We start from the raw sequence: 55,480 nt of genomic DNA, 5'->3' as shown, positions 1-55,480 counted from the left end.
CTTTCGCGCTATTCGGTTGCGCGGCCCCGGACCGGTCCGGCAAGCTGAAGCGCAACCGGCAGGGAGCCGGGGTTCGAGAGCCGGGAGGTGCCTGTCGTGATGGATGTCCGGGCCTGCTCGCGCCCTCACCCACCCGCCCCCCGAGGCTGATCACGCGCCCGGTGGGGCATCCCTGACCAAGGAGAAACCCACCAGTGCGCCAGCACGATTTCGACGACTTCGACCTCTTCGACGAACGCCCCGCCCGCCGCGGCACGCGGTTCGAGGAGGAGACCCGCGAACGGCCCGACCGCCGGGCGCGGTACGAGGACGAACCCGAACCCACCCGCCGCGGACGGCTCACCGAAGGCGAACGCGTCCGGCTCGCCAAGCTCCGCGACGACGCCTACACCGAAAACCAGCTGCCGGACGACGCCGACCGCTGGTCCACCTGGGACGACGCCGAACACGGCCCGCTCCCCCGGCCCGACTGGGTCGTCACCGAGCTCGCCGCCGTCGACACCGACCTCGGCGTCCTCAAGACAGGCAAGGAGGCCGACGTCCACCTGCTGCGGCGCGGCCTGCCCGGCACCCCCGGCACGCTGCTCGCCGCGAAGCGCTACCGCAGCGACGAACACAAGCTGTTCCACCGCGACGCGGGCTACCTCGAAGGACGGCGGATGCGCCGCTCCCGCGAGTCCCGGGCGATGGCGCAGCGCAGCGCGTTCGGCCGCAACCTGATCGCCGAACAGTGGACCGTCGCGGAGTTCGGCGCGTTGAGTCGCTTGTGGACGCTCGGCGCGCCCGTGCCGTACCCGGTGCAGCGCAACGGCACCGAGCTGCTCCTCGAGTTCCTCGGCGAGGACGACGGGACGGCCGCACCGCGCCTGGCCCAGGTGCGCCCGGAACCGGACGAGCTGACCGACCTGTGGTTCCAGGCCACCGCGGCGCTGGAGCTGCTCGCCTCGGAAGGTCTCGCGCACGGCGACCTCTCGGCGTACAACCTGCTCGTGCACCGGGGCCGGCTGGTGGTGATCGACCTGCCTCAGGTGGTCGACGTCGTCGCCAACCCCGGCGGCGTCGAATTCCTCGCGCGGGACGTGCGCAACCTCGCCGGCTGGTTCCACGGCCGCGGTCTCGGCGAGCACGTCACGAACGTCGACGAACTGCTGGCGGAGCTCGTTTCCGCGGCCGGGCTCGGGTGAATCCGCGGCGGCGTCGCGGGTGTGGTGTGGAACACGCCTGCGACGCCGCCCACAACCGGTCACCTCCATGCGGGGGACCAGGCCACCCTCAGGTACTATCGATTCAGACCGCAACCGGCGGCGTGGATGAGTTGGTGTCCGTCGCCTCCAGAGCCACCGATTGGCTCGCGGTGATCCGCAACCCCCAAGCGGCGCGCAGTGTCGGAAAGCGCAAGACACAGTGTGCCGGGTCCGTCCCTGTGAACGCCCACTGCACACCATCTTGCCCTGCCTGCGCGCAGGGAGCCCGGGCCTCCTTGTGACGAACCATGTCCGAGAGGCATTTGTGACCGTCACGTTCAACTCCGGCCCTTCCTCGACGTCCGCGCACGCGGACCGTCCCGACCGTCGGCCGCGTCAGCGCCCCGCCGGTGGGGACATGCTGCGCGACGACGCGGTCGAGACTGTGGCCACCAAGACCTTCGCCCAGCTGGGCCTGCCGGAGCCGCTGCTCCGCGCGCTGGCCGACGCGGGCATCACCAGCCCCTTCCCGATCCAGTCCGCGACCATCCCGGACGCCCTGGCCGGCCGCGACGTGCTGGGCCGCGCCCAGACCGGTTCCGGCAAGACCCTCGCCTTCGGCCTGGCCATGCTGGCCCGGCTCGCCGACGGCAAGGCCCGCCCGAAGCGCCCCCGCGCGCTGATCCTGGTCCCGACCCGCGAGCTGGCCATGCAGGTGGCCGACTCGCTGACCCCGCTGGCCAAGTCGCTCGGCCTGTGGTGCCGCACGGCTGTCGGCGGCATGGCCTTCGCCCGCCAGGCGGACGCGCTCTCCCGCGGCGTCGACCTGCTGATCGCCACCCCGGGGCGGCTGTCGGACCACGTCCGGCAGGGCACCGCGAACCTGGGCGACTGCAACTTCATCGCGCTCGACGAGGCCGACCAGATGGCGGACATGGGCTTCATGCCGCAGGTCCGCGAGATCATGGACCTCACCCCGCCGGGCGGGCAGCGGCTGCTGTTCTCCGCGACGCTCGACGGTGACGTCAACCGCCTGGTCCGGCAGTACCTGACCGACCCGGTCACGCACTCGGTCGCGCCGTCGACCGCGAGCGTGACGACCATGGACCACCACGTGCTCCAGGTCTCGCACCAGGACAAGCAGGACGTCATCACGCAGATCGGCGCCCGCGAGGGCCGCACGATCATGTTCGTGCGCACCAAGCACCACGTCGACCGCCTCGCCGAGCGGCTGCGCGAGCAGGGCGTGAACGCGGCGGCGCTGCACGGTGGCAAGACGCAGGGACAGCGCAACCGCGTCCTCGCCGACTTCAAGGAAGGCCACACCCCGGTGCTGGTCGCCACGGACGTCGCCGCGCGCGGCATCCACGTCGACGACATCTCGCTGGTGCTGCACGTCGACCCGGCGGCCGACCACAAGGACTACCTGCACCGCGCGGGCCGCACGGCGCGCGCCGGGGCGTCCGGCGTCGTCGTCACGGTGGTCACCAACGACCAGCGCCGCATGGTCAAGCGGATGACCGACCGGGCCGGCGTCCGCGCCGAGTCCACGATGGTCCGCCCGGGTGACGAAGCGCTGTCGCGCATCACCGGTGCCCAGGAGCCCAGCGGCGAGCCGGTCATCGAGCGGCGGCGCGAGAGCCCGCGTCGCGGTGGCGGCGGCGGTGGCTTCCGCGGTGACCGCGGTGGCTACAGCCGGGGCGGCGACCGCGGCGGGTACAGCCGCGGCGAGCGCAGCTACGGCGACCGTGACCGCGGCAGCAGCAACGGCAGCGCCGACCGCGGTGGCGACCGTGGGGGCTACAGCCAGGGCTCCCGCGAGGGTGGTCGTCCCGGCGGCTTCGGCGGCCGTGGCCGTCAGCCCCGCACGGGCAACGGCGGTGGCTACGGCCGCCCGAGCCGTGGCCCGCGTCGCGGCTACGACAGCTGATCCTTTTTTTCGGAAGCCCCGGACCGCGGTCCGGGGCTTCCGACGTTTCCGGGCCCGCTTCCCGGCCGCGCGCGGCCCGGATGGGAGACTGCGGGACGTGACTACGCCGCCGACGCTCCCGCCCGACGAGGTTTTCGACTGGCTCGACACCGAGGCGGAGAAGCGGGCGAACGCGGGGCTCGTGCGGCAGCTGCGGCCGCGTCCCGCGAAGGCGGACGAGCTCGACCTGGCCGGCAACGACTACCTCGGGCTGGCCCGCGACAAGCGCGTCGCCGGGGCTTCCGCGGCCGCCGCACTGCGCTGGGGCGCCGGGTCGACCGGGTCACGGCTCGTCACCGGGTCGACCGAGCTGCACACCGAGCTGGAGCTGGAGCTCGCCCGGTTCTGCGGCGTGCAGGCAGCGCTGGTGTTCTCGTCCGGCTTCGCCGCGAACCTCGGGGCGGTGACGGCGCTGTCGGGGTCCGAGTCCGCGATCGTCACCGACAAGTACATCCACGCGTCGCTGATCGAGGGCTGCCGGCTCTCGCGGGCCGACGTCGCCGCCGTCGCCCACGCGACGCCGTCGGCGATCAAGAACGCGCTGGCGACCCGGCGGAAGCCGCGAGCGCTGGTGGTGACCGACTCGGTGTTCTCGGTCGACGGTGACCTCGCCCCGCTCGAGGAGCTGGCCGGGATCTGCCGTTCGCACGGCGCGGCGCTGCTGGTGGACGACGCGCACGGCTTCGGCGTCCTGGGTGACGGCGGCCGCGGGGCGGTCCACGCGGCCGGGCTGTCGGGCGCGCCCGACGTCGTCACGACGTTGACGCTGTCGAAGTCCCTCGGTGCCCAGGGCGGGGCGGTGCTGGGGCCGCGTCGCGTGATCAAGCACCTGATCGACACCGCCCGCAGCTTCATCTTCGACACCGCTCTGGCGCCCGCGAGCGCCGCCGCCGCGTTGGCCGCGTTGCACGCGCTGAAGGAAGAGCCGGGGCTGGCGGAGAAGGTGCTCGAGAACGCCGGCAACCTGGCGATGTCGTTGAAGGCGGCCGGGCTGAAGGCGAGCGTGCCGGACGCGGCCGTGATCTCGGTTCAGGCGCCGTCCGCGGAGACGGCCGTCGCCTGGGCGGCGGCGTGCGCGGAACAGGGCATCCGGGTCGGGTGCTTCCGGCCGCCGTCGGTGCCGGACGGGATCTCACGGCTGCGGCTGACCGCGCGGGCCGACCTCACGGAGTCCGATGTGGACCGCGCGGTGAAGGTGATCACGGCGACGGCTCCGCGCGGCGCGACCGTCTGAGGCGTAGCTGGACGGTCGGTTCGTGTGATCGGGGGCCGATCTCGCGTGATCCGGGCCGGAACTCGCGTGATTGAAGACGGAACTCGCGTGATCGGGCGGGCTTCTCGCGTGATCGGGGGAGGCATCACGTGTGATTGGAGGGGCATCACGCGTGATTGGGGGGTCGGCTCGGGTTACTGCGGGAGGCGGCGCATGCGGATGTGCGGGATTCCGTCTTCGTCCGTGTATTCCGCGCCTTCCGCGACGAAGCCGTAGCGCGCGTAGAAACCCTGGACGTACGTTTGCGCGTCCAGGACGTACTCGCCCGGGGTGAGCAGGACCGCGTCCATCAAGCGCGCGGCCAGGCCGCGGCCGCGGGCGGATGCCGCCGTCACCACGCGGCCGATGCGGCGGACGCCACCCGGATCGGCGAGCACCCGCAGGTACGACGTGACACCGTCGGAGTCCTCGAACCACAGGTGACGGGTGTCCGGCCGCAGGTCACGGCCGTCGAGCTCCGGGTACGCCGCCTTCTGCTCCACCACGAACACGTCCACGCGCAGGCGGAGGATGTCGTGCAGCTGGGCGGCGGTCAGCTCGGGCCCGGTCGCGTCGTGCAGGGTCGGCATGCCCCCTGCTTATCACGCTCAGCCGAGGATGCGCGGCTTGGCCTGGGCCTCGATGTCGTCGGTGTACGCCGAAACGCGCGTGTAGACGCCCGGCTTGCCCGCCTTGCCGCAGCCGTCGCCGAAGGACACGATCCCGATCAGCGTGTCGCCCACGACGAGCGGGCCGCCGGAGTCGCCCTGGCACGCGTCGACGCCGCCCTCGGCGTAGCCCGCGCAGACCATCGTCTTCTGGTCGTACACGGAGTAGTCGGACCGGCAGGCGCTGTCCGAGACCACCGGGACCTGGGCGCTGCGCAGGTAGTCGGACCGGTCGCCGCCGTCGGCGACGCGACCCCAGCCGAGCACCGTCGCCTGGGTGCCTTCGCGGTACGAAGCCGCGTCACCGGTGCCGGGCAGCTTCGCGGGCCGGTAGTCGAGCTGGCCGCGGACGGTCATGACCGCGATGTCGTCGCCCTGCGTGGGATCGTTGTAGCCCTTGCTGATCCAGACCTTCGAGACGCTCAGGACGTCACCCTCGCCGGTGCGCTTGTCCTCCCGGCCGGCCACCACGCGGACGTCCTGCTTGGCGACCGCCTTGGCGCAGTGCGCCGCCGTCGCGACCGCCGTCGAGCTGACGATCACCGCGCCGCAGAACTGGTTGCCGCCCGCGTCGGTCAGGTACACCGCGTACGGGTGGTCCGAGAGCGAGGCCTTGTCGCCGCCCACGATCCGCGGCTGGTCGGCGGACGCCGGGTCCGCCGACGCCGTGCCGACCACGACCGGGACGGCCACCGCGGCGACCGCGAGGAGCGCGCCGCTCGCGAGCAGCAGGAATCGGCGGGACTTCACGGACATGGGACGTTCCCCCTCTTTCACCAAATCAACACGAGCAAGACCAGCACAAGACGAAGCACTCGGCACCCGGATGACTCCGGTGCGTGAACGAGCGGCGCTGAATACCCTAATCGGAGTGGGCCCGAAACGGTGTCACTGAAACGGGTGGACTCCGCGCTCACCGAACGCTTCTGTCAAGCTGCTTCGATGCGACGGACAGCGGCGGCGGCTTTCGGGGCGCTCATGGCCTTCACGCTGGCCGCCTGCTCGTCGGAGGCACCCTCCGCCCCGCGGCCGGTGGCCGCGACGCCGATCTCGACCACCGTGGCCAAACCCCCCGCGCCGGTGAATCCGGCGCCGCCGGCCACGTCGAAGACGCCCGCCGTCACCTGGCAGGTGGGTGCCCGCCCGCTCCCCCTCGGTGCCGGCGGCTTCGGGAAGGTCGAGCCGACGCCACCCGAACTGGTGAACCGGGCACTTCCGACAAACGACGTCTTACCGCCGCCGACCGACGGCGACTACCACGCGACCGCCACCGCCGTGCCCGCCGACGTCCTCGCGCGCAGCACCTGGCAGGCCGCCTGCCCCGTCAAAGCAGGCGACCTGCGCTACCTGACGATGTCGTTCTGGGGCTTCGACGGCCGCGCGCACACCGGCGAGATGCTGGTCAACGCGAAAGGCGCCGCCGGGATCACCAAGGTCTTCGGACAGCTCTTCGAGGCGCACTTCCCCCTGGAAGAAATGCGCGTGACCAGTCCCGCCGAGCTGACCGCGCCGCCGACCGGCGACGGCAACAGCACCAGCGCGTTCGTCTGCCGCCCGGCACGCGGGCAAACCAGCTGGTCGGCGCACGCGTACGGGCTCGCGGTGGACGTCAACCCGTTCTGCAACCCCTACACCCAGGGCGATCTCGTGCTGCCCGAGCTGGCCTCCGCCTACCTCGACCGCTCGCGCCGCCGGCCGGGCATGGTGCTGGCGGGCGACGCGACCGTGCGCGCGTTCGCGGCGATCGGGTGGAGCTGGGGCGGTGCCTGGACCAGCCCGAAGGACCGGATGCACTTCACCGCGACCGGCCACTGACCACGTAATACGACGTTAAGCACAGGCGGGAACACCCGCCTCGCACCGGCGGTTGGCTAGGGTGAATCGACCGGAACCGAGCCCGCGGAGGATGCAGTGCCCCACTACGACCTGGTGATCGTCGGGACGGGGTCGGGGAACTCCATCCTCGGCCCGGACTTCGCCGGCAAGAAGACGGCGATCGTGGAGAAGGGCACCTTCGGCGGCACCTGCCTGAACGTCGGCTGCATCCCGACGAAGATGTTCGTGTACGCCGCCGACGTCGCGTACACGCCTTCGCACAGCGCGAAGTACGGCGTCGACGAAGAGCTGAAGGGCGTGCGCTGGCGCGACATCCGCGACCGCGTCTTCGGCCGGATCGACCCCATCGCCGCCGGTGGCGCGGAGTACCGCCGCAGCCACGAGGACAACAAGAACGTCGACGTCTTCGAAGGCACCGGCCGCTTCACCGGGCACAAGGAGCTGCGCGTCAGCTTCGCAGACGGCCGTCCCGACGAGGTGCTGACTGCCGACAAGTTCGTGCTGGCCGCGGGCGGGCGCCCGGTCATCCCCGACATCCCGGGCCTGAGCGACGTCGACTACCACACGTCGGACACGGTCATGCGGCTCGACGAGCTGCCCGAGCGGATCGTCATCCTGGGCGGCGGGTACATCGCGGCCGAGTTCGCGCACGTCTTCGCGTCGTTCGGCGTGCGGGTCACGCTGGTCAACCGCTCCGGGCGCCTGCTGCGCTCGGAGGACGAGGACGTCAGCGCGCGCTTCACCGAGCTGGCCACGGAACGCTTCGACGTCCGCCTGGAGCGCAAGACCGTGCGGGCGCGCAAGACCGACACCGGTGTCGCGCTGGACCTCGAGGGACCGCACGGCGCCGAGACCGTCGAGGCCGACCTGCTGCTGATCGCCACCGGCCGCAAGCCCAACTCCGACCTGCTCGACGTCGCCGCCACCGGAGTGACCACAATGGACAGTGGGCACGTCGTGGTGGACGACTACCAGGAGACCGTGGTCGAAGGCATCTACGCGCTCGGCGACCTCTCGTCGCCGCACGAGCTGAAGCACGTCGCGAACCACGAATCCCGCGTGGTGCAGCACAACCTCGTGCACCCGGACGAGCGGATCACCGCCGACCACCGGTTCGTGCCGCACGCGGTGTTCACCCACCCGCAGGTCGCCTCCGTCGGGCTCACCGAGCAGAAGGCGCGTGACCAGGGCGTCTCCTACGTGACCTCGAAGCAGGACTACGCCGGGATCGCGTACGGCTGGGCGATGGAGGACACGACCGGCTTCGCGAAGCTTCTCGCCGACCCGGCGACCGGCAAGCTGCTCGGCGCGCACATCATCGGGCCGCAGGCGTCGTCGGTGATCCAGCCGCTGATCCAGGCGATGAGCTTCGGCCTGGACGCGCGCGCGATGGCACGCGGGCAGTACTGGATCCACCCGGCGATGCCGGAGCTGATCGAGAACGCGCTGCTCAACCTGCCCCTGGACTGAGTCACCGCGGGCCGGGCGGGGTGACCGCCCGGCCCGCGGGAATCCCTAGAGGGTGATCGACCAGGTGTCGAGGGTGCCGGTGTCGCCGGGCCCGTAGTCGGTCACGCGTAGCTGCCACTTGCCCGACGCCGGGGAGGCGGCAGCGGGCACGGTGAAGGTGCGGGCGCCGCTCCACGGCGTGCACGTGCTGCCGCCGCTGTACTTGAGCGCGTACGCCTTGCCCCTCGGGTCGAGCAGCGTGATGCCGAGATCTTCGGCGCACGTGTGGCGGATGGTCAGCGAGACGCCGATCGTGGCGGCCGCGCTGCCGGTGAGCGTCGAGGCGATCGGGCTGAACACCTGCTGGTAGTCGCGGATCGCGTAGTCGGTGTTGTTGGTCAGGGTCCGGTTGCCACCGCTGCCCGGCTGGGTTCGCGCGGACACCGCCGCGCTCGCGGGCGAAGCGTTTCCGGCGGCGTCACGAGCCTTGACCGTGAACGAGTACGCCGTGTCAGCCGCGAGCCCGGTCACGGTCGCCGAAGTACCCGCGACGCTCGTGGCGAGCGCGGAGCCGTTGTAGACGTCGTAACCGGTGACGCCGACGTTGTCCGTCGAGGCGTCCCAGGCGAGCGAGACGCTGGTCGACGTCGTGCCGGTGGACCGCGGGTTGCCGGGCGCGGTCGGCGCCGTCGTGTCACCCGTGCCCCCGCTCGTGACCAGCGTCAGCTGCCACTTGTTCAGCGCCTCGATGACCGGCTGGAACAGGGACAGGTCGCCGTCGGACGGGTTGTCCACGCACTGCGACGGGCCGCCGTCGTGCAGACCGGTCGCCTTGTCGCCGAGCAGCCAGCCGCCGCCCGAGTCGCCGCCGAGGGAGCACGCCGTCGTCCAGGTCAGGTCGTCGATGACCAGGCCGCCGCCGTAGTCGACCGACTTGTGCGTGTACTTCACTTCGCCGCACTTCCAGTGCGAAGTGTTGCCGGAGTGGCAGACGCGGTCGCCGACCATCGCCTCGGCCGCGCCGGACAGCGTGACCGCCGGCTCTCCCCACGTGTTCACCGACGCCGACAGGGTCCAGCCCGGCTCCGTCACCGCGACGACGCCCATGTCGCCTTCGCGGGCGTTGACGCTGTGGGTGCCGCCGACGTTCGACGTGCCGACCTTGTTCTGCTGGCCCGAAGCGCCGTACGCGGTCTGGTCGCGGTCGTTCGTGCAGTGGCCCGCAGTGAGGAAGTGCTTGGCACCGCCCGAATCCGTCACCGGGAAGCCGACCGAGCAGTTGCTCTCGCTGCCCGGCCACCACGGGTTGCCGGTCTGGATCGTGCCCGACTGCTGCCGCGGCGACGTCGAGGTCTCGGTGATCCGGACGCCGAGATCCTTCACCCGGGAAAGGAAACTCTCGGTCGCCGCGGTCTTCTTCGTCCGGTCGACGTCGACTCCGACGTCGTTGCCGCGGACGTCGACACCCCAGCCGTAGACACCCGGCACGCCCGCCCCGACCAGCTCGCGGACGGCCGCGTCGGTGCGGTCCAGGTCGGCTTGGCTGCGGGCGACCACCTGAGCCACCGCGCCCGCGGCTCGTGCCTGATCGGCGGCACTGGACGAGGTGACGGCGACGGTCAGCTTCCCGGCGGCCGCGTCGAACCACTGGCCGGCCGACTGCGCGCGCACCGAAGCGGGCAGGGCGGACGCCAGCCGGTGGGCGTCGTCCTGCGCCGCGAGCTGCGTACGGGCCTGGTCCGCGGTGAGGCCGAAGGCGGCGGCCACGCCGTCCACCTCGGCCTGCGGGTGGGCCGGCGGACGCGCCGCCTCGGCGGGCGCCAGGCCCAGCCCGAGCGCGGCCAGCGCGGCCGCGCTCGCGACGGAAACGAATCTGCGCATCGGTTTCTCCTCGGATCGGCGAGTGGAGTGCGCAGACCGTAAAACGGGTGGATCACCGATTTGAAGATCCGTAAGTCCTTAACAGTTAACTGGCGGGCCAGTCCCATTCGAACCCGTACCGGCCGGGGCCGAAGTTCAGCGCGACCCCGTGCACCGCACCGGATTCCGGGATGACGTCGGCGTCTTCGCCCGGCTCCGCGAACCGGCGGCACACCGACGGAACCGCCTCGGGCGAGAACCGGATTTCGAGCACGTATTCACGGACCGGGAGCCGGAACTTGCGTTCGTAGTTCGTCGCGACCGGGTGCGGCGCGCGATTCACGAGCGCGTGTTCGGTGAGCACCGTTTCGCCACGCAGGAGCGGCCTGCCGAAGAGCAGTTCGACGACGAGCAGGCCGTCTCCCGGCCGGAGGACACGACGGCCCGCTCGGCAGCCACGCAGGTCGCGCAGCTCCGGCAGCGGCCGGTCGTGCTCGTCGAGGTGCAGGATCACCACCCACCGGTCGGGGCCGTCGGCTTCGGCGCGCAGCACCTGCCGCGACCGGATCTCCAGCTCCTCGCAACTGGGACCGACGAGGACGACGTCGTGCTGGCTGAGCCGGGTCAGCCGCTCGTCCCACCGGATGTCCACATCGGACACGGCGGCGTCGATGGGCCGGCCGTCCGGCCAGAACCGGCCGATCTCCGCGGGCGCGGACCGGCGCACCCGCGGCGGCCCGAGCAGCGCGACGAGGGAACCCGGCGGCACTTCGAGGACGTCTTCGAGCTGACGCAGCCCGCGCACCGAGTCGTGCCGCTCGGGGCGGCTGCGGCCGGACTGCCAGTAGCTCAACGTCGCCGTCGTCACCGTGACGCCGCGCGTCCGCAGGTGCTCGCGCAGCCGGTCCAGGCTCAGGCCGCGGGCGCGGATGGCCGCGCGCAGGGCGGCGTCGAACGGGCCCTCGCGCAGCAACGTCCCGAGGTCCGGCGACGGCACGGCCATCCGGTGATCTTAAGCGGCCCCGACTCCGGCGAACGGCGTTAACAGTTAAGAATCCGACCAAAAGTAGGCCGGCCCCCGAGCGGCAGGCAACCGTTGCCACGCAAGCCATCCGGCCGTGACTATGGTCGGATTCTTGACGAACGGCGCAGTAGAAGTCAGACGAACCGGCGGCGGCCGGCGAGCGCGCCGAACACCATCTGGACCAGCAGCAGGGCCAGCAGCATCGCCAGAGGGACCTGCCAGCCGCCCGCGACGTCGTGCAGCAGGCCGAACAGGAACGGCCCGAGCGCCGCGAAGAGGTAACCGAAGCCCTGCGCCATGCCGGACAGCCGGGCGGTGTCGGCGCCGGTCCGGGCGCGCAGCGCGATCACCGTCAGGGCGAGGGAGAACACGCTCATCCCGAGCCCGACCAGCAGGCTCCACAGCAGCGGCGACCACGACGGCGCGAGCATCAGCCCGGTCGTCCCGGCGAAGCCGACGACGCCGAGGGCGATGATCCACAAGCCTTGGCCGCGCTGGCGAGCGGCCATCGGCGCGACGAAGAGGCTGATCGGCACGGCGATGAGCGAAACCAGGCCGAACAGCAGGCCGGCCTGGTCGCGCGGCACCCCGGCGTCCATCAGCACCTGCGGGAACCAGCCCATCGCGGCGTAGGCGTAGAACGCCTGCAGGCCGAAGAAGATCGTGACGACCCAGGCGAGGCGGTTGCGCAGCAGCGACCGGCCGGCGTCGGCGGCGTCGGTGTGACGCGGTGCCCGGCCGGTCCCGCGGGCTGCGAGAATCCACGCGACCAGCGCGACGACGGCCACCACCGCCCAGGCGCCGAGGGCGAGGCGCCAGCCGCCGAACGCGTCGCCGAGCTGCGGGGTCACCGCCGACCCGAGAGCACCGCCGCCCTGCAGAGCCGCGGTGTAGACGCCGGTCATGACGCCGATGCGGGCCGGGAAGGAGTCCTTGATGACCACCGGGATGAGCACGTTGATCAGGGCGATCCCGGCGGTCGCGACGAGCGTCCCGCCGAGCACCACGGCCGGGCCGTCGAGGACGCGCAGGACGAGTCCGGCCGCGAGCGCGGCCAGCGCGAGCGCGATGGCGGCGCCCACCCCGGCGCGGCGGGCCAGCAGCGGCGCGGCCAGCCCGGCACCGGCGAAGCAGAGCGTCGGCAACGTCGTGAGCACACCCGCCCAGACCACGGAGACGCCCAGGTCGGCGCGCATTTCGGCGAGCATGGGCCCGACCCCGGTGATGGCCGGGCGCAGGTTGAGGGCGGTGAGCACCACCGCGACCGCGAGCAGCGCACCGGCGGTGACCACGCCCGGCGTCCGGATCTCCACGGCCCCGTCCAGTTCGGGTTCCAGGCCGGATTCACGGTGTTCGACGCGCATGACCGCTACTATCGCATACGTAGGATGATTGGATGAAGGGATAACTCCTGTGCCTCTGGCCACCACCCGGCGGGCCGGCCTGGTCGACCAGGTCATCGAGCAGCTGCGGACCGCGGTCGCGGAAGGCGAATGGCCCCTCGGCGAGCGCATCCCCACCGAAACCGAGCTCGGCGACCAGCTCGGCGTCGGGCGCAACACCATCCGCGAAGCCGTGCGCGCGCTCGCCCACACGGGCCTGCTCGAAGTCCGCCAGGGCGACGGCACGTACGTGCGCGCCACCAGCGAGGTGTCCGGCGCGATCCGCCGGCTCTGCGGCTCGGAGCTGCGCGAGGTGCTGCAGGTCCGGCGCACCCTCGAAGCCGAAGGCGCCCGGCTGGCCGCCTTGTCGCGCACCGAAGAAGAGGTCGCGGAGCTGTGGTCGCTGCTGGCCCGTCGCGAGACGGAGCTGCGCGAACGGCGCTGGGAAGACTTCGCACGCACCGATGCCGAGTTCCACACGGCGGTCGTCCGCGCCGGGCACAACGGCCTGCTCACCGAGCTCCACCGCGGGTTGACCGAGGTCATCACGGCGAGCGTCGCGGCCACGTCGAGCATCACACCGGGCGTCGGCCACGTGCCGGAGATCGGCCACGAAGGCCTCGCGGAGGCCATTGCCCAGCGCGACCCCGACCGCGCCGCCGCCGAGGCCTGCGGCTTCCTGGACGAACTCCTGGAGCGCGTCGAGCGCGCCTGACCCGAACGCCCCAAGGCGGCCTTGGTTGCGTTCAACGCACCGAAGGGCCCCTTGGGTGCGTTGAACGCACCGAAGGCCACATTGGGGCGCTTGGGTCCTGACCTGCACATTCGAAGCAAATGGCACCACTTTCGACCCTTAAGGGTGCCATTTCAGGGTTGTCGTGGTGCCATCGTGGTGCCACAGTAATGCCATGGACCTGACGCCCTTCGTGGACGAACTCCGCCGGGAGCTCGCGGTCGCCGCCGAAGCGGCGGGCGAGGAAGCCGTCGCCCTCGCGGAGCGGCTCACCGCGCCGCTCGAATCGGCGATCCGGCTCACCCTGCTCGACGCGCTTTCGGCCGCGGCCGACGAGATCACCCGCGACCTCGCGCCCGGCTCCGTCGAGGTACGCCTTCGCCGCCGTGACGCCGAGTTCGCCGTTTCGCTGCCCCCCACACCCGAACCGGCGCCCGCCGAAGCGCCGCCGCCTCCGCCCGAGCCCGACGACGGCGCCGTCGCGCGGATCAACCTGCGCCTGCCCGAGCAGCTCAAGCAGCGCGTCGAAGAAGCCGCCGGCCGGGACCGGATCTCCATCAACGCCTGGCTCGTCCGGGCCGCGAGCGGCGCGCTCGGCCCCGGCAAGACCCAGCCGTCCCAGCGCCGCTCCGCCTTCGGCGAGAAGTACACCGGCTGGGTTCAGTAACTCCCTTTTCTTCACGTCTCCGACCTGCGGAGACGCCACCCGAGCACCCCAGGAGGGCGCAGCCATGCCTGTTTTCCCCACTCCCGAACCGATCGCGGCCACGATCGACGTGAGCGTCGCGGACGTCCGGATCGTCGCCGGCGAGCGTGCGGAGACCACCGTCGAGGTCACCCCGGCCGACCCGGCCGACAGCGAGGACGTCAAGGCCGTGGCCCGGACCCGCGTCGAGTTCGCCCACGGTGAGCTGCTGGTCAAGGGCCCGAAGTACGTCACCAAGCTCTGGGGCAAGGCCGGCGCCCTGCACATCACGGTCGAGCTGCCCGCCGGCTCGCAGATCCAGGGCACCGCCGCGATGGGCGACTTCCGCGTCGGCGGCCGCATCGGCACCAGCCGGTTCAAGACCTCCGTCGGCGACATCCACCTCGACGAAGCCGCCACCGTCGAGGCGAACACCGCCACCGGCGACGTCACCGTCGACCGCGCCACCGGGCACGCCGAGGTCCACACCGGCTCCGGCGAGCTGCGGATCCGCGAGATCGACGGCACCGCCGTGCTGAAGAACTCCAACGGCGAGACCCGCGTCGGCGAAGTGACCGGCGACCTGCGCGTCAACACCGCCAACGGCGACATCCTCGTCGACGTCGCCCACGCGGGCGTGCACGCCAAGACCGCCTCCGGCGACATCCGGCTCGGCGAGGTCATGCGCGACCGGGTCGTGGTCGAGACCGCCGTCGGCGAGATCGAGGTCGGCATCCGCGAGGGCAGCGCCGCGTGGCTCGAGCTCAACTCCCTGACCGGCTCCGTGCGCAACACGCTCAGCGCCACCGACGGGCCCGACGGCAGCACCGAGACCGTCGAGGTCAAGGCCCACACCTACACCGGCGACATCGTCATCCGCCGCGCCTGAAGACTCCGCACACGCAAAGGGGAAGATCCATGTCAGACGCCATCGTGGCCGAGGGACTGGTCAAGAAGTACGGGAAGGTCACCGCGCTCGACGGGATGACGTTGGCGGTGCCCGAAGGCACGGTGCTCGGCGTGCTCGGGCCGAACGGCGCCGGGAAGACCACCACCGTCCAGATCCTCACGACGCTGCAGCAGCCCGACGCGGGCCGGGCGACGGTCGCCGGGTTCGACGTCGTCAAGGACGCGCACCAGCTGCGTTCGCACATCGGCGCGTCGGGGCAGTACGCCGCCGTCGACCTCGAGCTGACCGGGGCCGAAAACCTCGAGATGGTCGGCCGGCTGTACCACCTCGGCACCAAGCGGGCCAAGGCGCGCGGCCGGGAGCTGCTGGCCCGGTTCAGCCTGGGCGACGCCGCCGACCGGCCGGTCAAGGGCTACTCCGGCGGCATGCGGCGCCGGCTCGACCTGGCCGGCGCGCTCGTCGCGAACCCGCCGGTGCTGTTCCTCGACGAGCCCACCACCGGCCTCGACCCTCGTGCTCGCACCGAACTGTGGGACGTCATCACCGAACTGGTCGCGAACGGCACCACGCTGCTGCTCACCACCCAGTACCTCGAAGAGGCCGACCGGCTGGCCGACAGCATCGCCGTCATCGACCACGGGCGCGTGATCGCCCGCGGCACTTCGGACGAGCTCAAGGACCTCGTCGGCGGCGAACGGATCGAGCTGACCGTCGGCACGCACGACGACCTCGCGGCCGCCCGGCGCACCCTGGCCGGGCTCGCGAGCGGCGAGCCGCAGGCCGAGGGCTTCCGGCTCACGGTGCCCGTGACCCACGGCGCGAAAGCGCTTACCGAAGCGCTGGCACGGCTCGCCGCCGACGGCGTCGAAGTCCGCGACGTCGGTGTCCGCCGCCCCACCCTCGACGACGTTTTCCTCACTCTCACCGGTCATGACGTGACCGAGACCGCGAAGGAGGCCGTGTGATGAACGCGGTGCAGATGGCTGTGACCGACGGCGTCACCGTCGCCAAGCGCAACTCGATCAAGATCCTCCGGTCGATGGACCTGCTCGGGTCCATCGTGTTCATGCCGGTGATGTTCGTGCTGCTGTTCGGTTTCGTGTTCGGCAGCGTGATCGACATCCCCGGGATCTCCTACCGCGAGTTCATGCTGCCGGGGATCTTCACCCTGGCGGTGGCGATGGGCAGCATCGTCACCGGCTACGGGCTGACCGACGACCTGCAGAAGGGCATCATCGACCGGTTCCGCTCGCTGCCGATGTCACCGGCCGCGGTGCTGATCGGGCGGACCACCGCCGACCTCATCCTCAACGTGACGAGCCTGCTCATCATGGGACTCGTGGGGTTGCTGGTCGGCTGGCGCGTGCACACCGGCGTCTTCGAGGTGCTGGGCGGGGTGCTCCTGCTGCTGGCGTTCGCGTACGCGCTGTCGTGGGTGATGGGGACGCTCGGCCTGGCCGTGCGCAAGCCCGAGGTGTTCAACAACGTCGCGAGCGTGGCGATCTTCCCGCTGACGTTCCTGGCCAACACGTTCGTCGACAGCGCGCGGCTGCCCACGCCGCTGCGGGTGATCGCGGACTGGAACCCGGTCTCGGCGATCACGCAGGCGGCCCGGGAGCTGTTCGGCAACACGAGCGCGGCGATGGCCCCGCACGACGTCTGGCCGATGCAGCACGCGGTGCTGGCTTCGGTGCTGTGGATCGTGGTGCTGCTGGCGGTGTTCGTGCCGCTTTCGGTGCGCTGCTACAAGCGGGCCACGAGCCACTGACTCACGGCAGCGTGAGGATCTCGCTGCCGTCGGCCGTCACCACGAGGGTGTGCTCGAACTGGGCCGTCCACTTCTTGTCCTTCGTGGTGACGGTCCAGTCGTCGGCCCAGATGTCGTAGTCGATGGTGCCCAGGGTGATCATCGGCTCGATCGTGAAGGTCATGCCCTCCTCGATGATCGTGTCGACGGAGGGCTCTTCGTAGTGCAGCACCGTCGGCGGCGTGTGGAACGCCGGGCCGACGCCGTGGCCGGTGAAGTCGCGGACCACGCCGTAGCCGAAGCGCTTCGCGTACGCCTCGATGACCCGGCCGATCACGTTGAGCTGCCGGCCCGGCCGGACCGCCTTGATCGCCCGCATCGTCGCCTCGCGGGTGCGCTCCACCAGCAGGCGCGCCTCCTCGGAGACGTCGCCGGCCAGGTACGTCCCGTTCGTGTCGCCGTGGACGCCGCCGATGTAGGCCGTCACGTCGATGTTGCAGATGTCGCCGTCCTCGATCACCGTCGAGTCCGGGATGCCGTGGCAGATGACCTCGTTGAGCGAGGTGCAGCACGACTTCGGGAACCGGCGGTAGCCCAGCGTCGAGGGGTAGGCGCGGTGGTCGAGCAGGAACTCGTGCACCACCTTGTCGATGTCGTCCGTGGTGGCACCCGGCTTGACCGCCTTGCCGCCCTCTTCCAGGGCCTGTGCCGCGATGCGGCTCGCGATCCGCATCGCCTCGATCACCTCGGGCGTGCGCACGCCGTTGCCGGTGTCCCGCTTCGGCGCCGGCTTGTCCACGTACTCGGGACGGGCGATGGAACTGGGGACGTCACGGCGCGGCGTCTGGACGCCGGGAACCAGCGGGGCACGAACGGACATGCCTCCACCTTACGACGGCCCCTTCAGCCGACCCCCGCCAGGAACCGGTGCGCGGCCTGCACCGCCGGTTTCGACGACCCGGCCTCGGTCAGCAGCACGGCGAACGCCAGGTCACCGCGGTAACCGACGAACCAGCCGTGCGAGCGGGAGCCGTCGCCGAACTGCGCGGTGCCGGTCTTGCCCGCGACGTCGGGGATGTCCCGCAGCCCGGTCGCGGTCCCCGCGGTGACGACCTCGCGCATCATCCCGCGCAGCGCGCCCAGGACGTCGTCCGACGGCGGGTCGCCGACGTTCTGCGTGGTCGCCGGCAGGCCCTTGACGATCGACGGCGTCGGCACCTTCCCGGCCTGCACCGTGGCCGCGGCCAGGGCCAGGCCGAACGGGCTGGTCACCACCGTGCCCTGGCCGAAGCCGTTCTCGGCCCGCTGGACGGCCGAGTCGCTCGCCGGGACCGCACCGGTGACCGTGGTCAGGCCGGGGACGACGAAGTCCGCGCCGATCCCGAACGAACGGGCGGCGTCGGTGAGCGCCGACGACGGCAGCCCGGCGGCGAGCCGGGCGAAGGTCGTGTTGCACGAGCGCGCGAACGCCGTCGTCAACGGGACGCGGCCGAGGTCGAACCGGCCTTCGTTCGGGATGACGCGGTTCTCGATCGTCGTGGTGCCGGGGCAGTCGACCGGGCTGCCGGCCTCGACGTCGCCCGCCGACAGCGCGGCCGCCGCCGTCACGATCTTGAACGTCGACCCGGGCGGGAAGCGGCCGGACAGGGCCAGCGAGCCCTCGTCGTCGGCGGCCCGGTTCTGCGCCACGGCGAGGATGTCCCCGCTGGACGGCTGGATCGCCACCAGCGCGGCCGGGTACGGCTCGGTCTCCAGTGCCTTCTCGGCGACGGCCTGGATCCGCGTGCTGAGCGTGCTGGTGACCGCGGGCGACGGACGCGGCGGCTCGGCCTTGAGCTCGGAGACTTCGCCGCCGGTGACGCCCCGGGTGACGATCCGCCAGCCCGCCGCGCCCGCCAGCTGCTGCTCGACCAGCGCGCGGATGCCGGGGAGGACCTGCTGCCCGGAGCCGCGGGTGACCGGCAGCAGCCGCTCCTGGCTGACGAACCGGACACCGGGCAGGTCGTAGATGACCGGCTTGACCCGCTGGTAGTCGCCGGCGCGCAGGCTGATCACCGGGTAGGCCTCGCCCGGCTTGGTCTTGCTCATCCCGTCCAGCACCGACCGGCCGGTGACCGACGGCTCGAAGCGGTGCAGCGCCTTCGCGAGCGAGCCGGCGACGGCGCTCGCGTTGCCCGTTTTCTGCGGGTCGACGGCCACCCCGATCACGGTCTGCGGGCGCATCAGCGGCACGCCGTCGCGGTCGAGGACCGGCGCGGTCTCGGGCAGCTGCGGCAGCACGCCGAGGGTCTGGCCGACGGCCAGCTGCGGGTGCACGACCGTCGGCTGCCAGTGCACCTGCCAGCCGTTCTCTGCCGCGCGCAGCAGGGCGTCGGCGCGGTAGGTCCAGCTGCGGCCGTGCGGCAGGTGCCAGGTGAGCTGGTAGCCGGCGGTGACGGTGTCGCCGTTCGCCGGCTCCTTCACCTCTTCGTCGTCGACGTCCAGGGACTCGGGCTCGAGCACGCCGCGGACCTGGGACAGCACGGTCGCGGCCGCGTCCGGCGAGTCGGTGTTCGCCGCCGCGGCGGCGACGTCCCCGGACGCGAGGGCGTCGAGGAAGGCGGAAAGGGCGTCCTCGGGACCATCGCCCGAGCACCCGGCCGTGGTCGCGGCGACGAGCAGCAGCACCGCGAGGGCACCGCGGCGTCGACGTGCACTCATGGCGGGATGATGCCTGGTCAGCGGGGGTGTCCCGGCCTCGAAACGCCGCCACGGAAGAGTGCTAGAACAACACCGTCGCGTACTGGCCGACCTGCTGGAAGCCGATCTTGCGGTAGGCCGCGAGGGCCGGGGTGTTGAAGGCGTTGACGTAGAGGCTGGCGGTGCGGCCGAGGCCTTTGACCAGCCGGTTCACCACCGCGGCGGTACCGGCGGTGCCGAGGCCGTCGCCGCGGCGTTCGGGGTGCACCCAGACGCCCTGGATCTGCCCGACGGTCGCCGACATCGCGCCGATCTCGGCCTTGAACACGACTTCGCCGTTCTCGAACCGGGCGAACGCGCGCCCGGCGCCGATCAGCTCGGTGACGCGGGCGCGGTAGCTGGCGCCGCCGTCGCCGCTGCGCGGGTCGACGCCGACCTCCTCGATGAACATCGCGATGGCTGCGGGCAGGTACCGCTCGAGCTCGTCCGGCCGGACGGGGCGGACCAGCGGGTCGGCCGCGACCAGCGGCGTCGAGTCCAGCGCCATCAGCGGCTGGTCGTCACGGACCTCGCGCGCCGGGCCCCACTCGTCGGAGAGCTCGTCCCAGAGGCCGATGACCTGCTCGGCCGGGCCGACGAGCGAGGAACAGGTGCGTTGTCTCCTCAGCGCGCGGTCGGCGAAGGAGCGCAGAGCGGGGGCGTTGCCGCGGAGGGGGATGAGGTTGGGGCCGGAAAAGCACAGCCCTTGGAGCCGTCCGGCCCGGACCGGACGGCTGTCGGCGGCCCAGAGCTCACCACCGAGCCGCCACGGGTCGAGACCGGCAGCCTCGACCCGGGCGCTGACCATGCAGCTGCCCACCGGGTCGGCGGCGAGCGCGGCACGGACCGCCGGATAGTCCCGATCATCGAGCAGCCGTGCACCTGCAAGCCGCAACACGGGGTCCAGGGTGCCAGATTCGGCGCCTGAACGGAACGCGAGGCCCCGGACACGCTGAGATGAACGGCCGGGGTCGCGGTTCCCGGGGAGAATGGGGCGTATGCAGCGGTATACGTACAAGGTCGTCGAGGTCCGGGAGAAGCTCATCGGGGGGAAGATGTCGGGTGGGAAGCTCGAGAAGCTGCTGAACGACGCCGCGGTGGACGGGTGGCAGCTGAAGGCGATCACCTCGGCGGAGGTGAAGGGGCGGGTCGGGCCCGGTGGGGTCGAGGGCTTGCTGGTGACGTTCGAGCGGCCGGTGCAGTAGGCGGCTCTCGGTTCGCGGACCGGCGACCGGTCGGCCTGCCCTGGTCAAGCGCCGCGGTAGGTGCCGATCGTCCACGCGTTCCCTTCCGGGTCGCGGAGGCTGAACGTGTGCGAGCCGTACTCCGTGTCCGTCAGCTCCGCCGTGATCCGCGCGCCCGAGTCCTTCACGCGCCCGTAGACCTCGTCCACTTTGTCCGACACGACGTACACCGCGCCGGTGCCGGGCTTCATCGCGTCGTGGATCCCGTCCGGCGGACGGACGCTGCCCAGCATCACCGCGCCGCCCTCGGGCCAGCGCAGCTCCGCGTGCGCGATCAAGTCCCCTTCCGGCACCACCAGTGCCTCGGTGAAGCCCAGGACGTCGACGAGGAAACGGACCGCCGCCGGGGCGTCGTCGTAGCGCAGGGCGGGCCAGACGTTCGGTTCAGGAGTCATGCCGGCGAGTCTCGACCCGCCGCCACCTCCTCGTCTTGGAGGAACGGGAGCTCCTCGGCGATCCACGTCCCCGGCGTGCACCCGGCCAGCGCCCGCCACTCGTTCGTCAGGTGCGCCTGGTCGTAGAACCCGCACTCGACGGCCAGCACCGCCAGGTCCGCGTGTCCCTGGCGCAGCAGCCGCCCGGCTCGCTCGAACCGCAGGACCCGCGCCGCCTGCTTGGGCGCCAGGCCCAGCTCCGCGCGGAACCGCTCGCCCAGGTGACGACGGCTCCAGCCGACCTCGCCCGCGAGATCCGCGACGCGCACCCGGCCGTCCGCGCCCCGCATCCGGCGCCACGCCTCCCCAAGCTCGGGCGGCGGCGTCACCGGCTCCACCGCCCGGGCGGCCAGCATTTCGTCGAGCAGCGCGAACCGCTCGCCCCACGTCGGCAGCGAGCGCAGCCGGTCCGCCAGCGACCCCAGGCCGAACTCGGCCAGATCCACCACTTCGCCGCTCAGCTCCGCCGCCGTGACCCCGAACAGCGTCCGCACGCCCAGCGGGTCGAGCTCCAGCTGCAGCCCCTCCTGCCTGCGGTCCTGCCGGATCAGCACTGCGCGCGTGTGCAGCCCGCCGACGAGCGCCTGGAGGCTGTGCCCGGCCATCCGGATCGGCCCGGCCAGGCTGATGACCAGCGTCACGTGCCGGGACGGCAGCCCGCGGTGGACCGGCAGCGTCACGTCGTCCTGCGCGTACCCGACATAGCGCGTGACCAGCGGCCGCACCACCGGGTGCGGCTGCCGGACGGCCCAGGTCACGCTCACGAAAACCAGCGTAAACGTCACCACCGACAGTTCCGCTTCTGCTAACACGGAGAGTGCGTCCCCACCGCGGAAGGAACCACCGATGACGATCCAAGAGCAGGCGCAGCAGCTGGAGCTGCTCGCCGACCAGGTGCCCACCGGCATCGCGCTCGCCACCAAGAGCGACCTCGAAGACCTGCAGGCACAGGTGATGGGCCTGCTCGGGGAAACGTCGACCGCCACCGCGATCCAGGGCTCGATCCAGCTCGCGTCCCAGCAGATCGACGAGGTCGCCGCCGCGCTGGAGAACGTCCGCCTGCAGATCCGCGACGCCGCCCAGCACCACCTACAGGGCTGACTCGTAGAAGGAGTGGACCGCCGGCTGGCCCGTGTAGTTGGAGCCGGCCCGGTCGTCCGCGCCGAGGTACCGGAACGGCAGCGTCCCGGTGAACGGGCCGGTGCGCCGGATGCGGTGCGTTCGTGAGTCGTAGGCGAATCCCGCTTCACGCAGGGCCGCCAGTACCCGTCGCGTGCCGCCCGGCAGCCGGACGCCGGACACGTCGAAGTTCGCCACGAACACGCCGTCTTCGCTCAACCACGACGCCGCCCGCAGCAGGGCGCCGAGCTTGTCGCCGACGTAGTGCAGCCCGTGCACGCAGGTCACGAGGTCGAACCGGCCCGAAGGCTCCCACGCCGTGATCGACGCCGTCTCGAACCGGACAGGCCCGGCCGCCGCGAAGTACCCGACCAGGTCGACGCCGGTGATGTCGAGGTCCGGCCGGGCCGCGGCCGCGTCGAGCAGCGCGCGGCCGCTGCCGCAGCACAGGTCGAGCCAGTGCGCGCCCGGCGGCAGGCCCAGGATGTCGAACCCGAGGACCCGCGAATAGCCGTCACGGCCGGCCAGCCGCCGCTCGCGGTTCATCGCGCGGTTGGCCACGACGGACGACGCCTCCAAAGCGTCGTCCGTCAGCAGCTCAGCCAGCGGTGACCACAGGCTCACCCTCGCCGAGGGACTCCCCCGCCTCTTCGGCGATGCGCATGGCCTCTTCGATGAGCGTCTCGACGATCGCGTGCTCGGGGACGGTCTTGATGACTTCGCCCTTGACGAAGATCTGGCCCTTGCCGTTGCCGGAAGCGACACCCAGGTCGGCCTCGCGGGCCTCGCCCGGGCCGTTCACGACGCAGCCCATGACCGCCACGCGCAGCGGGATCTCCATGCCCTCGAGCCCGGCGGTGACCTGCTCGGCGAGCGTGTAGACGTCCACCTGTGCGCGCCCGCACGACGGGCACGACACGATCTCCAGCTTGCGCTGCTTGAGGTTCAGCGACTGCAGGATCTGGATGCCGACCTTGACCTCTTCGACCGGCGGCGCGGACAGCGACACCCGGATCGTGTCGCCGATGCCCTGGCGCAGCAGCGCGCCGAACGCGACGGCCGACTTGATCGTGCCCTGGAACGCCGGGCCCGCCTCGGTGACGCCGAGGTGCAGCGGGTAGTCGCACTGCTCGGCGAGGAGCTCGTACGCGCGCACCATGACCACCGGGTCGTTGTGCTTCACCGAGATCTTGATGTCGTGGAAGTCGTGCTCGGCGAACAGCGACGCCTCCCACAGCGCCGACTCGGCCAGCGCTTCCGGCGTCGCCTTGCCGTACTTCTCGAGCAGGCGCTTGTCCAGCGAACCCGCGTTGACGCCGATCCGGATCGGCGTGCCGTGGTCCTTCGCGGCCTGCGCGATCTCCTTGACCTGGTCGTCGAACTTCCGGATGTTGCCCGGGTTCACGCGCACCGCGGCGCAGCCGGCCTCGATCGCGGCGAAGACGTACTTCGGCTGGAAGTGGATGTCGGCGATCACCGGGATCTGCGACTTCTTCGCGATCGCGGGCAGCGCCTCGGCGTCGTCGGCCGACGGGCACGCGACGCGGACGATGTCGCAGCCCGCGGCGGTCAGCTCGGCGATCTGCTGCAGGGTCGCGTTGACGTCGGAGGTGAGCGTCGTCGTCATCGACTGCACGGAGATCGGGAAGTCGCTGCCGACGCCGACCGGGCCCACCTGGAGCTGGCGGGTCTTGCGGCGCTCGGAGAGGACGGGCGGGGGCAGGGCGGGCATACCGAGTGCGACGGTCACGGTTTCCAGCGTACCTACCCCGACCGGGCCACCTTCACCATGTCAACCGTCACGGTGAGCAGCGTTACGCCCCGTGCGACCCGCCAGGGAGGGGCCGGAACCCCTCCGTGGCGGGGCACTACTGCAGACGAATCGGGTTGACGATGTCCGCCGTCACCGTGAGTAGGGTCACCGCGCCGCCGATGAGCACCAGCACCATCGTGATCCCGGACAGCTTGGTGTAGTCGACGGGCCCGCCGGCCACCTTGCCCCGCCGGGCGCGGAGCCAGTCGCGGACGCGCTCGTACCAGACCACCGCGATGTGCCCGCCGTCGAGCGGCAGCAGCGGCAGCAGGTTGAACACGCCGATGAAGAAGTTCAGGCTGGCCAGCAGGAAGAAGAACAGCACCCAGATGCCCCGCTCGACGGCTTCGCCGCCGATCCGGCTCGCGCCGACGACGCTGACCGGGGTGTTCGGGTCGCGCTCGCCGCCGAAGATCGCGGTGACGACGGCGGGGATGCGCTCGGGGAACTCGACGAGCCGCTGCGCGGTCTCCGCGAACATGGTGCCGGTGAAGCTGAACGTGGCGCCGACCGCGGCGACCGGGCCGTACTGCGTGGTCAGCGCCGGGGGCTGCGCCGACGCGCCGATCATGCCGACCTCCTTGACGCCGGCGCTGGTCCAGCGCTTCACCTTCGGCACGTCGACGGTGAGGTTCAGCGTCTTGCCGTCGCGCAGCACCTGGAACGCCGTCGGGCCGCTGGTGGCCTGCACCGCGGTGAGCATCTCGTCCCAGGTCGCGACCGGCTTGCCGCCGACCGACACGACCTTGTCGCCGACCTGCAGGCCGGCCGTCCTGGCCGGGGTCGGCGCGCCCGCCGGGCAGGCCGGGTCGGTGGCCTCGGCCTCGGCCTTCGTCGTGGTCGACCGGGCGCAGGACGTCGCGGCCAGCACCGGTTCGGTCGTGGCGGGAGCCAGGTTCGGCAGCCCCATCGTCACGGCCATCAGGTAGAGCACGACGAAGCCGAGGATGAAGTGCGTGACCGACCCGGCGCACATGACGACCGTGCGCTTCCAGGTCTTGAACCGCCACATCGCGCGGGGCGCCTCGTCCGGCGTCACCTCGTCGAGCGCGGTCATGCCGGCGATGTCGCAGAACCCGCCGAGCGGGATCCACTTCAGGCCGTACTCGGTCTCCCCGCGGCGCCAGGAGAACACCGTGGGCCCGAAGCCCACGAAGTACCGGCGGACCTTCATGCCGAAGGCCTTCGCGGTGACCATGTGGCCGGCCTCGTGCAGTGCGACGGAGACACAGATCCCCAGCGCGAAGAGCACCACACCGATGATGTAGGACACCCGCTACTTCCCCTCGATGATCGAACCGGCCCGCGTGCGAGCCCAGCGCTCGGCGGCGAGAACGTCGTCGACGTCGCGCGGTTCGCGACGCCACTCGTCGGCAGCTCCCACCACCTCGGAAACAGTGTCCACTATCGACGTGAAGCTGGTGTTCTGCGCCAGGAAGGCGGCGACCAGCTCCTCGTTGGCGGCGTTGTACACCGCGGGCAGGCAGCCGCCCGCGGTGCCGCAGTGCCGGGCCAGCTCGACGGCCGGGAAGGCCTCGTCGTCCAGCGGCTCGAAAGTCCAGGTCGCGGCCTTGTCCCAGGTGCAGGCGGGGGCGGCGGCGGGCACCCGGTCGGGCCAGTGCAGGGCGAGCGCGATCGGCAGCCGCATGTCGGGCGGGCTGGCCTGGGCGATCGTCGAGCCGTCGGTGAAGGTCACCATCGAGTGCACGATCGACTGCGGGTGCACGGTGACGTCGATCCGCTCCGGCTCGATGCCGAACAGCAGCGCCGCCTCGATCAGCTCCAGGCCCTTGTTGACCAGGGTGGCCGAGTTGATGGTGATCAGCGGGCCCATCGACCAGGTCGGGTGGGCCATCGCCTGCTCGACGGTGACACCCGCCAGTTCGGCGCGCTTGCGGCCGCGGAACGGACCGCCGGAAGCGGTGAGGACGAGCCGGGCGACTTCGTTTTCGCTCCCGGCCCGCAGGGCCTGCGCGATGGCGGAGTGCTCGGAGTCGACTGGCACCAGCTGCCCGGGCTTGGCGGCGGCGAGCACGAGCGGGCCACCGGCGATGAGCGACTCCTTGTTCGCGAGCGCGAGGGTGGCGCCGGTGGCGAGCGCTTTGAGCGTGGGCTCGAGGCCGCGGGAGCCGGGCAGGGCGTTGAGGACGGTGTCGACGCGGACGGCGTCGATCAGTTCGGCGACCGCATCCGAACCCGCGAAGAGCCGCGGGAGCTTGAAGTCGCCTTGGTCGTAGCCACGCTTCTGCGCTTCGGCGTACAGCGCGAGCTGCACGTCTTCGGCGGCCGTGGCCTTGGTCACGGCGACGGCCTCGACGCCGTGGGCGAGCGCCTGCGCGGCGAGCGCGGCCGGATCGGCGCCGCCCGCCGCGATCCCGGCCACCCGGAAGAGGTGCGGGTTGCGGGCCGCGACGTCCAGGGCCTGCACGCCGATGGACCCGGTGGAGCCGAGCACGAGAACGCTTCGCGAGGTAGTCATCGCCGGTCATTGTCGCGCGGGGCGTCTCCGCGGCGCACCCGGAGGTGTGGGATCATCGGAAGGTCCGTGGTTCAAGGGTCTTGAGGAGTTCATCGTGGCAGGCAAGGCGGTCGAGAAGCGGCCCGAGGTCGACCCCCGCGACGAGCCGTCCGCGGCCTGGGGCTGGCACGGTTCGTTCCCGAAGGCCACCCGGATCGCCGGCTGGGTCAGCGCGATCATCCTGCTCGTGATGATCAAGGGCAACCACGAGAACAACACCGAGAACGTCTGGCTCGTCGGCCTCTCGCTGTTCCTGATCCTGCTGCTCGTGCTGGACATCCGTAAGCGGCGCACGGCCTGGCGCAAGTAGTCGGTTACCGGCTAACGTCCCCCGGCATGAAGCTGCGCTGGGGTTTGGCTCTCGTCGCTGTCCTGGGTGCTTTGGTCGTGCCCGCCGTCCCGGCTTCGGCTGCCTCTTCGCCGGTGGTCCGGTGCACGTTCACGCCGACGCCCGAGAACCCGGCTGCTCGCCCTGTGGTGCGTCCGTTGCCGGTGGCGTTGACTCGCGGGACCGTCGATGTGACTTTCCGGTTCAACTACGGGCCGGTGACGGTGCGGTTGAACCGCGCCGGGGCGGCGCCTTGCGCGGTCCACAACATGGTTTCGCTGATCCTGCAGCGGTTCTACGACCGGTCGCAGTGCTGGCGGCTTTCGAATTCCTCTCGGTTGGGTGTTCTTCAGTGCGGGGACATCTACGAAGTCGAGAAGGGCGGCCCGGGGTACAAGTTCCCGGATGAGGTTTCCGGCGCCGAGACCTACCCGCGCGGGACCGTCGCCATGGGGAACCAGGGGCCGGGGACGAACGGGTCCGAGTTCTTCATCGTGCATTCCTTCGCGAACATCCCGGCCAACTACTCGGTGCTGGGGACCGTGGTTCGCGGGATGTCGGCGATCGACCGGATGGTCGCGGACGGGATCATCCCGACCGACCCGAACGGACCACTGGACGGCGCTCCGGCGCACCCGGTGAAGATCCAGCGCGCGTCGCTCGGCCGGTAGCCCGCCGGCCTGACTCGCTCACGCTCAAGCATCGCTACCGGCCTCGACGTCCGAATCATCACCCCAAAGAGTGAATGACCCGCTCGCCCGATTACATTGTGCGAGTTCAGCAGCCTGAGGGGTCGCACTCGATGATGACGCACGACCAGTACCTGGCCACCCGCCGATTCACCGCCCTCGACGGGGTCCGGGCCATCGCCGCCGTGCTCGTCGTCGTCTTCCACTACGGGGGACCCAACTGGGAGCGGGCCAACGGCTGGATCGGCGTCCACCTGTTCTTCGTGCTCTCCGGCTTCCTGATCACCACCCTCGCCCTGCGCGAGGAAGCCCGCAACGGCCGGATCTCGCTGGCGGAGTTCTACATCCGGCGGGCGTTCCGGATCCTCCCCGTCTACTACGTCGTCCTCGGCGTGGTCGTCGTCTTCGCCTACCTCCGGGGCATGGGCCTTCGGCACAGCGGCATCCTCGCCGCCCTTCCGTGGAACGCCGCCTTCGTCGGCGAGTTCCACCAGATGACCATGTTCGGCCAGGCCTGGACGCTCGGCGTCGAGCAGAAGTTCTACCTCGTCTGGCCGCTGCTCGCGTTCGGCGTCGGCGCGCTCGGCTTCGTGAAGCGCCTGAGCCTCGCCCTCGGCCTCGTCGTGGCCATGCTCGCCATGATCTCTTTCCTTCCCTACGCGACCTCGTACTCGCCGATCCTCATCGGCTGCGCGCTGGCGATCGCGCTGCACCACCGCAAGGGTTTCGCCGCGCTGAGGGTGTTCACGCACCCCGCCGTCGGTCTGGTGGTCGCCGCGGCGCTGATCACGGTCCAGACCACTTTCGCCGAGATCGGCGAGCTGCTCGGCGACAAGAACGGCGCGATCACCAGCACGATCTACATCGTGCTCGCCGCGCTGCTGGTGCCGTCGCTGGTCGCCGGCGGGCCGCTCGCCTGGGTCCTGTCACTGCGGCCGATGCGGTTCATCGGGGAGCGGTCGTATTCGCTCTACCTCATGCAGGGCGTCGTCGCGGTGGCGCTCGCGGGCGCGATCCCGCAGTTCGCCCCGCACCGGCTGCTCACCGCGGTCGCCGTGACGATCGTCGGGCTGCTCGCCGCCGACCTGCTCTACCGCTGGGTCGAGGTCCCGATGATGGACGTCGGGCGCCGGATCATCGCGCGGCGCCGAGACAGGAAGACGGCGCCGGCGGCCGAGGTCGCCGAACCCGCGCTCGTCACGGCCTGACTCGCACCGCGGCCGGCGACGGGACGACGGCACCAGCGCAGGGGATTCGTCCTCGGGACGGTCGGCGACTGTCTCCAGCCGCTGGGTCTCGCCGGTCCGGACGGAAACTCCCCCGGAACACGAAAGCCGGGTGCCGCGGAAGGGCGGCACCCGGCTTCCGAAACGACTGTCAGCGTTCGCTGACCGGGGCCACCAGCTCGCTCGGCCCGCTGCCCGACTCCCCGGCGACCGCCGCCAGTTCCTCGCCCACCGACTCGCAGTTCTTCGGGCGCGCGTCCTTCGTCAGCAGGGACGCCACCGCGCCGATCAGGCAGACCGCGATCGCGAAACCGAACGCCACCGCCAGACCCGACTGGAACGGGCCCGAAATCAGGTTCGGGAAGAAGCTGCGGCCCGTCAGGAACGACGCCTGGTCCGGCGGCAGCGACGAGAGCTGGCCGCCCAGGAGCTGCTGGATCGGGTTGTAGCCCAGGAACGCCGCGAACAGCACCGCCACCGCCGGCAGGTTCGCCACCTGCGACGCCGCCGCCTCGGGGACGCCGTGGGCCAGCAGGCCGTCGTGCATCGTCGCCGGGAGGCTGCTCGACAGGCCCGAGATGATCAGGCTGAAGAAGAAGCCGATCGACAGGACCATCGCCGCGTTCTGGAACGTCGTCATCATGCCCGCGCCGGAGCCGCGCGCGTCGGCCGGAAGGCTGTTCATCACCTCGGCGCGGTTGGGCGAGGAGAACATGCCCATGCCGATGCCGTTGATCAGCAGGATCGCCGCGAACGCCCAGTAGTCGAAGTTCACCGGCAGGATGATCAGCAGCAGGAACGTGATCGCCGTGATCAGCAGGCCGGTGGACGCGAGCAGGCGGCTGCCGATCCGGTCGGCGAGGATGCCCGACGTCGGCGCGGCCAGCAGGAACCCGACCGTCATCGGGAGCATGTAGATGCCCGCCCACAACGGCGTCTGCTCGAACGTGTAGCCGTGCTGCGGCAGCCAGATGCCCTGCAGCCAGATGATCAGGATGAACTGCAGCCCGCCGCGGCCGAGCGACGCGGTCAGGTTGGCGATGTTGCCCCAGGTGAACGACCGGATCTTGAACAGCGACAGCCGGAACAGCGGGTTGTCGACCTTCATCTCGATGACCACGAACCCGATCAGGACGGCGACGCCGCCGATCAGGCAGCTCAGGACCATGGGGCTGCCCCAGCCGGTCGGCGACGAGCCGTAGGGCTGGATGCCGTAGGTGATCCCGATGAGGACGGCGATCAGGCCGACGGCGAACGTGATGTTGCCCCACCAGTCCATCCGCGCGTGCTTGCGGACGCCGGTGTCGTGCAGCTTGAGGTACGCCCAGATCGTGCCGATCACGCCGAAGGGCACCGACACCAGGAAGATCAGGTTCCAGTCGACCGGCGCGAGCACGCCGCCGACGACCAGGCCGAGGAACGAACCCGCGATGGCCGCGACGCCGTTCATGCCGAGCGCGAGCCCGCGCTGGTTGGCCGGGAAGGCGTCGGTGAGGATCGCCGAGGAGTTCGCCATCAGGAAGGCGCCGCCGACACCCTGCACGATCCGCCAGCCGATCAGCCACAGCGCGGCCGCGTCACCGCCGAACCAGGTGACGGCCAGCATGATGGAAGAAACGGTGAAGACGGCGAAGCCGAGGTTGTACATCCTCGCGCGGCCGTACATGTCGCCGAGCCGGCCGAAGCTCACCACCAGCACCGCGGTGACCACGAGGAAGCCCATGATCATCCACAGCAGGTAGCTGGTGTTGGCCGGCTCGAGGGGGTTGATGCCGATGCCCTTGAAGATGTCGGGCAGCGCGATCAGCACGATCGAGGAGTTGATCGTGGCGATCAGCATGCCCAGCGTCGTGTTGGACAGCGCGATCCACTTGTACCGCGGCCCCAGTTCCGCGATCGAATACGTCCGGCGTTCCGCCACTGTGCAACCCTTCTGCTCGCAAAGTCCCTTAGCTAGGCTAAGCAAGTTGCTTGCGTATGGCAACCAAGTTCCGGAATCGCCTGGGAGAGCATGATCACACTCCGTTGACTGTCCTTTGTGGAACCTTTACTTGAGTCGGGTCGGGCGGCCGCGGGCTGGCCGGGGTGAGGTTGGTTTCGCGGGGGCGCGGGCCTGGTCGAAGGCCGGTTCGGATGTCCTGAATGACTCATTCAGGACGTCGGAGGTCCGGAATGAGTCATTGGGGACACTCGGCGGGCTGCGACGGGCCGGGGAGTTCGCGGCCGCTAGTTGGCGACGTGCCAGCGCCCCAATGCGGCATTGGGTGCGTCTGACGCACCCAATGTGGCTTTCGGTACGTCCTGCGCACCCAATGTGGCTTTCGGTACGTCCTGCGCACCCAATGTGGCGTTCGGTACGTCCTGCGCACCCAATGTGGCGTTCGGTACGTCCTGCGCACCCAATGTGGCGTTCGGTGCGTCTGACGCACCCAATGTGGCGTTCGGTGCGTCCTGCGCACCCAATGTGGCATTGGGGCGCACGCAGCCGGGCGGCCGGGCGGCCGGCGGGTGCACCCTGCCGGCGCGGCTCAGTTCCTTGAGCACGGCGTCGACCTCCGCCGCGGGGCCACCGACTTGGGGACAGTTCGAGCAGGCTGTGGATAACTCCGCTGGACCGGCCCGGAACTGTCGGTGGCTGCCGGTAACGTTGAAACCGGGGGTCCCCCACGGCCGGGGGGTACGAAAGACAACCGTCAGACCAGGAGCTTTCCCAGGGTAGCGACCCCCTCGGCGATCTCCGTCGACGTCCGCGCCGCGTACCCGAGCACCAACCCCGGTCGCCCCGGACGCTGCCGGTGCCACGACAGCGGCTGGACCTTCACCCCCTCCGCCAGCGCGGCGGCCGCCAGTGCGACGTCGTCCAGGTCCGCACCGAACGTGATCGTCAAGTGCAACCCCGCCGCCGCGCCGTGGACCACCGCAGTAGGCAGGGACTCAGCCAAAGAACGGATCATCGCGTCGCGGCGACGGCGGTGCCGGGCCCGGACCACCCTCAGCTGCCGCTCCAGTTCGCCCGTCTCCATCAGCCGGGCCAGGACCAGCTGGGCCAGCACCGGGTTGCCCAGGTCCGCGAACCGCTTCGCCGCCACCAGGTCGTCGCGGAACCGCGGGGGCGCCAGCAGCCAGCCCACCCGCAACGCCGGCGCCAGCAGCTTCGAAACGCTTCCCGTGTAACAGACCTCCGGCAGCATCGACCGGACCGCGGGCACCGGCGCGCGGTCGTAGCGGTGCTCCGCGTCGTAGTCGTCCTCCACCACGATGCCGCCCTCGGCCGCCCAGCGCATCAGGTCGCGGCGGCGCTCGCCGCCGAGCACCACCCCCATCGGGAACTGGTGGGCCGGCGTCACCAGCACCGCCGGCGCGCTCAACTCGCCGACGCGCAGGCCGTCGGCGTCCACCGGGACCGGCGGGGTCGCCAGGCCGCAGTGGTGCAGGTGCTGCCGCGCGCCCAGTGAGCTCGGGTCCTCCACGGCGATCTCGTCGACGCCGTGCTGCCGCAGCACCTCCCCCACCAGCGTCAACGCCTGCGCGACGCCGGCCACGACGATGATCTCGCCGGGGTCCACGCGGATGCCGCGGCTGCGCGCCAGCCAGTGCGACACCGCCAGCCGCATCGCCGGCGCGCCGCGGGGGTCGCCGTAGCCGAAGTGCGACGGCTCCAGTTCGTCCAGCACGGCGCGCTCCGCCCGCAGCCAGGCCGCGCGCGGGAACGCCGTCAGGTCCGGGACGCCCGGGGTGAGGTCGATGCGGGCCGGGGCCGCGCGGACCGCGTCGAACACCTCGACGTCCGGCATCGGCGTGATCACCTTCGACGGCGGCCGGAAGCGCGCGGGGGCCGGTGGGAGCACCGGCGCGGCCACGACCACCGTGCCGGCCCGGCCGCGGCCCGCCGCGTGACCGTCGTCGATCAAGCGCTGGTACGCCTCGGTGACGACACCGCGGGACACGCTCAGCTCGGCGGCCAGGACCCGCGACGCCGGCAGCCGGCCACCGATCGGGAGCCGGCCGTCGGCGACGGCGGCGCGCAGCTGCACGGCGAGCCAGTCCGCCAGCCCGCCCGGCGGCGCCTCCCGGACATCGAGCTGGAGGAAGTCGGAACCTATGGACCCCTCCGAGTGCGGGCTTTTGGCTCTGTCCATCGAGCCATTGTCGCAGCACGCTGGTCGTATGGACACCACTTACGTGCACGGGTACACCGAACCCGAGGCCCGCCGCCTCGGCGACCAGGCCGACACCCTCGCCGCGCTGCTGCACGCCGGGACGGCCTACCCCGCCGGGAGCCGCGTGCTGGAGGTCGGCTGCGGCGTCGGCGCGCAGACCGTCCACCTCGTGGCCCGCAGCCCGGACGCGCACCTCACCGCCGTCGACGTCTCCGCGGACTCACTCGACCAAGCGAGACGGAGAGTCGAGGGCGTCGAGTTCCGCCAGGCCGACCTCTTCGCCCTCGACGGCGAGTGGGACCACCTCTTCGTCTGCTTCGTGCTCGAACACCTGCCGGAGCCGGAGAAAGCGTTGGCACACTTGAAAACCCTGCTGCGGCCGGGCGGGACGATCACCGTCGTCGAAGGCGACCACGGCTCGGCGTTCTTCCACCCGCGCAGCGAGCACGCTCAGGCCGCGATCGACTGCCTCATCCGCCTGCAGGCCGACGCCGGCGGCGACGGACTGCTCGGGCGGCGCCTTTACCCGCTCCTCGCCGGCGCCGGTTTCGACGACGTCGCCGTCGAACCGCGGACGGTCTACGTCGACGCGTCGAAGCCGGACCTCGTCACCGGTTTCACCCGCGACACCTTCATCGCGATGGTCGAAGGCGTCGGCGAAACGGCCGTCGCACGGGGGCTGACCGACGAAGCCGGCTGGGCTCGCGGGATCGCCGACCTTTACCGCACCACCAGGGAATACGGGACCTTCCATTACGCGTTCTACAAGGCAACAGCCCTTCGCACTCCGGGAGGAGCGTCATGATCATCGCCGTTCTCGCCGCCCTTGTCCTGCTCGCCTGGGCGCTCGACCACGCGTACCGCCGCCGTCCGTACCCGCGCAACCGCTTGGCGGGCAGTACGAACGTCTTCGACCGGGACGTCCAGCGCCTCGAAGGCGACCTCGTCGCCGACGAACGCCACTACGCCAGGTCCGCCAGCCGGTCCCGCACCCGGATCGCGCCGGGCACGCACTCCCCGGCGTAACAGGCCAGCGAGCGTTCCCAGTGTTCGCGCGCGGTCTCCGGCTCACCGAGTCCACAGTGGACTTCGCCGAGCCCGCGGTAGGCCCGTCCCTGTTCGGGACGGCAGCCTGTTTCCTTCGCCACGGCAAGGGCTTCGCGATGGTAGCCGAGCGCGTCCGAGGACGCGCCCAGGGCCGCCGCGAGCGCGCCGAGGCTGTTGAGCACCCGGGACTCCACGCCCCGGTCACCGCATTCGCGAGCCAGGCCCAGCGCCTCTTCGAGGTGCTGGGCCGCTTCGTCGGGCCGGCCCTGCGCGAGCCGGACGTCGCCGAGGTGCTTCAGCGCGACGCTGCGGTTCATCGGGCTTCCCGTCTCCTGCGCGATTTCGAGGGCTCGTTCGAGGTGCGCCGCGGCTTCCGGGTACCGGCCGCGCGCGTGCTCGACGTCGCCGAGGATGCCCAGCGCGTACCCCTCGCTCACCCACACGCCCATGGCTCGGAAGTGCTCCAGTCCTTCCTCCAGCGCACGGACCGCTTCGTCGTGGCGGCCCAGCGCCGACAGCGCGTCGCCCGTGTTGACCAGGGCGTAGCCCTCGCTCGTGCGGTCGGCGGTGTCGCGGGCGAGGGTGCGCGCTTCTTCGAGGTAGCCGAGCGCTTCGCCGTACCGGCCGATGCCGCGGCAGGAGCAGCCGAGCACCACCAGCACCAGGCCTTCGCTGGTGCGGTCGCCGGCCTTGCGGGCCAGGGCCAGGGCTTCGGTCGAGTACGTGATCGCCTCGGCGAACCGGCCCAGCGCCCGGCAGACCAGGCCGAGGGTGTTGACCGCGTGGATCTCGGTGCGCCGGTCGCCGGTCTCGCGGGCGAGGACGAGCGCCTCCTCCAGGTACCGGCGCGCTTCCCGCGACCGGCCGACGCGCCAGTGGCCGAGCGCGATCAGGATGAGCGGCTCCGCCTCGGCCACCCGATCGCCGGCGTCGTGGGCCAGCGCGGACGCGTGCGAGTGCAGCACCAGCGATTCCTCGTGGTAGCCACCGACGTCCAGGTAGTGCCACAGGATCCCGGACAGCAGCCGCAGGTGGTCGGCCCAGCCGTGCCGGGTCGCGTGCGCGGCGACGGCCAACAGGTTGTGACGCTCCGCCTCCAGCCACGCCGGCGCGTCGATCACCTTGACGTCGGGGTCGGGCACGTGCGGGCGCAGGTGGCGTTCCTGGGGTAGGACGGCGTCCATGGCCTGCGCGGCCGACCGGACGTAGAAGTCGAACAGCCGCTCCTGCGCGTCGCGGCTCTCGGCTTCGTCCCGCGCGGCGAGCTCGGTGGCGTAGACGCGCAGCAGGTCGTGCTGCTGGACGCGGTCGTCGCCGGTCTCCTGCGCGAGGTGGGCGCGGACCAGCGTCGCTGTCAGCCGGTCCGCCTCCGGCAGGGCGACGCCGGCGAGCGCGGCGATCGCGGCGGGGGTCAGGTCGCGGCCCGGGTGCAGGCCGCAGAGCCGGAACACGCGCGCGGCGTCGGGCGCCAGGTGCCGGTAGGACCACGAGAAGACGGCGCGGACCGCGGTCAGCGGGTCGCCGCCGCCGTCGAGCAGGTCGAGCCGGCGCCGTTCGTCGGCCAGCTCGTCCGCGAGGGCGGCGAGCCGCTCGCCCGGCCGGCTCAGCGCCAGCTCCGCGACCAGCCGCAGCGCCAGCGGCAGCCGGGCCGAATACCCGATCAGCGCCTCGGCGGCGGCCGGCTCGTCGTCGACGCGCGCGCCGAGCAGCGTCCGCAGCAGGTCGAGCGCTTCGGCCTCGGTCAGCAGGTCGACGAGCACGCGGCGGGCGCCGTGCCGTGCCACCAGCCCGGGCAGCGCGTCCCGGCTGGTCACCAGGACCAGGCACGACGCCGTGCCGGGCAGCAGCGGGCGGACCTGCCCGACCGAGCCGGCGTTGTCCAGCAGCAGCACCATCCGCCGGCCGGTGAGCGCGGTGCGGAACTTCGCGGCGCGCTCCTCAGGCTCGGCGGGGATGTCCGCGCCGGCGACGCCGAGGGCGCGCAGGAACCCGGACAGCGCGTCGCCCGGCTCGACCGGCCGGACCGTGCCGTAGCCGTGCAGGTCCAGGTAGAGCTGACCGTCCGGGAACTCCCCGAGGGACCGCTGGGCCCAGTGGACGGCGAGGGCGGTCTTCCCGACCCCGCCGGTGCCGGACAGGACGGCGATGCGCGCGCCGGTGCCGCCGCCGTCCCGGAGGGCGTCGAGCTCGGCCAGCTGGGCGGTGCGGCCGCGGAAGCCGGCGACGTCCGCGGGAAGCTGGGCGGGGATGCGGGCCGGGGGCTCCGGGGCGGCGAAGTCCTGGCGCAGCACCTGCCGCTGGGCCGCGCGCAGCTCGGGGCCGGGTTCGATGCCCAGCTCGCCGTCCAGCCGCCGCCGGATCTCCTCGAACACGGCGAGCGCGGCGGCCTGCCGTCCGGACGCGGCGAGCACCCGCATGAGCCGGGCGTGCGCGGACTCGTTCAGCGGTTCTTCGGCGGTGAGCACGCGCAGCTGGACCGCCGCGTCCTCGGGGTCCGCGGCCTCGGCGTACGCCATGATCGTCTTCGCGCGCCTCATCGCCAGGGCCAGCCGGGCGGGGTGCTGCCGGAGCCGTCCGACGTCGGCGAGGGCGGGCCCGCGCCAGAGCTCCAGGGCCTCGCGGTGGGCGCCCTTCGCCAGGAACGCCTCGAAGCGCAGGAGATCGAGGTCGTCCTCGCCGGCGGTCAGCCGGTAGCCGCCCTTGTCGGTGGCGATGGGGTCGGCGGGCCGCAGCGCCCGCCGCAGCCGCGCGACGTAGGTGTGGAGAAGGTCCAGACAGGACGGCGGCGACTCGTCCCAGATGACGTCGACGAGGTCCTCGCGCCGGACCGTGCGGTTCGGCTGCAGCGCCAGCATCGCCAGCAGCAGGCGCTGCTTCTCGGCGCCGATCTCGACCGGGGAATCGCCGCGCCGCACGGTGAGCGGGCCCAGGACGCCGATCCGCACGGGCTCCGGCGGTGCTTCGGCAAGCGCTTCCCGGAGCCGGCGTTCGGTCTCCGGCCGGGGCCGGCGGACGCTGCCGAGCTCGGCGTTGCGCACCGCGCGCAGGCTCAAGCCGGCGCGCTCGGCCAGCTGGGCCTGGGTGAGGCCGGCGAGCACGCGCCGCTCCCGCAGCCATCCGGCGAACGGCAGGCCTTCGTCCACAGGCGTCCTCTCCCCGCGTGCCCCGCAGCGGAACGTACCCCTCCAGGATTCCGATCGTGCCGCTTCACCTGTACCACCGAACGGCGAAGATAACCGTTTCCGCAGGTACCGAGGGTGACGACGGTCCGGGTGACGAGTACAGGCCCACGTACACCACGGTTTCCTAGGCTTTCTCGGGTCCGGTGGTGGCGAGGGGTTCGGAGCAGCCGTCGCATGGGGTACGACGGCTGCACCCGAGCCTTCAGACGCCGAAGCGCTTCAACAGGGCGCGTACGGCGGCTGGGTCCTCGACGTGGGCGTTGTGCCCGAGACCGGCGAGCGTGACCGCGTCCGGGTCCAGCGCACGCAGCTGGTCGGGACGGCTCATCGGGTCGTTCTCGCCCGCCGCCAGCACGACCGGGCACCGCGCCGCGGCGAGCAGCGCCGGCATGTCCGGTGCGCCGACGCCGAACGCGGCCGGGTCCATCGCGAGACGCCAACCTCCCTCGGTCTCGCGAAGCCCGGCCGGGTCCGCGGGCGCGATGCCGAGCAGCCCGGACACCTTCAGGTAGGCCTGTTCGGCGTCCACACGCGTCTCGAACACCCGCGACGGCTTGGCCGCGAACGTCGCCGCACGGCCCAGGTCGTCCTGGGTCCACTCGACCTTCACGCCGAGGGCGAGCACGCCCTGGACTTCGACGTCGTAGCGGCCGGAGGCCAGTTCGAGCGCGAGCACCCCGCCGAGCGAGTGCCCGGCGACGACCAGCGGCCTCCGGTCGGGCAGCGCCCGCGAGACGGCCGAGGCGAGCGTCTCGAAGCTGTAGTGCGGCAGCGGCGCGGACGGGCCGTGGCCCGGCAGGTCCGGGACCAGGACGCGCCGGTCGAGCTGCACAGAGAGGTGGGCCCACACGGTGCCGGTCGCGCCCAGGCCGTGCAGCAGGAGGACGGCCGGTTCGCCCTGGCCGCCGGTGCGCATGTTCAGCGTGTCCATCGGAGCAGCCTGCCAAAGTGTCGGTGGGCGCGGCTAGGGTCCAAGCTGTGGGGATCACCGATCCGGACACCTACGTGCGCGGTGTCCCGTACGACGAGCTGGCGCGGCTGCGGCGCGCGTCGCCGGTGGTGCGCGTCGACGACTTCTGGGCCGTGCTGCGGCACGCCGACGTGCGGCGCGTCCTGCGTGATCCCGGGGTGTTCTCCTCGCAGCTCGGCGGGACGCAGATCCGCGACCCGGCTTCCGCGGCCGACCTCGCGTACGTGCGGCGGATGATGCTCAACATGGACCCGCCGGAGCACGGCAGGCTGCGTGGGCTGCTCACCAAGGCGTTCACGCCGCGGGCCATCGCGAAGCTGACCGAGCGGATCGAGACGTCGGCGCGGGACCTCGTCGCCACCGTCGCCGAGCGGGGCGAGTGCGACTTCGCCAAGGTGGCCGCCGACCTGCCGCTGCTCACCCTCGCCGCGGTGTTCGGCGTGCCGGAGGAGGACCGGCGGTTGATGTACGACTGGAGCAGCCGGGTCATCGGCTACCAGGACGCCGAGTACGCGGTCAGCTCGACCGTCTCCGTCTCCGAGGTGAGCGACCTCGCGCGGGCCGCGCTCGCCGTCCGGCCGTCCCCCGGCCCGGACGGGTCGATGCCGGACCCGCGCACGCGCGCCGGCATGCCGGATCTCTACGCCTACGCGAACGCCCTCGGCGAGTACAAGCGCGAGCACCCGGGCGACGACGTCATGAGCAACCTGATGCGGCACGTCGGCGACGACGGCGGGCGCGTCTCGCTCGCCGAGTTCGAGAACCTCTTCTGGCTGTTTTCCGTGGCGGGCAACGAAACGCTGCGCAACGGCCTGCCCGGCGGGATGCTGGCACTGCTCTCGCACCCCGCCCAGTACCGGCGGCTGCTGGCCGACCGGTCGCTGCTGCCGTCCGCCGTCGAAGAGATGCTGCGCTGGTGGACGCCGGTGATGAACTTCCGGCGGACGGCCGCTTCCGACGTCCGGCTGTCCGATGTGGACATCCGGGCCGGGGACAAGGTGGTGGTCTGGTTCTCCGCGGCCAACCGCGACGAAAGCGTGTTCGACGACCCCGACGCGTTCGACGTCGGACGAACCCCCAACGACCACCTGACCTTCGGCCACGGCCCGCACTTCTGCCTCGGCTCGCACCTCGCTCGCGTGCAGATGCGGGCGATGTTCGGCGCCGTGCTCGATCTGCTGGGCGAAGTGTCGCTCGCCGGCGACCCGGTGCGGCTGCGGTCGAACTTCCAGAACGGCCTGAAGTCGCTGCCGATCCGGTGGGCACGCTGATGGAGATCCGCGAGCTGCGGGCGTTCGTGGCGGTCGTCGAGGCGGGCACGATGTCGAAGGCGGCACGGCAGCTGCACGTGAGCCAGCCGGCGCTCTCCCAGACGATCACCGCGCTCGAACGCCGCCTCGGCGTCCAGCTGCTGGTCCGCACCAGCACCGGCGTCCAGGTGACCGACGCCGGCACGACGCTGCTGGGCGAGTCCCGCGCGGTGCTGGCGCGCCACGACCAGGCCGTCGCCGCCATGGCCCGGCACACGAAGACCGGCGGCGGCGTGTTGCGCGTCGGCATCCCGCTCGAACTGCCGCCCGAGCTGCTGCCGTCGGCCCTCGAGCAGCTGGCGGAGGCCTGCCCGGACACGCGGGTGCAGGCCCGCCACCTGTCGTCGGTCGCCCAGGTGGCGGGCCTGCGGGCGGACGAGCTGGACGTCGGGCTGGTGCGTGAGCGCCCGGCGGGGCCGGACCTCGACGCGCTGCTCGTCGTCGAGGAGAACGTCGGCGTCCTGCTGGCGGCCGACCTGGCGGAGAAGCTGGGTTCACCGGTCCGGCTGGAGAAGCTGGCCGGGCTCGACTGGTTCGCCTTCCCCCGCGCGGGCAGCCCGGCCTGGTACGACGAGCTGGCGGCGACGCTGCGCAGCCACGGCCTCGACGTCGGCCCGGAGGTGCCGGAGGACCAGCGGCTGATCGTCGAGCTCAAGATCCCGGCGGTCAGCGCCGGCGGGGCCTACGCCTTCGCGCCGCCCGAGTGGCCGTACCCGATGCCGGACACGGTCCGCTGGCTGCCGCTGGCGGGAAACCCGATCGTGCGGCGGACCTGGGCCGTGTGGCCGGCGGCGTCGCACCGCCGCGACCTCGCGAAGTTCGTCGCCGCACTGGAAGACCATCGGCGCGGCGAATCGCGGGCATAAGCAGCGCCGAACGCGGTTTCGGAAGTCCTTGGCGGTGCTCGTCCTTGCACCCGGTGACCGGGGAAACACCTCGGTCGCGAGGAGTGAGTGATGACTGAAGGACTGTCCGGGACCACGGCCCTGGTGACCGGCGGAACCAGCGGGATCGGGCGGGCGACGGCGGTCGCGCTGGCCGGGCTCGGCGCCCACGTCGTGCTGTCCGGCCGGGACGCGGCGCGCGGGGCGGAGGTCGTCTCGCGGATCCGGGAATCCGGCGGCAAGGCCGACTTCGTCGCGGCCGACCTGACGGACGCGTCGTCGGCGCGCTCGCTGGCCGCGCGGGCCCGTGAAGTGGGTGGCCACGTCGACGTGCTGGTCAACAACGCCGGGATCTTCCCCACCGGGTCCACTTCGGACACGGCCGAGGCCGACTTCGACCGCGTTTACGAGACGAACGTGAAGGTGCCGTTCTTCCTCACCGCCGAGCTGGCACCGGAGATGGCCGCGCGCGGCCACGGTGCGATCGTCAACGTGTCCACGATGGTCGCGACGCGGGGCATGGCGGGCATGGCGCTCTACGGCTCGTCGAAGGCGGCGGTCGAGCTGATGACGAAGGCGTGGGCGGCGGAGTTCGGGCCGTCCGGGGTGCGCGTCAACGCCGTCAGCCCCGGCCCGACGCGCACCGAAGGCACGGCGGTGTTCGGCGACGGCCTGGACGAGCTCGCCGCGGCGGGCCCGGCCGGGCGGACGGCGGCGCCGGAGGAGATCGCGGCGGCGATCGCGTTCCTGGTGACGGAGGGATCGAGCTTCGTCCAGGGCGCGATCCTCCCCGTGGACGGCGGTCGCTTGGCGGTCTGAATCCAAGGGACGGCGTCACCTCCCGCGAGGTGACGCCGTCCGCGGTCATCCCCGGGTGAGCGCGCAGCCCGGGCGGGTCAGGTCCAGCTTCGACCCCTGGCCCACGCAGGCCGCGATTCCGGACACCTGCTGGCCGTAACCCCGTCCCTCGACCGAAGTCACCGACCCGTCCGCGCCCACCTCGCACGGGTTGTCGGCCGTGCACTGCTCGCCCGCGTCGTTGTGCGTGTTGTGGATGCCCACGACCGTCACGCCGTCCGGGGCCAGCAGCGCCGACCCGGACGTCCCGTGCCAGGGCGCGCAGTCCGGGCTCGTCGCGTACCGGATCGCGTTGTCCTGCTGGTAGCCGCCCTCACGCAGGTGCGGCACGACGGCCTCGGCGGTGCAGTGGAGCCGGGTGCTGGTGTAGGCCATCGCCAGTACGTCGCCCGCGCGCATCGGCGACGACGTCAGCCGGAAGACCTTGGCGGTGGACAGCTGCGCATACGTCTTGTCCAGGCGGTACAGCGCGATGTCGGTGCCGGTCATCGTCGCGTAGAGCAGGCGGTTCGCGCGCGGCGTCACCTTCGGATAGCCCTGGTGGTCGGCGATCGGCGCTTCGAAGTCCGCGGGCCGGTCCACCAGCGCGGCACCCGGCGCCGGGCGCTCGCCCTGGACGCAGTGCCCGTTCGTGAGCAGCAACGCCGGGTCATGCGGGCGGGACGTGGGCGTGCGGACCACCGAGCCGACGCAGCCGTTCAGCTCCACCGCGCCCTCGACGTCCGGGATCACGTCGTCCGGCGGCACGTGGGCGCCGCTGATGATGCCTTTGATCCAGTCGGCGTGGCGGGTGACGTCGGTGTAGAGCGTCGGCAGCTTGTCCCCGGCCGGGCCGCTGACGACGCCGGCCAGCGCCCAGCCGTCGCCGTCGCGGACCAGGGCCGGGCCGCCGGAGTCCATGTTGCCCGCGGCGACGCTGCCGTCGCGGCTGCCGACGCAGAGCTCGCCGGGCGCGGCCACCGGGCACACCGAGATCGGCTGCACGACGGTGTCGGCCTCCCGCAGCCGCGGCGGGAAGCACGCCGGATCCCCGACGTCCTCGCAGCTCATCCCCCAGCCGAGGATGCGGACCGGCGCGTTGTCCGCCGGCGTGGCCGTCGCGATCCGCAGCGGCCGCGCCTTCACCGGGGTCCGCAGGTGCATCAGCGCGAGGTCCTTGCCCCAGAACCCGCCCTCGTCGCCACTCGTCGCCAGCCGGTAGTAGTGGTCGACCTCGGCGACCTCCCCACCGGACGTCGTGTCGAGCGACCCGACCCGGACTTTCCAGCCGCGCGGGACGCCCACGCGCGCGTTGGTCGGGTTCTTGCCCGCGCAGTGGCTGGCGGTCAACACCCAGTGCGGCGCCAGGACTTCCACGCCGCACCCGTGTCCGTCGGGGCGCGGTGGCCGTGGGAACGCCGGCTGGAACGAACCCATGAACGAGTAGGCCCGCGCGGACTCGGTGCCGCCCAGGATCGCCTGCGCCGGAGCGGCGGCGACGAGGGGCGCGGTCAGCGCGAGCACGACACCGAAGAACAGAGATCGACTTCGCATGCGGCTCACCCTGGCGAGCCGATGTCCACGGAAGGCGATCACCGTGTCACAGTCCTGCGACAGCGTCCTCAGCGCAGGAAGGTGACGCCGTCGCGGGGACGCTCGTCCACGGTCAGCGCGAAGACGTCCGGGCGCGAGTAGTGCCCCGAGACGTCGAGGCTCTTGCGCGCCGCCACGACCTCCGCCAGGTCGATCTCCGCCGTGATCAGGCCTTCGGCCTCGCGCAGCGGGCCCGCCAGCACGTCTCCCAGCGGGCCGACGATCACGCTGCCGCCGCGGAACGGGTCGTCGCCTTCCGCCTCGTACGGGCAGGCCGAGATCACGAAACACCGGCCCTCGTCGGCGATGTGGCGCATCGACGCCTGCCAGACGTCGCGGTCGTCCGCCGTCGGGGCGCACCAGATCTCGACGCCCTTCGTGTACATCGCCGCGCGCAGCAGCGGCATGTGGTTCTCCCAGCAGATCGCCGCGCCCGCCAGGCCCGCCGCCGTCGGCACCGCCGGGAGCGTCGAGCCGTCGCCGCGGCCCCAGAAGAGCCGTTCCCGCTCCGTCGGGACCAGCTTCCGGTGCTTCGCCACCAGCCCGAGGTCGGGGTCGAAGAACACCGCCGTGCTGTACAGCGTGGAGCCGTCCCGCTCGATCACGCCGACGACCAGGCTCGCGCCCGTGCGCGCCGCGAGACCGGCCAGCGCGGTCGTCTCGGGCCCCGGTACCGCCACCGCCGCGCGGAAGTACTCGGGGAACGGCGTCCGGCCCGGGTACCCGCCGAGGACGGCTTCGGGGAGCACCACCAGCGAGGCACCGCGGATCTCGTTCTCGAACTCCAGGATCCGCTCCACGGCGACGCCCGTGCCGACCTGGAGCGCGGCGACGACCGTCATCCGCGGACGGCTTCGCGCTTCGGCGGCCACGGGACCACCGCGGACACCCGGCGCTGGTAGTCGGCGTACTCGGGGTACCGCGACTTCGTGATGCTCTCGGTGAACTTCGTCGACCCGACGAACAGCAGCGTGAGCAGCACCGCGCCGGCGACCGTCCACTGCGGACCGCCCGCGACGATGCCGAACGCCGCGACCGCCCACCACTGCGCCTGCTCGAAGAAGAAGTTCGGGTGCCGCGAGTAGCGGAACAGCCCTTCCTGGAGGAACCGCGTCGACGCGCGGCCCGCGTGCTTCTCCCGGTGGAACACCCACTGCTGCTGGTCGGCGACGGTCTCCCCGACGAGGAACCCGGCGAAGATCACCGCGACGACGACGTCCGCCACGCCGAACGAGCCCTGGTGGTCGAGCGCCGTCAGCGCCGGGAGCGTGATCAGCAGCAGGATCGCGTTCTGGTAGAGCGAGATGAAGAAGAAGTTGAACACCTGGAACTGCCAGGGCGCGAGCTTTTCCCGCAGCACGGCCCACCGGTAGTCCTCGCCGCCGCGGGCGTAACCACCCTTCCGGGCGAAGTTGAACGTCAGCCGGATCCCCCACAAGGTGACCAGCGCGAACATCACGTCGAGGCGCGCGTCGGCGAACCCGGCCGCGCCGGCGAAGATCGCCACGTAGGCGACCGGGACGATCGACCAGATCCGGTCGACCCAGGAGTACTCCCTGGTCAGCACGGACACCAGCCAGGTGCCGAGCGTCACTCCGGCGAAGACGTACAGGCAGACCCGCAGCGCGTCCATGCGCCCACAATAGGACCTAGGATCGACTCCATGAACCTGCCGCTGCGGGACCGGAAGATCGACGTGTTCTTCGCGGTGCTGTTCTCGGCCTTCACGGTGACGTCGCTGATCAGCGACCTGCTGCCGACGGTCGGTGTCGACTTCTCGAAGCCGTCGGACAACTTCTTCGTCAACTCGAACTACTGGTACGCCCACGACGCCGACGCGCTGTTCATGCACCCGCCGGACTGGACGCGGATCGTCACCGGGCTTTCGGCGTTCGTCTACATGCCGTTCTACGTCGTGCTGGTGTTCGCGCTCTTGACCGGCCGCAACTGGATCCAGCTGCCGTCGGTGATCTACGCGACGATGATCGTCACGCTGACCGGGGTCGTCGTGTTCGGCGTCGAGTTCTTCGGCGACCCGGCGACGCGCACCGGCAACCCGGCGAAGTTCCTCGCGTTCAACCTGCCCTACGTCCTGGTGCCGCTCCTGCTGCTGGTCCGGATGCGGCGTCCGCTGCCTTTCACCCGCCGATTCTGACCGGAGGCGCCGTGCCGTACTCGTTCCTCAGCCACCTCGAATGCTCCCGGACCGGCGAGCGCTTCGACGCCGACGCGGTCCAGGGCCTCTCGCCGTCGGGTGCGCCGCTGCTGGCGCGGTACGACCTCGACGGCGTCCGCGAAGCCGTGACGCCGAAGGAGATCTCCGGGCGCGAGCCGACGCTCTGGCGCTACCACGAGGTGCTGCCGGTGCGCTCGCCCGAGCGGGTCGTGAGCCTGGGCGAGGGCATGACGCCGTTGCTGCGCCTGCCGCGTTATGGCCGTGAGCTGGGGCTTTCGCGGCTGTGGATGAAGGACGAAGGCCTGGTCCCGACCGGCACGTTCAAGGCGCGCGGCGCCGCGGTCGGCGTGTCACGGGCGGCGGAGCTGGGCGTGGGCGGGATCGCGATGCCGACGAACGGCAACGCGGGCGCGGCGTGGGCGCTGTACGCGGCGCGCGCGGGCCTCTCGAGCCTGATCGCGATGCCGGACGACGCCCCCGCGATCACCATGCGCGAGTGCGTCGCCGCGGGCGCCGAGCTGTACCGGGTGGACGGTCTCATCGGCGACGCGGGCAAGCTCGTGGCGGCGGCGGTTCCGCGTCGTCCGGGTGTGCAGGACGTTTCGACGCTGAAGGAGCCGTACCGCATCGAGGGCAAGAAGACGATGGGGTACGAGATCGCCGAGCAGTTCGGCTGGCGGCTGCCCGACGTGATCCTCTACCCGACCGGCGGCGGGGTCGGGATCATCGGGATCTACAAGGCCTTGCTGGAAATGCTCGCGCTCGGCTGGGTTTCCGGTCCGTTGCCTCGATTGGTGGCGGTGCAGGCCACCGGGTGCGCGCCGATCGTCTCGGCGTTCTCGCAGGGCGCCCGTGAGAGCACTTCGTTCCCGAACGCGCGGACGGTCGCCTTCGGCATCACCGTGCCCAAGGCGCTGGGTGACTTCCTCGTGCTCGACGCCGTGTACGCCACCGATGGCACGGCCGTCGCCGTCACCGACGAGGAACTGCTTGCGGCGCAACGGGAACTGACCACTTTTGAGGGGACCTTCATCTGCCCGGAGGGCGGCGCGTGCTTCGCCGCGTTGCGGCACCTGCGCGAGTCTGGGTGGCTGTCCGGCGACGAGGACGTCGTGGTCTTGAACACCGGCGCCGGGATCAAGTACCCGGAGACGGTGCCCCTCGACGTCCCGCTGCTCCCTCGGGACGGTCACATTCCTTAGAGGACCGAGCCCTAAAGGACCGAGCGCACCGTTTCCGGGTCGCGGGCGACGACCGTCGTGCCGTCGTCGGCCGTGATGATCGGGCGCTGGATCAGCTTGGGGTGCTTGCTGAGAGCCTCGATCCACTTCGGCCGGTCCGCGTCGGTGCGGCCCCACGTCTTGAGGCCGAGCTCCTTCGCGACCGGCTCGGCGGTGCGCGTGATGTCCCACGGTTCGAGGCCGAGGCGCTTGAGCACGGCTTCGAGCTCCGCCACGGTCGGCGGGTCCTCGAGGTAGCGGCGCACGGTGTACCGCGCGCCGGCTTCGTCCAACAGCGACACGGCGGACCGGCACTTCGAGCACGCCGGGTTGACCCAGATCTCCACGGCGACAGCTTACCGCCCTGGTTTTGGAGCAGACGTTCTGTTACGGTCGCGGCATGCCCCGCCCCCGCGTCCACGACCTCGACGCGCTCCTCGACGTCGCCGAACGGCTGGTCGCGTCGTCGGGAGAGGTCACCGTGCGTGGCTTGGCGGCGGCCGCGGGCGTACCGAACGGGACGATCTACCACGCGTTCGGCTCACTCAGCGCGCTGCTGGCCCAGGTCTGGCTGCGGGCAGCGACCGCGTTCCTGGACCTGCAGACCTCGTTCGTGGACTCCGCTGCCACCCCTGTCGACGCTGTCGTCGCGGCGGCCGACACGCCGGCCGCATTCGCTTCGGTGCGTCCCGACGGGGCGCGAATGCTGCTGCGCGTCAAGGCGGACCGGCTGTTCGGGCCCGAGTTGCCCGACGAGCTGGCCGACGCCCTGCACGCGCTGGACAAACGCCTGGTGGCGCTGCTCGTGCGGCTCGCGCGTCAGGTGTGGGACCGCGGCGACGGCCTGGCCGTCGAGGTGATCACCACCTGCGTCGTCGACCTGCCGACCGCGTTCTTCCGGCGCGACATCACCGATCCCCTGGTGCGGGAGCGGCTGGCCGCCGCCGTGCGAGCCGTGCTGACCGTGCCCCCTCGAGAAAAGGACCGACCGTGACTGTCTCCGTGTTCGATTTGGGCGACGACGAGAACCGCTTCTCGCCGGACTGGCTGCAGCGCGCGCATTCCTTTTTGGACGGTGTCTCCGATGCACTGGTGACCACCGGCGGCGGGAAGTTCTACTCGAACGGCCTCGACCTCGACTGGCTCATGGCCAACGGGGACCAGGCAGCGAAGTACGTCGCCGAGGTGCAGGAGCTGTTCGCACGCGTGCTGACGCTGCCGGTCCCGACGGTCGCGGCGGTCAACGGCCACGCGTTCGGCGCGGGCGCGATGCTGGCGATGGCCCACGACTTCCGCGTGATGCGAAGCGATCGCGGGTACTTCTGCTTCCCGGAGGCGGACATCAACATCCCGTTCACGCCGGGAATGGCGGGGCTGATCCAGGCCAAGCTGACGCCGGCGGCGGCGATCGCGTCGATGACAACGGGACGCCGGTTCGGCGGCTCCGAAGCTTTGGCGGTGGGTCTCGTGGACGAGATCGCGGCCGAGGGTGACGTGGTGAAGATGGCTTCCGAGCGGGTCGAGGCGTTGGCGGGCAAGGACCGCGGCACACTGGGCGCGATCAAGGCGACGATGTTCGCCCCGGCGGTGGCGGCACTGCGCACCCCTGCGTAGACCGCGACGATCGCGCGTGGTGTCGATGCGCGGTGTATGCCTCCGGCCCCCGGTATCCAGCTTACCGGCGGCCACCGACAGTTCCGGGCGATCGCGCGCCGGGTCGATTCCAGGCCCGCGAGCGTCGCGAATGACTCATTCGCGACCTCCGACGCCGCCAATGACTGATTCGCGACCTTCCGGGGGCCGCCGCTACCCCGGCTCGAAAGCCGTGAAGGAGGCCTTCACGGCTTTGCGCAGGCAGCAAGACGGCGGCGCAGGTGGGCCCGCTCGGGTTCCGTCCCCGCCAAGGCCAAGGCCGCACGGTAGGCCGCCGAAGCCTCGGCGGCCCGGCCCAAGCGGGCGAGGAGGTCACCCCGCGCCGCGGGAAACGGGCTGTACTCCCGCAACCGTGGCTCCTCCGCCAGCGCGTCGAGCAGCGCGAGACCCGCCGCCGGGCCGTCCCTCATCGCCACCGCCACCGAGCGGTTCAGCTCCACCACCGGGGACGGCGCCAGCCCGCGCAGCACGTCGTACAACCCCACGATCTGCGGCCAGTCCGTGCCCGCCACGTCCGCGGCCTCGTCGTGCAGGGCCGCGATCGCCGCCTGGACGCCGTACAGGCCCGGTGGTCCGCCCGTCAGGGCGACGTCGACCAGCGAAGTCCCCTCCGCGATCATCGCGCGGTCCCAGCGGCCGCGGTCCTGGTCGTCGAGCAGCACCAGGTCGCCGTCCGGGCCTGTGCGGGCGTCGCGGCGCGCGTGGATCAGGAGCATCAGCGCCAGCAGCCCCGCGACCTCCCGCTCCCCCGGCAGCAGCCGGCGCAGGATGCGGGCCAGCCGGATCGCCTCTTCCGCCAGGTCGAGCCGCTGCAGAGCCGGGCCCGAACTGGCCGCGTACCCCTCGGTGAAGATCGAGTAGACGACCTGGAGCACTCCCGGCAGCCGCCCCGGCAGCTCGGCGGCGTCCGGCACCCGGAACGGGATGCGGGCCGCGCGGATCCGGTTCTTCGCCCGCACGATCCGCTTGCCCATCGTCGCGCTGGGCACCAGGAACGCGCGCGCCACCTCCGGCGTCGTCAGGCCGGCCAGGCAGCGCAGGGTCAGCGCCGTGCGGTCCTCGGCGGGCAACGCCGGGTGGGCGCAGGTGAAGAACAGCTGGAGCCGTTCGTCCGGCAGGCCGCCGTCGGCGAGCGGGGCGGGCGCCGCGCGGTCGGCCTCGACCTGCAGCACCGCGAGCCGGGCCGCGTAGGCCTGGTCGCGGCGCAGCCGGTCGACGGCCTTGCGCCGCGCCGTCGTCATCAGCCAGGCACCCGGCTTCGGCGGCACGCCTTCGGCAGGCCAGTGCACCAGCGCGGCCTCGATCGCCTCCGACGTCACCTCCTCGGCCAGGTCGAGGTCGCCGAACCGGCGGACGAGCGCGGCGAGCAACAGCCCGCGCTCCTCCCGGAAAACAGCCTCGACCGACGCCCGCCCCTCCACCACCGTCAGTCCCCGTAGGAAGCGAGCGGCCGGACCACGATGTGCCCGCCGTCGCGGGCGCCCGGGCAGCGCGCCGCCCAGTCGAGCGCGACGTCGAAGTCCGGCACGTCGACGACGAAGTAGCCGCCGAGCACCTCCCGCGACTCCGCGAACGGCCCATCGGTGACGATCCGCTCGCCACTCTCGTCGACGCGGACCGCGGCGGCGGTGGTGAAGTCGGCGAGCGAGTTCCCGCCGACGTGGACGCCGGCGTCTTTCATGGCCTTGTCGAACAGCATCCAGTCCTCGGGCGTGCTGCAGCCGGTGGGCGCGCCGTCCGCGTCGAGCGAGGCGTTGATCAGCATCAGGTACTTCACGGGATTCCTCCGGTGGCTCGGTTGCCGTACGCCAGCACTACGAACGGCCCGCGACGTCTTGGACACCCTCGCCCGGCATTTTCTCATGTCAAGAAACTTTGACATGGTGTCTGGTTTGTTTTACCTTGAGCTGGTGACCCACGAAGAGAAGCGCGCCTGGATCCTCGGGATAGCCGCGATAGCGAGTTACGCGGTGTATCTGGTGGTGATCCTCGGCAGGGCCGGCGAGCGCCCGCTGGCCGAAGTCCCCTACGTCGCGACCCTGCTCTGGACGGTCGGCGCGTCCATCGTCGCCACGATCGTCGCGAGCATCCTCGCCGCGATGGTCTCGAAGGACGGTGGGAAGGACCAGCGCGACCGCGAGATCGGCCGGTTCGGCGAGTACGTCGGCCACTCGTTCGTCGTCATCGGCGCCGTCGCGGCGCTGCTGCTGGCCATGGCCGAGGCGCCGCACTTCTGGATCGCCAATGCCGTCTACCTGGCCTTCACGCTCTCGGCGATCCTCGGGTCGGTCGCCCGGATCTTCGCCTATCGCCGGGGCTTCCAGCCGTGGTGAAACCGACCCGCGTCACCAACTCGCTCCGCGCCCTCCGGTTCGCGCACGGCCAGATGACCCAGGCCGACCTCGCCGGCCGGATCGGCGTCACCCGCCAGACCGTCATCGCGATCGAGCAGGGCCGCTATTCGCCCTCGCTCGAGATGGCGTTCCAGCTCGCGCACGTGTTCGGAGTCCCGCTCGAAGAAGTGTTCCAGTACCCGGAGGAGTCACCATGAAAGCGATCGTCCATGACCGCTACGGCAGCCCGGACGTCCTCGAGTTCCGCGACGCCGAAAGACCGTCGCCCGGCGACGGCGAGGTCCTCGTGCGCGTGCACGCGGCCGGCGTCGACCCGGGCGTGTGGCACCTGACCACCGGGCACCCGTACCTGCTGCGCCTGCTGGGTTTCGGGCTGCGCCGGCCGAAGCTGCCGGTGCGGGGCCTCGACTTCGCCGGGACGGTCGAGGAGGTCGGCGACGGCGTCTCGCGAGTCCGGCCGGGTGACGAGGTGTTCGGCGTCTGCGAAGGCGCGTTCGCCGAGTACGCCGTCGCGAAGCAGGACCTCGTCGCGGCGAAACCCGCCCGCCTTTCCTTCGAGCAAGCGGCGGCCGTCCTGGTTTCCGGCGGCACCGCCCTGCAGGCCGTGCGCGACGTGGGCCGCGTCCGGCCCGGGCAACGTGTCCTGGTCATCGGGGCGGCGGGCGGTGTCGGCACCTTCGCGGTCCAGCTGGCCAAGGCGTTCGGCGCGGACGTCACGGGAGTCTGCAGCACCGCCAAGACGGACCTGGTCCGCACGCTCGGCGCCGAACACGTCGTCGACTACACCCGCGAAGACGTCCCGGCGCAGCGGTACGACTTGATCGTCGACACCGCGGGCCTGCGCTCGCTGACCGCCCTGCGCCGGGCGCTGACCCCGCGCGGCACGCTCGTGATCGTCGGCGGCGAGAACGGCGGCAAGTGGCTCGGCGGCATCCAGCGGGTGTTCCGGGCCGCGCTGCTCAACCCGTTCGTCCGGCACCGGTTGCGCGGGCTCGTCTCCCGCGTGCGCGGAGCGGACCTCCACGACCTGCGGGACCTGATCGAGGCCGGGCAGCTCACGCCGGCGCTCGACCGGACGTACCCCCTCGCCGACGCCGCCGCCGCGATCGGCCACCTCCACGCGGGACGCGCGGCGGGCAAGGTCGTGCTCACCGTGCTCACAACCTGACGCCGAGGTCCTTCAGCCGCTTGACCCGGTCGATGTGGGCGGGGTGCCCGGCCATCAGCCGGGACCACAGCCGGCGCTCGTCGCCGCGGTCCCGCAGGTTCCACGCCTTGAGCAGCAGCACCAGCTCCCGGCCGTACCCCAGCCGCGCCGCCATCCGGTCGGCCCGGTACTCGCCGAGCCGCTTCGACCAGGCGAGCACCGGGCCGAGCAGCGGCGTCAGCAGCAGCCACGGGTCGAGGAACGCGAGTGCGGTGAGGACGCCCAGGCTGAGCAGCACCGTGACCAGCACTTCGGCCGACCGGCCGAAGGAGCGGAACACGCGGCCGACGTGCGGCACGACCCAGGCGATCAGCCGGACCAGGCGGGACAGCACCCGGGCCGGCAGCTCGAGCCAGTGGACCAGCAGCGTGGCCCGCGTGTGCCCGGACAGGTGGTGGCCCAGCTCGTGGGCGAGGATCGCTTCCAGCCCGGGACGCTCGAGGTCGAGGGCGGCCCGGGTCACCGCGACGGTCCGGCCCCCGGCGGCGAAGGCGTTGAGCTCGCGCGACGGCTCGACCCACAACCGGTAGCGGCCGCCGTCGACCCCCGCCGCGTCGCAGACGGCGGCCCAGCTCGGCGTGAGCCACGTCAGCTCACGTTGGCTGGGTTCGCGCATCTTGAGCAGCACGGACAGCACGAGGTGCTCGTAGACGGGGACGAACGTGATCGCGCCGGCCAGCGCCCAGCCGGCCGGCGGCACCCAGAAGTACGCCGGCCAGACCAGCTTCCCGAGCAGGCCCAGCACCAGCAGGCTGCTGGCGACCACCGGGACGGCGAGCACCACCCCCAGGACCGCGGAAAGATCCACCCGCGCCCGCTCCTTATCGCTCACGCTCCCCCTCCCGGCCGGGTCCACCTTGGCGTGACACCCGGCGGAGCACAACGGCCCGCCGGAACTGTCCGGGAGCTGTCAGGAAAACGCGTTCGCGTGCGCCTCGGCCCAGTCGGTGAACGTGCGGGCGGGCCGGCCCGTCACCTCGGCCACCGTCGGGTACACCGTCGCTTCGTCCAGCGTCCTGCCGACGTAGAAGTCCCAGAACGCTTCGACGTACTCTCGCGGCATGCTCGCCTCCAGCTCGGCGCGCGTCTCGTCGTCCGTCAGCCCGACGAACTCGAGCTTCCGGCCGAGCACCTCGGCCAGCACCGCGACCTGGTCGGCGGGCCGCAGCGCCACCGGGCCGGTCAGCTCGTGGATCTGCCCTTCGTGACCGCCGACGAGCGCCCGCGCCGCCACCGCGGCGATGTCCGCCGGGTCGATGGACGCGGCCGCGACGTGCGGGAACTGCGCGCGGACCGTGTCGCCTTCGCGTAGCTGCGGGAGCCAGCGCAGCGCGTTCGCCATGAACGCGCGCGGGCGCAGGAACGTCCAGTCCAGCCCCGACTCGCGGACCGCGCGTTCGGCGAGGGTCATGTACGCCGAGACCGCGTTGTCCAGGTTTTCCAGCGCCGCCGAGCCACCGGACAGCAGCACGATCCGGCGAACGCCCGCGTCACGCGCCTTCGCCAACATGCCGGGCATGTCCTGATAGCCCGGCAACAGGAAGACCCCGTCGACGCCCTCAAGCGCGTCGTCCAGACCGGCGGGATCGTTGAGATCGCCTACGACGGCCTCGGCGCCGTCCGGCAGCACGGCGTCCGGCCGGCGCACCAGCGCCCGGACCGGCTCACCCGCTTTCGCCAGTGCCGCAACCACTTCCGCGCCGACGTTGCCGGTGGCGCCGGTGACCAGGAACATCGCTCTACCCCCAGAGTCGGTTCCCGGCCAGCCTAGCGCCACCGGCGGCCGTCAGTCCTGCGCCGGCAGGTCGTCGAACTCGACGACCTGGCGCACCTCGACCTCGATCTCGAGGTCGAACAGCTCGGCGTACTCCTTGGCGAACTCGACCGCCTCGGCCTGGTCGGCGGCGTTGATCAGCGCGAACCCGCCGATGACCTCCTTCGCCTCGGCGAAGGGCCCGTCGGTGACGCGGATCGCCGCGCCGCGCGGCTTGCGGACCAGCGCACCCTTGTCCGACTTGTGGACGCCCTCGGCGGTGATCAGGATGCCCTTCTCGGCCGACTCCTGGATGAACCCGCCCATCTTCTGCATGAACTCCGGGCTGGGGTTCCACGCCTGCGGGTCGTTCTCGTCGACCCGGTGCATCATGAGGAAACGCATGGTCGTTCTCCCTGTTCTCGTCGGCCGGGGCCCGGGTCCTCCCGGGCTCGTCGACCGGCCTTCACCCCCGCGTCGATCGGCCGCTCGCGGCGTTCGACATTTTGCTCCGGAGATTTTTCCGGGAGAGTACTGTGACGCGGGTCACTGGGAGGAAGGTGCTCGATGTCCGTTCTGCTCGCGATCGGTACGCGCAAGGGTCTGTGGCTGGCGACCAGCCCGGACGGCCGCACGAGCTGGGAGGTGACCGGCCCCCACCACCCGATGACCGAGGTGTACGCGGTCGGCATCGACACGCGCCGGTCGGCGCCGCGGCTGCTCGCCGGGGTCACCAGCGAGCACTTCGGGCCGAGCGTCGCCACCAGCGACGACCTGGGCGCCACCTGGCAGGAGCCCGACCACGCCCCCATCGCGTTCCCGCCGGACACCGCCGAATCCCTCGTCCGCGCTTGGCAGCTCGTGCCCGGGCCGGCGAGCGAGCCGGACGTCGTCTACGCCGGCACCGAGCCGTCCGCGCTGTTCCGGTCGGCCGACGGCGGCCGCACCTTCGAGCTGGTCCGCGGCCTGTGGGACCACCCGCACCGCGAGCACTGGACGCCCGGGGGCGGCGGCAAGGCGATCCACACGGTGCTCCCGGACCCGGTCGAGCCGGGCCGCGTCACCGTGGCGATGTCGACCGGCGGCGTCTACCGCACCGAAGACGGCGGCGCGTCCTGGCACGCCAGCAACACCGGCATCAAGGCGGTGCACGTGCCCGACCCGTACCCCGAGTACGGCCACTGCGTGCACAAGGTCGCGATGCACCCGAGCGCGCCGGACCGGTTCTTCGCGCAGGTGCACCACGGCGTCTACCGCAGCGACGACGCCGGGGCGAGCTGGCAGTCCATCGCCGACGGCCTGCCCAGCGACTTCGGCTTCCCGATGGTCGTCCACCCGCACCGGCCCGAGGTGATCTACACGTTCCCGCTGACCGCCGACGCCATGCGCTTCCCGCCCGAAGGCCGGTGCCGGGTCTACCGCAGCGAGGACGCCGGGAAGTCGTGGGAGGCCGTGGGTTCCGGTCTGCCGGACGGCTACTGGGCCGGCGTGATGCGCGACGCGATGTGCGCCGACGACGCCGACCCGGCCGGGATCTACTTCGGCTCGCGGACCGGCGACGTCTACGCCAGCCGGGACGACGGCGACAGCTGGGAGCTGGTCGTCTCGCACCTGCCGGACGTGCTGAGCGTCCGCGCCGCGACGGTGTGACCGTGCGGATCACCGTGCTGGTACCCGGAACCCTGCGGGAGAAAGCCGGCGGCGAGTCCCGCCTCGAGGTCGAGATCGGCGAGCCGGCCACGCTGGGCGCCCTGCTCGACGTGCTCGCGCAGCGGTACCCGGCGCTGGAGCGGCGGTTGCGCGACGAGCAGGCGGGGCTGCGCCGCTACGTCAACTTCTACGTCGACGGCGAGGAGTGCCGCCACCGCGGCGGCCCATCGGCGGCGTTGCGCGACCGCGGCGAGGTGCAGATCATCCCGTCGGTCGCCGGAGGTTGACGGGGCCGCCCTGCACCTCGGCGACCGCGTCGCCGGCCGTTTCCCCGGGGCGCGCGAGGGTTCCGGCCAAGGTGTCGTCTGCCGGCCGGTCGAGGCCCGCCATCGCTCGGCTGGCCGAGTCGCAGGAAGACTTGCGGGTGGGCTTGGGCTTGATCCGATCTAGTTTTACAGATACGGCTTCGCCGGGGCGTAGGAAATCGGCGCTTCGTGTTGTTGCCTTCCGCTCGGTGCGAGAGCGCCGATTCCCCACGCAACGATGCCCCTGCCGCGTCTGCCGTGTTCCACCTGATCGAGTGATGAACGCGCGTTCGGATGCCGGTAATCTTGGTGTGTGGACAGCGAAACGGTGTGGAAAGCAGATGCGGTGGCCCTGGCCGACCGCATCTCCACCCTGCTCACCGTCGCGCGG

The 55,480-nt window shown here is 71.7% G+C and carries 58 protein-coding genes; 29 read left to right on the top strand and 29 right to left on the bottom strand.

What is annotated here, in order from left to right:
- Positions 1-194: 194 nt before the first annotated feature.
- From AB0M59_RS47805 to AB0M59_RS47795, 3 genes are all read left to right on the top strand, one after another.
- Positions 195-1,184: an RIO1 family regulatory kinase/ATPase gene (locus AB0M59_RS47805; RefSeq protein WP_364629125.1), complete on the top strand. Its 990-nt coding sequence runs from the start codon at positions 195-197 to the stop codon at positions 1,182-1,184.
- 325 nt (positions 1,185-1,509) lie between these two features.
- Entirely contained in the window at positions 1,510-3,114 is a 1,605-nt protein-coding gene (locus AB0M59_RS47800) for a DEAD/DEAH box helicase (protein ID WP_364629122.1), read from the top strand.
- A gap of 97 nt (positions 3,115-3,211) precedes the next feature.
- Entirely contained in the window at positions 3,212-4,387 is a 1,176-nt protein-coding gene (locus AB0M59_RS47795; protein WP_364629120.1) for an 8-amino-7-oxononanoate synthase, read from the top strand.
- A gap of 173 nt (positions 4,388-4,560) precedes the next feature.
- Here AB0M59_RS47795 and AB0M59_RS47790 read toward each other — a convergent pair whose 3' ends face one another.
- A complete protein-coding gene (locus AB0M59_RS47790; RefSeq protein WP_364629118.1) occupies positions 4,561-4,995 on the bottom strand; it encodes a GNAT family N-acetyltransferase in 435 nt (144 codons plus the stop codon).
- A gap of 18 nt (positions 4,996-5,013) precedes the next feature.
- Entirely contained in the window at positions 5,014-5,829 is an 816-nt protein-coding gene (locus tag AB0M59_RS47785; RefSeq protein WP_364629115.1) for a serine protease, read from the bottom strand.
- Between the two features lie 186 nt (positions 5,830-6,015).
- Between AB0M59_RS47785 and AB0M59_RS47780 the strand changes: the two genes are divergently transcribed.
- Both AB0M59_RS47780 and AB0M59_RS47775 read left to right on the top strand, forming a co-directional pair.
- Positions 6,016-6,888, top strand: coding sequence for a M15 family metallopeptidase (locus AB0M59_RS47780; RefSeq protein WP_364629112.1), 873 nt, complete (start codon positions 6,016-6,018; stop codon positions 6,886-6,888).
- 96 nt (positions 6,889-6,984) lie between these two features.
- Positions 6,985-8,379: a mycothione reductase gene (locus AB0M59_RS47775; RefSeq protein WP_364629110.1), complete on the top strand. Its 1,395-nt coding sequence runs from the start codon at positions 6,985-6,987 to the stop codon at positions 8,377-8,379.
- A gap of 45 nt (positions 8,380-8,424) precedes the next feature.
- On the opposite strand, the gene AB0M59_RS47770 is transcribed toward AB0M59_RS47775, so the two are convergent.
- The 3 genes from AB0M59_RS47770 to AB0M59_RS47760 all read right to left on the bottom strand — a co-directional run bounded on the left by AB0M59_RS47770 (position 8,425) and on the right by AB0M59_RS47760 (position 12,606).
- The gene (locus AB0M59_RS47770) at positions 8,425-10,239 is read right to left on the bottom strand and encodes a proprotein convertase P-domain-containing protein (protein ID WP_364629107.1); all 1,815 of its coding nucleotides are present in this window, start codon (positions 10,237-10,239) and stop codon (positions 8,425-8,427) included.
- A gap of 85 nt (positions 10,240-10,324) precedes the next feature.
- Positions 10,325-11,221: an XRE family transcriptional regulator gene (locus AB0M59_RS47765; RefSeq protein ID WP_364629104.1), complete on the bottom strand. Its 897-nt coding sequence runs from the start codon at positions 11,219-11,221 to the stop codon at positions 10,325-10,327.
- A gap of 155 nt (positions 11,222-11,376) precedes the next feature.
- Positions 11,377-12,606, bottom strand: coding sequence for an MFS transporter (locus tag AB0M59_RS47760; RefSeq protein WP_364629101.1), 1,230 nt, complete (start codon positions 12,604-12,606; stop codon positions 11,377-11,379).
- Positions 12,607-12,655: 49 nt separating this feature from the next.
- Here AB0M59_RS47760 and AB0M59_RS47755 point away from each other — a divergent pair, with 49 nt between their 5' ends.
- From AB0M59_RS47755 to AB0M59_RS47735, 5 genes are all read left to right on the top strand, one after another.
- Complete coding sequence (locus tag AB0M59_RS47755; RefSeq protein ID WP_364629099.1) at positions 12,656-13,339, top strand: FCD domain-containing protein; 684 nt, start codon at positions 12,656-12,658, stop codon at positions 13,337-13,339.
- Positions 13,340-13,532: 193 nt separating this feature from the next.
- Entirely contained in the window at positions 13,533-14,024 is a 492-nt protein-coding gene (locus tag AB0M59_RS47750; RefSeq protein ID WP_364629096.1) for a toxin-antitoxin system HicB family antitoxin, read from the top strand.
- 64 nt (positions 14,025-14,088) lie between these two features.
- Positions 14,089-14,931: a DUF4097 family beta strand repeat-containing protein gene (locus AB0M59_RS47745; RefSeq protein ID WP_364629093.1), complete on the top strand. Its 843-nt coding sequence runs from the start codon at positions 14,089-14,091 to the stop codon at positions 14,929-14,931.
- A gap of 29 nt (positions 14,932-14,960) precedes the next feature.
- Positions 14,961-15,917 (top strand): ATP-binding cassette domain-containing protein, encoded by a 957-nt coding sequence (locus AB0M59_RS47740; RefSeq protein ID WP_364629092.1) that lies wholly within the window; start codon positions 14,961-14,963, stop codon positions 15,915-15,917.
- Positions 15,917-16,720 carry an ABC transporter permease gene (locus AB0M59_RS47735; RefSeq protein WP_364629089.1) on the top strand — a complete coding sequence of 268 codons (804 nt, stop codon included), beginning with the start codon at positions 15,917-15,919 and terminating at the stop codon, positions 16,718-16,720. The genes AB0M59_RS47740 and AB0M59_RS47735 overlap by 1 nt, the downstream gene beginning before the upstream one ends.
- Position 16,721: 1 nt before the next feature.
- Here the strand turns inward: AB0M59_RS47735 and map are convergent, their stop codons facing one another.
- The 3 genes from map to AB0M59_RS47720 all read right to left on the bottom strand — a co-directional run bounded on the left by map (position 16,722) and on the right by AB0M59_RS47720 (position 20,315).
- A complete protein-coding gene (gene map, locus AB0M59_RS47730; RefSeq protein ID WP_364629086.1) occupies positions 16,722-17,579 on the bottom strand; it encodes a type I methionyl aminopeptidase in 858 nt (285 codons plus the stop codon).
- Positions 17,580-17,602: 23 nt separating this feature from the next.
- Positions 17,603-19,399, bottom strand: a complete 1,797-nt coding sequence (locus AB0M59_RS47725) for a penicillin-binding transpeptidase domain-containing protein (RefSeq protein ID WP_364629084.1) — start codon at positions 19,397-19,399, stop codon at positions 17,603-17,605.
- A 61-nt stretch (positions 19,400-19,460) separates the two neighbouring features.
- Entirely contained in the window at positions 19,461-20,315 is an 855-nt protein-coding gene (locus AB0M59_RS47720; RefSeq protein WP_364629082.1) for a GNAT family N-acetyltransferase, read from the bottom strand.
- Between the two features lie 100 nt (positions 20,316-20,415).
- Between AB0M59_RS47720 and AB0M59_RS47715 the strand changes: the two genes are divergently transcribed.
- Positions 20,416-20,622 (top strand): DUF4177 domain-containing protein, encoded by a 207-nt coding sequence (locus AB0M59_RS47715; RefSeq protein WP_364629080.1) that lies wholly within the window; start codon positions 20,416-20,418, stop codon positions 20,620-20,622.
- Positions 20,623-20,666: 44 nt separating this feature from the next.
- Here the strand turns inward: AB0M59_RS47715 and AB0M59_RS47710 are convergent, their stop codons facing one another.
- Both AB0M59_RS47710 and AB0M59_RS47705 read right to left on the bottom strand, forming a co-directional pair.
- Entirely contained in the window at positions 20,667-21,056 is a 390-nt protein-coding gene (locus AB0M59_RS47710) for a VOC family protein (protein WP_364629077.1), read from the bottom strand.
- A complete protein-coding gene (locus tag AB0M59_RS47705; protein ID WP_364629074.1) occupies positions 21,053-21,859 on the bottom strand; it encodes an AraC family transcriptional regulator in 807 nt (268 codons plus the stop codon). Before AB0M59_RS47705 ends, AB0M59_RS47710 begins: the two co-directional genes overlap by 4 nt.
- An 82-nt stretch (positions 21,860-21,941) precedes the next feature.
- On the opposite strand from AB0M59_RS47705, the gene AB0M59_RS47700 reads away from it, so the two are divergent.
- Positions 21,942-22,196 carry a hypothetical protein gene (locus AB0M59_RS47700; protein ID WP_247062465.1) on the top strand — a complete coding sequence of 85 codons (255 nt, stop codon included), beginning with the start codon at positions 21,942-21,944 and terminating at the stop codon, positions 22,194-22,196.
- On the opposite strand, the gene AB0M59_RS47695 is transcribed toward AB0M59_RS47700, so the two are convergent.
- The 4 genes from AB0M59_RS47695 to dxr form a co-directional block, all read right to left on the bottom strand.
- Positions 22,185-22,838: a class I SAM-dependent methyltransferase gene (locus tag AB0M59_RS47695; protein ID WP_364629072.1), complete on the bottom strand. Its 654-nt coding sequence runs from the start codon at positions 22,836-22,838 to the stop codon at positions 22,185-22,187. The two genes, AB0M59_RS47700 and AB0M59_RS47695, sit on opposite strands and share 12 nt — an antisense overlap.
- Complete coding sequence (gene ispG, locus AB0M59_RS47690) at positions 22,813-23,964, bottom strand: flavodoxin-dependent (E)-4-hydroxy-3-methylbut-2-enyl-diphosphate synthase (RefSeq protein ID WP_364380666.1); 1,152 nt, start codon at positions 23,962-23,964, stop codon at positions 22,813-22,815. Before ispG ends, AB0M59_RS47695 begins: the two co-directional genes overlap by 26 nt.
- Before the next feature lie 118 nt (positions 23,965-24,082).
- Complete coding sequence (locus AB0M59_RS47685; RefSeq protein ID WP_364629071.1) at positions 24,083-25,300, bottom strand: site-2 protease family protein; 1,218 nt, start codon at positions 25,298-25,300, stop codon at positions 24,083-24,085.
- Between the two features lie 3 nt (positions 25,301-25,303).
- Positions 25,304-26,506, bottom strand: coding sequence for a 1-deoxy-D-xylulose-5-phosphate reductoisomerase (gene dxr / locus AB0M59_RS47680; protein ID WP_364629068.1), 1,203 nt, complete (start codon positions 26,504-26,506; stop codon positions 25,304-25,306).
- A 94-nt stretch (positions 26,507-26,600) separates the two neighbouring features.
- Here dxr and AB0M59_RS47675 point away from each other — a divergent pair, with 94 nt between their 5' ends.
- The 3 genes from AB0M59_RS47675 to AB0M59_RS47665 all read left to right on the top strand — a co-directional run bounded on the left by AB0M59_RS47675 (position 26,601) and on the right by AB0M59_RS47665 (position 28,770).
- The gene (locus tag AB0M59_RS47675; protein WP_364629065.1) at positions 26,601-26,855 is read left to right on the top strand and encodes a DUF2631 domain-containing protein; all 255 of its coding nucleotides are present in this window, start codon (positions 26,601-26,603) and stop codon (positions 26,853-26,855) included.
- Between the two features lie 26 nt (positions 26,856-26,881).
- The gene (locus tag AB0M59_RS47670) at positions 26,882-27,544 is read left to right on the top strand and encodes a peptidylprolyl isomerase (protein WP_364629062.1); all 663 of its coding nucleotides are present in this window, start codon (positions 26,882-26,884) and stop codon (positions 27,542-27,544) included.
- Between the two features lie 131 nt (positions 27,545-27,675).
- Positions 27,676-28,770, top strand: coding sequence for an acyltransferase (locus AB0M59_RS47665; protein WP_364629060.1), 1,095 nt, complete (start codon positions 27,676-27,678; stop codon positions 28,768-28,770).
- A gap of 169 nt (positions 28,771-28,939) precedes the next feature.
- Here the strand turns inward: AB0M59_RS47665 and AB0M59_RS47660 are convergent, their stop codons facing one another.
- From AB0M59_RS47660 to AB0M59_RS47650, 3 genes are all read right to left on the bottom strand, one after another.
- Positions 28,940-30,709, bottom strand: a complete 1,770-nt coding sequence (locus AB0M59_RS47660) for an MFS transporter (RefSeq protein ID WP_364629057.1) — start codon at positions 30,707-30,709, stop codon at positions 28,940-28,942.
- Positions 30,710-31,014: 305 nt separating this feature from the next.
- Positions 31,015-31,332, bottom strand: a complete 318-nt coding sequence (locus tag AB0M59_RS47655; RefSeq protein WP_364629054.1) for a hypothetical protein — start codon at positions 31,330-31,332, stop codon at positions 31,015-31,017.
- 149 nt (positions 31,333-31,481) lie between these two features.
- Positions 31,482-32,927: a PLP-dependent aminotransferase family protein gene (locus AB0M59_RS47650; protein WP_364629052.1), complete on the bottom strand. Its 1,446-nt coding sequence runs from the start codon at positions 32,925-32,927 to the stop codon at positions 31,482-31,484.
- Between the two features lie 28 nt (positions 32,928-32,955).
- On the opposite strand from AB0M59_RS47650, the gene AB0M59_RS47645 reads away from it, so the two are divergent.
- Positions 32,956-33,753 (top strand): L-histidine N(alpha)-methyltransferase, encoded by a 798-nt coding sequence (locus tag AB0M59_RS47645; RefSeq protein WP_364629050.1) that lies wholly within the window; start codon positions 32,956-32,958, stop codon positions 33,751-33,753.
- A complete protein-coding gene (locus AB0M59_RS47640; protein ID WP_364629048.1) occupies positions 33,750-33,974 on the top strand; it encodes a hypothetical protein in 225 nt (74 codons plus the stop codon). The genes AB0M59_RS47645 and AB0M59_RS47640 overlap by 4 nt, the downstream gene beginning before the upstream one ends.
- Here AB0M59_RS47640 and AB0M59_RS47635 read toward each other — a convergent pair.
- Positions 33,911-37,138 (bottom strand): tetratricopeptide repeat protein, encoded by a 3,228-nt coding sequence (locus AB0M59_RS47635; RefSeq protein ID WP_364629045.1) that lies wholly within the window; start codon positions 37,136-37,138, stop codon positions 33,911-33,913. The genes AB0M59_RS47640 and AB0M59_RS47635 overlap by 64 nt on opposite strands.
- Positions 37,139-37,379: 241 nt before the next feature.
- Positions 37,380-38,108 carry an alpha/beta fold hydrolase gene (locus AB0M59_RS47630; RefSeq protein WP_364629042.1) on the bottom strand — a complete coding sequence of 243 codons (729 nt, stop codon included), beginning with the start codon at positions 38,106-38,108 and terminating at the stop codon, positions 37,380-37,382.
- A gap of 47 nt (positions 38,109-38,155) precedes the next feature.
- Between AB0M59_RS47630 and AB0M59_RS47625 the strand changes: the two genes are divergently transcribed.
- From AB0M59_RS47625 to AB0M59_RS47615, 3 genes are all read left to right on the top strand, one after another.
- Positions 38,156-39,418 (top strand): cytochrome P450, encoded by a 1,263-nt coding sequence (locus AB0M59_RS47625; protein ID WP_364629040.1) that lies wholly within the window; start codon positions 38,156-38,158, stop codon positions 39,416-39,418.
- On the top strand, positions 39,406-40,323 hold the full coding sequence (locus tag AB0M59_RS47620; protein WP_364629037.1) for a LysR family transcriptional regulator: 918 nt from the start codon (positions 39,406-39,408) through the stop codon (positions 40,321-40,323). Before AB0M59_RS47625 ends, AB0M59_RS47620 begins: the two co-directional genes overlap by 13 nt.
- 90 nt (positions 40,324-40,413) lie before the next feature.
- Entirely contained in the window at positions 40,414-41,160 is a 747-nt protein-coding gene (locus tag AB0M59_RS47615) for an SDR family oxidoreductase (protein WP_364629034.1), read from the top strand.
- A gap of 45 nt (positions 41,161-41,205) precedes the next feature.
- Here AB0M59_RS47615 and AB0M59_RS47610 read toward each other — a convergent pair whose 3' ends face one another.
- The 3 genes from AB0M59_RS47610 to AB0M59_RS47600 all read right to left on the bottom strand — a co-directional run bounded on the left by AB0M59_RS47610 (position 41,206) and on the right by AB0M59_RS47600 (position 44,404).
- The gene (locus tag AB0M59_RS47610; RefSeq protein ID WP_364629031.1) at positions 41,206-42,732 is read right to left on the bottom strand and encodes a serine protease; all 1,527 of its coding nucleotides are present in this window, start codon (positions 42,730-42,732) and stop codon (positions 41,206-41,208) included.
- A gap of 68 nt (positions 42,733-42,800) precedes the next feature.
- A complete protein-coding gene (locus tag AB0M59_RS47605; RefSeq protein WP_364629028.1) occupies positions 42,801-43,643 on the bottom strand; it encodes a carbon-nitrogen hydrolase family protein in 843 nt (280 codons plus the stop codon).
- Positions 43,610-44,404: a DUF1295 domain-containing protein gene (locus AB0M59_RS47600; RefSeq protein WP_364629024.1), complete on the bottom strand. Its 795-nt coding sequence runs from the start codon at positions 44,402-44,404 to the stop codon at positions 43,610-43,612. Before AB0M59_RS47600 ends, AB0M59_RS47605 begins: the two co-directional genes overlap by 34 nt.
- Before the next feature lie 30 nt (positions 44,405-44,434).
- Here AB0M59_RS47600 and AB0M59_RS47595 point away from each other — a divergent pair, with 30 nt between their 5' ends.
- Both AB0M59_RS47595 and AB0M59_RS47590 read left to right on the top strand, forming a co-directional pair.
- Positions 44,435-44,926: an emopamil-binding family protein gene (locus AB0M59_RS47595; RefSeq protein ID WP_364629022.1), complete on the top strand. Its 492-nt coding sequence runs from the start codon at positions 44,435-44,437 to the stop codon at positions 44,924-44,926.
- Positions 44,927-44,937: 11 nt separating this feature from the next.
- Positions 44,938-46,149 (top strand): threonine synthase, encoded by a 1,212-nt coding sequence (locus tag AB0M59_RS47590; protein WP_364629019.1) that lies wholly within the window; start codon positions 44,938-44,940, stop codon positions 46,147-46,149.
- Between the two features lie 11 nt (positions 46,150-46,160).
- Here the strand turns inward: AB0M59_RS47590 and AB0M59_RS47585 are convergent, their stop codons facing one another.
- Positions 46,161-46,514 (bottom strand): arsenate reductase family protein, encoded by a 354-nt coding sequence (locus AB0M59_RS47585; protein ID WP_364629016.1) that lies wholly within the window; start codon positions 46,512-46,514, stop codon positions 46,161-46,163.
- A 53-nt stretch (positions 46,515-46,567) separates the two neighbouring features.
- Here AB0M59_RS47585 and AB0M59_RS47580 point away from each other — a divergent pair, with 53 nt between their 5' ends.
- Entirely contained in the window at positions 46,568-47,161 is a 594-nt protein-coding gene (locus AB0M59_RS47580) for a TetR/AcrR family transcriptional regulator (protein ID WP_364629014.1), read from the top strand.
- Positions 47,158-47,781, top strand: coding sequence for an enoyl-CoA hydratase/isomerase family protein (locus tag AB0M59_RS47575; RefSeq protein WP_364629011.1), 624 nt, complete (start codon positions 47,158-47,160; stop codon positions 47,779-47,781). The genes AB0M59_RS47580 and AB0M59_RS47575 overlap by 4 nt, the downstream gene beginning before the upstream one ends.
- 224 nt (positions 47,782-48,005) lie before the next feature.
- Here AB0M59_RS47575 and AB0M59_RS47570 read toward each other — a convergent pair whose 3' ends face one another.
- Both AB0M59_RS47570 and AB0M59_RS47565 read right to left on the bottom strand, forming a co-directional pair.
- Positions 48,006-49,244, bottom strand: coding sequence for a DUF6596 domain-containing protein (locus tag AB0M59_RS47570; protein WP_364629008.1), 1,239 nt, complete (start codon positions 49,242-49,244; stop codon positions 48,006-48,008).
- A gap of 2 nt (positions 49,245-49,246) precedes the next feature.
- On the bottom strand, positions 49,247-49,597 hold the full coding sequence (locus AB0M59_RS47565) for a YciI family protein (protein ID WP_360473120.1): 351 nt from the start codon (positions 49,595-49,597) through the stop codon (positions 49,247-49,249).
- 103 nt (positions 49,598-49,700) lie between these two features.
- Between AB0M59_RS47565 and AB0M59_RS47560 the strand changes: the two genes are divergently transcribed.
- From AB0M59_RS47560 to AB0M59_RS47550, 3 genes are read left to right on the top strand one after another with little or no spacing between them, the layout of a single operon-like run.
- Positions 49,701-50,153: a hypothetical protein gene (locus AB0M59_RS47560; RefSeq protein WP_364629006.1), complete on the top strand. Its 453-nt coding sequence runs from the start codon at positions 49,701-49,703 to the stop codon at positions 50,151-50,153.
- Positions 50,147-50,371 carry a helix-turn-helix transcriptional regulator gene (locus tag AB0M59_RS47555; protein WP_364629003.1) on the top strand — a complete coding sequence of 75 codons (225 nt, stop codon included), beginning with the start codon at positions 50,147-50,149 and terminating at the stop codon, positions 50,369-50,371. The genes AB0M59_RS47560 and AB0M59_RS47555 overlap by 7 nt, the downstream gene beginning before the upstream one ends.
- Positions 50,368-51,342 carry an NAD(P)-dependent alcohol dehydrogenase gene (locus AB0M59_RS47550; protein ID WP_364629001.1) on the top strand — a complete coding sequence of 325 codons (975 nt, stop codon included), beginning with the start codon at positions 50,368-50,370 and terminating at the stop codon, positions 51,340-51,342. Before AB0M59_RS47555 ends, AB0M59_RS47550 begins: the two co-directional genes overlap by 4 nt.
- Here the strand turns inward: AB0M59_RS47550 and AB0M59_RS47545 are convergent.
- The 3 genes from AB0M59_RS47545 to AB0M59_RS47535 form a co-directional block, all read right to left on the bottom strand.
- Entirely contained in the window at positions 51,332-52,213 is an 882-nt protein-coding gene (locus tag AB0M59_RS47545) for a M48 family metalloprotease (RefSeq protein ID WP_364628999.1), read from the bottom strand. The genes AB0M59_RS47550 and AB0M59_RS47545 overlap by 11 nt on opposite strands.
- A gap of 78 nt (positions 52,214-52,291) precedes the next feature.
- Positions 52,292-53,116, bottom strand: a complete 825-nt coding sequence (locus tag AB0M59_RS47540) for an NAD(P)H-binding protein (protein ID WP_364628996.1) — start codon at positions 53,114-53,116, stop codon at positions 52,292-52,294.
- Positions 53,117-53,167: 51 nt separating this feature from the next.
- Entirely contained in the window at positions 53,168-53,539 is a 372-nt protein-coding gene (locus AB0M59_RS47535) for a YciI family protein (RefSeq protein WP_364628994.1), read from the bottom strand.
- Between the two features lie 162 nt (positions 53,540-53,701).
- Between AB0M59_RS47535 and AB0M59_RS47530 the strand changes: the two genes are divergently transcribed.
- Both AB0M59_RS47530 and AB0M59_RS47525 read left to right on the top strand, forming a co-directional pair.
- Positions 53,702-54,784, top strand: coding sequence for an exo-alpha-sialidase (locus tag AB0M59_RS47530; protein ID WP_364628992.1), 1,083 nt, complete (start codon positions 53,702-53,704; stop codon positions 54,782-54,784).
- A gap of 2 nt (positions 54,785-54,786) precedes the next feature.
- A complete protein-coding gene (locus AB0M59_RS47525; RefSeq protein ID WP_364628990.1) occupies positions 54,787-55,071 on the top strand; it encodes a MoaD/ThiS family protein in 285 nt (94 codons plus the stop codon).
- 165 nt (positions 55,072-55,236) lie between these two features.
- On the opposite strand, the gene AB0M59_RS47520 is transcribed toward AB0M59_RS47525, so the two are convergent.
- Positions 55,237-55,480, bottom strand: a 244-nt coding sequence (locus AB0M59_RS47520; protein WP_364628987.1) for a hypothetical protein, incomplete at its 5' end; no start/stop codon positions are given.

Origin of the sequence: Amycolatopsis sp. NPDC051371 (assembly GCF_040682155.1) — a bacterium.
Lineage (GTDB): Bacteria > Actinomycetota > Actinomycetes > Mycobacteriales > Pseudonocardiaceae > Amycolatopsis.
The sequence above is the reverse complement of the archived record's forward strand: the minus strand, read 5'-3'. Positions and strand labels throughout refer to the sequence as shown.

Coding starts and splice junctions, on each gene's coding strand:
- AB0M59_RS47600 (WP_364629024.1), bottom strand. CDS start 44,404: ATGGACGCGCTGCGGGTCTGCCTGTACGTCTTCGCCGGAGTGACGCTC.
- AB0M59_RS47640 (WP_364629048.1), top strand. CDS start 33,750: ATGATCATCGCCGTTCTCGCCGCCCTTGTCCTGCTCGCCTGGGCGCTC.
- AB0M59_RS47780 (WP_364629112.1), top strand. CDS start 6,016: ATGCGACGGACAGCGGCGGCGGCTTTCGGGGCGCTCATGGCCTTCACG.
- AB0M59_RS47725 (WP_364629084.1), bottom strand. CDS start 19,399: ATGAGTGCACGTCGACGCCGCGGTGCCCTCGCGGTGCTGCTGCTCGTC.
- AB0M59_RS47665 (WP_364629060.1), top strand. CDS start 27,676: ATGATGACGCACGACCAGTACCTGGCCACCCGCCGATTCACCGCCCTC.
- AB0M59_RS47670 (WP_364629062.1), top strand. CDS start 26,882: ATGAAGCTGCGCTGGGGTTTGGCTCTCGTCGCTGTCCTGGGTGCTTTG.
- AB0M59_RS47645 (WP_364629050.1), top strand. CDS start 32,956: ATGGACACCACTTACGTGCACGGGTACACCGAACCCGAGGCCCGCCGC.
- AB0M59_RS47650 (WP_364629052.1), bottom strand. CDS start 32,927: ATGGACAGAGCCAAAAGCCCGCACTCGGAGGGGTCCATAGGTTCCGAC.
- AB0M59_RS47595 (WP_364629022.1), top strand. CDS start 44,435: ATGAACCTGCCGCTGCGGGACCGGAAGATCGACGTGTTCTTCGCGGTG.
- AB0M59_RS47785 (WP_364629115.1), bottom strand. CDS start 5,829: ATGTCCGTGAAGTCCCGCCGATTCCTGCTGCTCGCGAGCGGCGCGCTC.
- AB0M59_RS47700 (WP_247062465.1), top strand. CDS start 21,942: ATGACGATCCAAGAGCAGGCGCAGCAGCTGGAGCTGCTCGCCGACCAG.
- AB0M59_RS47710 (WP_364629077.1), bottom strand. CDS start 21,056: ATGACTCCTGAACCGAACGTCTGGCCCGCCCTGCGCTACGACGACGCC.
- AB0M59_RS47550 (WP_364629001.1), top strand. CDS start 50,368: ATGAAAGCGATCGTCCATGACCGCTACGGCAGCCCGGACGTCCTCGAG.
- AB0M59_RS47630 (WP_364629042.1), bottom strand. CDS start 38,108: ATGGACACGCTGAACATGCGCACCGGCGGCCAGGGCGAACCGGCCGTC.
- AB0M59_RS47735 (WP_364629089.1), top strand. CDS start 15,917: ATGAACGCGGTGCAGATGGCTGTGACCGACGGCGTCACCGTCGCCAAG.
- AB0M59_RS47530 (WP_364628992.1), top strand. CDS start 53,702: ATGTCCGTTCTGCTCGCGATCGGTACGCGCAAGGGTCTGTGGCTGGCG.
- AB0M59_RS47750 (WP_364629096.1), top strand. CDS start 13,533: ATGGACCTGACGCCCTTCGTGGACGAACTCCGCCGGGAGCTCGCGGTC.
- AB0M59_RS47535 (WP_364628994.1), bottom strand. CDS start 53,539: ATGCGTTTCCTCATGATGCACCGGGTCGACGAGAACGACCCGCAGGCG.
- AB0M59_RS47740 (WP_364629092.1), top strand. CDS start 14,961: ATGTCAGACGCCATCGTGGCCGAGGGACTGGTCAAGAAGTACGGGAAG.
- AB0M59_RS47615 (WP_364629034.1), top strand. CDS start 40,414: ATGACTGAAGGACTGTCCGGGACCACGGCCCTGGTGACCGGCGGAACC.
- AB0M59_RS47770 (WP_364629107.1), bottom strand. CDS start 10,239: ATGCGCAGATTCGTTTCCGTCGCGAGCGCGGCCGCGCTGGCCGCGCTC.
- dxr (WP_364629068.1), bottom strand. CDS start 26,506: ATGACTACCTCGCGAAGCGTTCTCGTGCTCGGCTCCACCGGGTCCATC.
- AB0M59_RS47540 (WP_364628996.1), bottom strand. CDS start 53,116: ATGTTCCTGGTCACCGGCGCCACCGGCAACGTCGGCGCGGAAGTGGTT.
- AB0M59_RS47580 (WP_364629014.1), top strand. CDS start 46,568: ATGCCCCGCCCCCGCGTCCACGACCTCGACGCGCTCCTCGACGTCGCC.
- AB0M59_RS47790 (WP_364629118.1), bottom strand. CDS start 4,995: ATGCCGACCCTGCACGACGCGACCGGGCCCGAGCTGACCGCCGCCCAG.
- AB0M59_RS47715 (WP_364629080.1), top strand. CDS start 20,416: ATGCAGCGGTATACGTACAAGGTCGTCGAGGTCCGGGAGAAGCTCATC.
- map (WP_364629086.1), bottom strand. CDS start 17,579: ATGTCCGTTCGTGCCCCGCTGGTTCCCGGCGTCCAGACGCCGCGCCGT.
- AB0M59_RS47760 (WP_364629101.1), bottom strand. CDS start 12,606: ATGCGCGTCGAACACCGTGAATCCGGCCTGGAACCCGAACTGGACGGG.
- AB0M59_RS47560 (WP_364629006.1), top strand. CDS start 49,701: ATGGTGTCTGGTTTGTTTTACCTTGAGCTGGTGACCCACGAAGAGAAG.
- AB0M59_RS47765 (WP_364629104.1), bottom strand. CDS start 11,221: ATGGCCGTGCCGTCGCCGGACCTCGGGACGTTGCTGCGCGAGGGCCCG.
- AB0M59_RS47745 (WP_364629093.1), top strand. CDS start 14,089: ATGCCTGTTTTCCCCACTCCCGAACCGATCGCGGCCACGATCGACGTG.
- AB0M59_RS47610 (WP_364629031.1), bottom strand. CDS start 42,732: ATGCGAAGTCGATCTCTGTTCTTCGGTGTCGTGCTCGCGCTGACCGCG.